The sequence below is a fragment of the Caballeronia eucalypticola genome (assembly GCF_047608185.1).
Classification (GTDB): Bacteria; Pseudomonadota; Gammaproteobacteria; order Burkholderiales; family Burkholderiaceae; genus Caballeronia.
Map to the genome: position 1 here is coordinate 1 of NZ_JBLKRU010000061.1, position 40,675 is coordinate 40,675.

Annotated in this window: 36 protein-coding genes and 1 pseudogene; 20 read left to right on the plus strand and 17 right to left on the minus strand. The window is 57.7% G+C overall.

Annotation, left to right across the window (positions count from 1 at the left end; translation table 11 throughout):
• Window positions 1–276: pseudogene (locus ACMX25_RS36575) on the minus strand (hypothetical protein); the annotation flags it as partial.
• 59 nt (window positions 277–335) lie between these two features.
• Here ACMX25_RS36575 and ACMX25_RS36580 point away from each other — a divergent pair.
• From ACMX25_RS36580 to ACMX25_RS36595, 4 genes are all read left to right on the plus strand, one after another.
• Complete coding sequence (locus ACMX25_RS36580) at window positions 336–476, plus strand: hypothetical protein (RefSeq protein ID WP_414954754.1); 141 nt, start codon at window positions 336–338, stop codon at window positions 474–476.
• Between the two features lie 219 nt (window positions 477–695).
• Window positions 696–911, plus strand: a complete 216-nt coding sequence (locus tag ACMX25_RS36585; protein ID WP_414954755.1) for a DUF3311 domain-containing protein — start codon at window positions 696–698, stop codon at window positions 909–911.
• Window positions 908–2,395, plus strand: coding sequence for a sodium:solute symporter family protein (locus ACMX25_RS36590; RefSeq protein WP_414954756.1), 1,488 nt, complete (start codon window positions 908–910; stop codon window positions 2,393–2,395). The genes ACMX25_RS36585 and ACMX25_RS36590 overlap by 4 nt, the downstream gene beginning before the upstream one ends.
• Before the next feature lie 90 nt (window positions 2,396–2,485).
• Window positions 2,486–3,175 carry a cytochrome b/b6 domain-containing protein gene (locus tag ACMX25_RS36595; protein ID WP_414954757.1) on the plus strand — a complete coding sequence of 230 codons (690 nt, stop codon included), beginning with the start codon at window positions 2,486–2,488 and terminating at the stop codon, window positions 3,173–3,175.
• Window positions 3,176–3,187: 12 nt separating this feature from the next.
• On the opposite strand, the gene ACMX25_RS36600 is transcribed toward ACMX25_RS36595, so the two are convergent.
• Complete coding sequence (locus ACMX25_RS36600; RefSeq protein ID WP_414954758.1) at window positions 3,188–3,640, minus strand: CHRD domain-containing protein; 453 nt, start codon at window positions 3,638–3,640, stop codon at window positions 3,188–3,190.
• Between the two features lie 586 nt (window positions 3,641–4,226).
• Here ACMX25_RS36600 and ACMX25_RS36605 point away from each other — a divergent pair.
• A complete protein-coding gene (locus tag ACMX25_RS36605; RefSeq protein WP_414954785.1) occupies window positions 4,227–5,552 on the plus strand; it encodes an MFS transporter in 1,326 nt (441 codons plus the stop codon).
• A 112-nt stretch (window positions 5,553–5,664) separates the two neighbouring features.
• On the opposite strand, the gene ACMX25_RS36610 is transcribed toward ACMX25_RS36605, so the two are convergent.
• The 3 genes from ACMX25_RS36610 to ACMX25_RS36620 all read right to left on the minus strand — a co-directional run bounded on the left by ACMX25_RS36610 (window position 5,665) and on the right by ACMX25_RS36620 (window position 9,723).
• Window positions 5,665–6,819 (minus strand): porin, encoded by a 1,155-nt coding sequence (locus tag ACMX25_RS36610; RefSeq protein WP_414954759.1) that lies wholly within the window; start codon window positions 6,817–6,819, stop codon window positions 5,665–5,667.
• Window positions 6,820–7,652: 833 nt separating this feature from the next.
• The gene (locus ACMX25_RS36615) at window positions 7,653–7,844 is read right to left on the minus strand and encodes a YqaE/Pmp3 family membrane protein (protein WP_031360535.1); all 192 of its coding nucleotides are present in this window, start codon (window positions 7,842–7,844) and stop codon (window positions 7,653–7,655) included.
• Between the two features lie 193 nt (window positions 7,845–8,037).
• Complete coding sequence (locus tag ACMX25_RS36620) at window positions 8,038–9,723, minus strand: SulP family inorganic anion transporter (protein ID WP_414954760.1); 1,686 nt, start codon at window positions 9,721–9,723, stop codon at window positions 8,038–8,040.
• 615 nt (window positions 9,724–10,338) lie between these two features.
• Between ACMX25_RS36620 and gcvA the strand changes: the two genes are divergently transcribed.
• A complete protein-coding gene (gene gcvA / locus ACMX25_RS36625; protein ID WP_414954761.1) occupies window positions 10,339–11,229 on the plus strand; it encodes a transcriptional regulator GcvA in 891 nt (296 codons plus the stop codon).
• A gap of 149 nt (window positions 11,230–11,378) precedes the next feature.
• Here gcvA and ACMX25_RS36630 read toward each other — a convergent pair whose 3' ends face one another.
• Entirely contained in the window at window positions 11,379–12,158 is a 780-nt protein-coding gene (locus ACMX25_RS36630; RefSeq protein ID WP_414954762.1) for an alpha/beta hydrolase, read from the minus strand.
• 234 nt (window positions 12,159–12,392) lie between these two features.
• On the opposite strand from ACMX25_RS36630, the gene ACMX25_RS36635 reads away from it, so the two are divergent.
• Window positions 12,393–13,628: a tetratricopeptide repeat protein gene (locus tag ACMX25_RS36635; protein ID WP_414954786.1), complete on the plus strand. Its 1,236-nt coding sequence runs from the start codon at window positions 12,393–12,395 to the stop codon at window positions 13,626–13,628.
• Between the two features lie 57 nt (window positions 13,629–13,685).
• Here ACMX25_RS36635 and ACMX25_RS36640 read toward each other — a convergent pair whose 3' ends face one another.
• The 4 genes from ACMX25_RS36640 to ACMX25_RS36655 all read right to left on the minus strand — a co-directional run bounded on the left by ACMX25_RS36640 (window position 13,686) and on the right by ACMX25_RS36655 (window position 18,108).
• Window positions 13,686–14,438, minus strand: a complete 753-nt coding sequence (locus ACMX25_RS36640; RefSeq protein WP_414954763.1) for a hypothetical protein — start codon at window positions 14,436–14,438, stop codon at window positions 13,686–13,688.
• Between the two features lie 60 nt (window positions 14,439–14,498).
• Entirely contained in the window at window positions 14,499–15,917 is a 1,419-nt protein-coding gene (locus tag ACMX25_RS36645; protein ID WP_414954764.1) for a sigma-54 dependent transcriptional regulator, read from the minus strand.
• Between the two features lie 263 nt (window positions 15,918–16,180).
• Window positions 16,181–17,110 (minus strand): alpha/beta hydrolase, encoded by a 930-nt coding sequence (locus ACMX25_RS36650; RefSeq protein ID WP_414954765.1) that lies wholly within the window; start codon window positions 17,108–17,110, stop codon window positions 16,181–16,183.
• Window positions 17,111–17,403: 293 nt separating this feature from the next.
• The gene (locus ACMX25_RS36655) at window positions 17,404–18,108 is read right to left on the minus strand and encodes a Rossmann-fold NAD(P)-binding domain-containing protein (protein WP_414954766.1); all 705 of its coding nucleotides are present in this window, start codon (window positions 18,106–18,108) and stop codon (window positions 17,404–17,406) included.
• 294 nt (window positions 18,109–18,402) lie between these two features.
• Between ACMX25_RS36655 and ACMX25_RS36660 the strand changes: the two genes are divergently transcribed.
• From ACMX25_RS36660 to ACMX25_RS36675, 4 genes are all read left to right on the plus strand, one after another.
• Entirely contained in the window at window positions 18,403–19,416 is a 1,014-nt protein-coding gene (locus ACMX25_RS36660; protein ID WP_414954767.1) for an AraC family transcriptional regulator, read from the plus strand.
• Between the two features lie 196 nt (window positions 19,417–19,612).
• Complete coding sequence (locus ACMX25_RS36665; protein WP_414954768.1) at window positions 19,613–20,038, plus strand: phasin family protein; 426 nt, start codon at window positions 19,613–19,615, stop codon at window positions 20,036–20,038.
• Between the two features lie 281 nt (window positions 20,039–20,319).
• Window positions 20,320–20,871 (plus strand): carboxymuconolactone decarboxylase family protein, encoded by a 552-nt coding sequence (locus ACMX25_RS36670; RefSeq protein ID WP_414954769.1) that lies wholly within the window; start codon window positions 20,320–20,322, stop codon window positions 20,869–20,871.
• Window positions 20,872–21,056: 185 nt separating this feature from the next.
• Window positions 21,057–21,908, plus strand: coding sequence for a helix-turn-helix domain-containing protein (locus ACMX25_RS36675; protein ID WP_414954787.1), 852 nt, complete (start codon window positions 21,057–21,059; stop codon window positions 21,906–21,908).
• A gap of 128 nt (window positions 21,909–22,036) precedes the next feature.
• Here the strand turns inward: ACMX25_RS36675 and ACMX25_RS36680 are convergent, their stop codons facing one another.
• Together ACMX25_RS36680 and ACMX25_RS36685 are read right to left on the minus strand one after the other, a co-directional pair.
• A complete protein-coding gene (locus ACMX25_RS36680) occupies window positions 22,037–22,681 on the minus strand; it encodes a hypothetical protein (RefSeq protein ID WP_414954770.1) in 645 nt (214 codons plus the stop codon).
• A gap of 131 nt (window positions 22,682–22,812) precedes the next feature.
• A complete protein-coding gene (locus ACMX25_RS36685; RefSeq protein ID WP_414954771.1) occupies window positions 22,813–23,133 on the minus strand; it encodes a hypothetical protein in 321 nt (106 codons plus the stop codon).
• 435 nt (window positions 23,134–23,568) lie between these two features.
• Between ACMX25_RS36685 and ACMX25_RS36690 the strand changes: the two genes are divergently transcribed.
• Entirely contained in the window at window positions 23,569–23,805 is a 237-nt protein-coding gene (locus tag ACMX25_RS36690) for a hypothetical protein (protein WP_414954772.1), read from the plus strand.
• Between the two features lie 151 nt (window positions 23,806–23,956).
• Window positions 23,957–24,865, plus strand: a complete 909-nt coding sequence (locus ACMX25_RS36695; RefSeq protein ID WP_414954773.1) for a cation diffusion facilitator family transporter — start codon at window positions 23,957–23,959, stop codon at window positions 24,863–24,865.
• Between the two features lie 107 nt (window positions 24,866–24,972).
• Here ACMX25_RS36695 and ACMX25_RS36700 read toward each other — a convergent pair whose 3' ends face one another.
• Both ACMX25_RS36700 and ACMX25_RS36705 read right to left on the minus strand, forming a co-directional pair.
• Window positions 24,973–25,470, minus strand: coding sequence for an Lrp/AsnC family transcriptional regulator (locus tag ACMX25_RS36700; protein ID WP_414954774.1), 498 nt, complete (start codon window positions 25,468–25,470; stop codon window positions 24,973–24,975).
• A 144-nt stretch (window positions 25,471–25,614) separates the two neighbouring features.
• A complete protein-coding gene (locus tag ACMX25_RS36705; RefSeq protein ID WP_414954775.1) occupies window positions 25,615–27,723 on the minus strand; it encodes an oxidoreductase in 2,109 nt (702 codons plus the stop codon).
• Between the two features lie 143 nt (window positions 27,724–27,866).
• Here ACMX25_RS36705 and ACMX25_RS36710 point away from each other — a divergent pair, with 143 nt between their 5' ends.
• On the plus strand, window positions 27,867–28,829 hold the full coding sequence (locus ACMX25_RS36710) for a LysR substrate-binding domain-containing protein (RefSeq protein WP_414954776.1): 963 nt from the start codon (window positions 27,867–27,869) through the stop codon (window positions 28,827–28,829).
• A gap of 87 nt (window positions 28,830–28,916) precedes the next feature.
• Here ACMX25_RS36710 and ACMX25_RS36715 read toward each other — a convergent pair whose 3' ends face one another.
• Window positions 28,917–30,464 (minus strand): methyl-accepting chemotaxis protein, encoded by a 1,548-nt coding sequence (locus ACMX25_RS36715; RefSeq protein ID WP_414954777.1) that lies wholly within the window; start codon window positions 30,462–30,464, stop codon window positions 28,917–28,919.
• Window positions 30,465–31,299: 835 nt separating this feature from the next.
• Here ACMX25_RS36715 and nadC point away from each other — a divergent pair.
• From nadC to ACMX25_RS36730, 3 genes are all read left to right on the plus strand, one after another.
• Complete coding sequence (gene nadC, locus ACMX25_RS36720) at window positions 31,300–32,136, plus strand: carboxylating nicotinate-nucleotide diphosphorylase (RefSeq protein WP_414954778.1); 837 nt, start codon at window positions 31,300–31,302, stop codon at window positions 32,134–32,136.
• Window positions 32,137–32,143: 7 nt separating this feature from the next.
• Window positions 32,144–33,943: a phosphonate metabolism protein/1,5-bisphosphokinase (PRPP-forming) PhnN gene (gene phnN, locus ACMX25_RS36725; protein ID WP_414954779.1), complete on the plus strand. Its 1,800-nt coding sequence runs from the start codon at window positions 32,144–32,146 to the stop codon at window positions 33,941–33,943.
• A 128-nt stretch (window positions 33,944–34,071) separates the two neighbouring features.
• Entirely contained in the window at window positions 34,072–35,433 is a 1,362-nt protein-coding gene (locus ACMX25_RS36730) for an MFS transporter (protein ID WP_414954780.1), read from the plus strand.
• Window positions 35,434–35,494: 61 nt separating this feature from the next.
• Here ACMX25_RS36730 and ACMX25_RS36735 read toward each other — a convergent pair whose 3' ends face one another.
• Window positions 35,495–36,973, minus strand: coding sequence for an HD domain-containing phosphohydrolase (locus tag ACMX25_RS36735; protein WP_414954781.1), 1,479 nt, complete (start codon window positions 36,971–36,973; stop codon window positions 35,495–35,497).
• 162 nt (window positions 36,974–37,135) lie between these two features.
• Here ACMX25_RS36735 and ACMX25_RS36740 point away from each other — a divergent pair, with 162 nt between their 5' ends.
• A complete protein-coding gene (locus ACMX25_RS36740; RefSeq protein ID WP_414954782.1) occupies window positions 37,136–37,927 on the plus strand; it encodes an alpha/beta fold hydrolase in 792 nt (263 codons plus the stop codon).
• An 80-nt stretch (window positions 37,928–38,007) separates the two neighbouring features.
• On the opposite strand, the gene ACMX25_RS36745 is transcribed toward ACMX25_RS36740, so the two are convergent.
• Window positions 38,008–38,916: a LysR family transcriptional regulator gene (locus ACMX25_RS36745; RefSeq protein WP_414954783.1), complete on the minus strand. Its 909-nt coding sequence runs from the start codon at window positions 38,914–38,916 to the stop codon at window positions 38,008–38,010.
• A 102-nt stretch (window positions 38,917–39,018) separates the two neighbouring features.
• Here ACMX25_RS36745 and ACMX25_RS36750 point away from each other — a divergent pair, with 102 nt between their 5' ends.
• Both ACMX25_RS36750 and ACMX25_RS36755 read left to right on the plus strand, forming a co-directional pair.
• Complete coding sequence (locus tag ACMX25_RS36750; protein WP_414954784.1) at window positions 39,019–40,086, plus strand: SDR family oxidoreductase; 1,068 nt, start codon at window positions 39,019–39,021, stop codon at window positions 40,084–40,086.
• Window positions 40,087–40,226: 140 nt separating this feature from the next.
• A partial coding sequence (locus ACMX25_RS36755) for a transposase (protein ID WP_462686304.1) occupies window positions 40,227–40,675 on the plus strand: 449 nt, incomplete at its 3' end.

The following is a 40,675-nucleotide window of genomic DNA, read 5'->3' on the forward strand; positions in this document are numbered from 1 at the left end:
TTCGTGCGCCGGAAGCGCGCCCAACAGATGATTGCCGTGCAGGTCTGATTTGAGGGTCAACATGATTTTTTTCTCTGATTCGTGCGCTGTGCGCCTATTTTTTATACTGGTCCGCCTCGTCTTCGTGATGCATCTGACGGCATTCATCGAAGACATGTTGCGACCAGCCCCGTAAGCAGACTCGCCGAAGTCGTGGGTTATTTTTAGACTCCGGCTGGTGCTGCACCACACATAAAGCGAGGACCGTGCCAGATCTCTGAAACCCAGTACCAGCATGGAGCCTCGTTGGATATGCAGCAGCACACAATGGGGACGAGAACGTTTTTGATTCACTCTTGAACAGTACAAACCCGAATGAACGCTATCTGTCCGATCAAACGCGCAAACGCTGTCGTCAGGTCAATGCCTTACTGGAAGGGCGTCCGAGTTTTGAAGCGATGTTTGAAAGCACCGGTTTGCTGGCGGCAAAACCCTAGTCGCATCAGCATTTCCCGGCCGTTTTAAAAGTGATACAGAAATGTCTGCTCAATCCGGCGTGGCCGGGAAAAGAGCGGCCGCCCTGCAGCCTCACAAGGTCCTTTCAAATCCCTGCGCTTTTTTGATCGGCTTTGCCGAATCAACGAATAAAGCATAGAGTCAGCGAAATAAATGAAGGTCCGGGATAAAAGCTACGCAGCTCAAGGGGGTTATTCGTCATGCTTTTTCGAATTATGGCGGCGCTACCGTTCATCGGCATTCTCATCGGTATTCCGTTCGTCAATCAGGTTGAACCGCTCGTCCTCGGCATGCCGTTCGTGCTTGCGTGGATCGTGATCTGGATCGTGCTGAGCGCGATCATCATGGGCATCATCTATCGGCTGGATCCGGTCAACCGGCAAGCCGTCAACGAAGCTGGCGAGGCCCGATCATGAGCAGCGCCCTCCTCATCATCATTGCAGTGACCCTGCTGGCGCTGTATCTGGGCGTACGTGCGCGGCGTGGTCACGACATGAATCTCGAGCAATGGACTGTCGGCGGCCGCAGCTTCGGCACGGCGTTCGTATTCCTCCTGATGGCCGGGGAAATCTATACGACGTTCACGTTCCTCGGCGGCAGCGGCTTCGCTTATGGCAAGGGTGCACCGGTCTACTACATCCTCGCCTACGGGACGCTTGCCTACATCCTCTCGTACTGGATGCTGCCGCCAATCTGGCGCTACGCAAAAAAGCACCGGCTCGTTTCCCAGCCCCATTACTTTGCTCGCAAATACGATAGCCCCGCGCTCGGCGTCCTGGTCGCGGTGGTCGGCGTGGTCGCGTTGATTCCCTATCTCGTCCTGCAGCTCAAGGGACTTGGCATCATCGTGGCGACCGCGTCGTATGGCGTGATATCGCCGACCATCGCCGTGTGGATTGGTGCGCTGGTCGTCACCGCGTACGTGATCCTGTCGGGCGTGCGAGGCTCGGCGTGGAATTCCGTGGTGAAAGACGTCCTGATCCTGAGCGTCGTGCTGGTGCTGGGCATCTACCTGCCCTATCACCTTTACGGCGGCATTGGCCCGATGTTCCATGCTATCGATGCCGCCAAGCCCGGCTTCCTCACCTTCCCCGCGAAGGGATCGAGCGTGTCGTGGTTCCAGTCAACGGTGCTGCTGACGGCGCTTGGTTTCTTCATGTGGCCGCATACGTTCGGTTCGGTGTACACGGCTCGCGATGAACGGATCTTCCGGCGCAACGCGATCATCCTGCCGGTGTATCAACTGATCCTGCTGTTCGTGTTCTTCGTCGGATTCGCTGCAACGCTCAAGGTGCCGGGCCTGAAAGGCGGCGACATCGACTTGTCGTTGTTCCGTCTGTCCATCCAAAGCTTCGATCCGTGGATTGTCGGTGTGATCGGCGCTGCCGGCGTGCTGACGGCGCTCGTCCCCGGCTCGATGATCCTTACCTCGGCGTCGACCCTTCTTGCAAACGATGTATATAGAGGAGCGATGAATCGTCAGGCCTCCGATGCATTTGTCGGCCGGCTTGCACGCTGGCTCGTGCCAGTCGTCGCGCTCGTTGCGATCTGGTTCACGCTGCAGGGCGGCAATACGATCGTCGCATTGCTGCTGATGGGCTATAGCTTCGTGACACAACTCTTCCCTGCATTGATAGCAAGCCTGATGCAACGAAGCCGCGCAACGAAACAGGGCGCCATGGGTGGCATCATCGCAGGCGTGGCCGTTGTGGTAGCGACCACGACAATGCACCTGAGCATCGGACAGATGTTTCCGTTCCTCCCCGATGCGGCAAAGGACATCAATATCGGCTTCCTCGCGCTGGCGTTGAATATCATCGTGTTTGTAGTCGTGAGTGCGGTCACGCAACCGCGTGTTGCAAGCGGTGCCGCGCGTGAAACCGATGGCGCATTACGTTGAGTCCGTCGAGTCGATCGAGCGGTGCGCGATTTGAAGTGCCGGCGCTTTCTTTTCTTAGTTCGCCGGCACAGCCAATATGAACGCCAACGAATGAACGCCAACGATCCCGCCACCCAGCAGGAGCCGCCTTCTCGTCCGGTGCTCGTCTGGGACATGCCAACGAGACTTTTTCACTGGCTGGTCGTCGTGCTGGTGGCGGCAGCCTACGTAACCTCGAAGCTGAACTGGATGGACTGGCACGTCCGCATTGGCGAGACGCTGCTGGCGCTGGTGGTGTTCCGTTTGCTGTGGGGGTTTTTCGGCAGTGAGACCGCGCGGTTTCACAATTTCCTGAGCGCGCCCGCCGCTGCATGGCGGTATCTGCGTCACGTGTTCCACCGCGAAGCCGACCTGCAGGTGGGGCACAATTCGGCGGGCGGTTGGATGGTCGTGCTTCTGCTAGCGTTGCTGCTGGGCGAGACGCTGACCGGGCTTTACGTCAATAACGACGTTGCGGACGACGGGCCGTTGACGCAATGGGTCCCCGCGGCAATCGCCAACGCAATCACGGCGTTGCACACGATCCTTTGGGATGTACTGCTTGCGGCGGTGGTGCTGCACGTGCTGGCTATCGCCGTCTATGCGATCGCCAAGGGTCACAACCTGCTGCGCCCCATGCTCACTGGACGCAAGCGCTTGCCGGAGCGCATCCGCGCGCCCCGGCAAGCGTCAGTCATATTGGCGCTGCTCTTGATGGTTGTCAGCGCCACCGCAGTAACGCTGCTCGCCACGTACCTCTGAGCGCGGCGTCCGTTACTTCGGCGGCACTACCTGACCGCGAATTTCCCCACCCGGATGATCCTTGGTGTGCACGTTGACGTACATCTGGCCCGCAACAAACTCTTGCGCGTCCGCCGGCGACAGCGTAGCGCTGCCTTTGAATGGACTCGTGACGGCTGCGCCTTTCTCTGACAACCAGACCTTCACAGGCGCATTCTTGCCGGACGCGGCGGGACCATGGAAGTGCGCCATGGTGGCGTCGCTCGACAAGCCGCTGAACGTGACTGTCCAGGTGACGACGCGGGTGTCGGGATCGTAGGAGATGTCGGCCGAGCCGTTACCCGAGGTTTGGACTGGGGGCACCTGCTGCGCGCCGGTGAGCGGCACGGTGAACGAGACGGGCGCCGCTTGCGCCAGGGTCATCGCCCCCGCACACGCGAGGCCGGCGAAAACCATGAGAGCACGTCGCGAGATGGAAACATCCATTTGATTATCTCCTGTCAATAGGTTTGAGGTTTGGCTGAGCCAAGACCACTTGAGCTTCACCTTAGGTTCATGTCAGGTTCACGTCCGGCTCAATTCACGAAAGCGAGAAAACTCAAATTTGCCCGTTCCTGCCAGCAGCCGGCATGACCACTTACGCTAGATCGCAAGGCCTGAGAACCCACTGAATTCACGAACAAATTCACGCTAGATCATGCTCGCCCGTGAATGATCTGACAAGCATGGAAGCGCCGAGGTTCACACGTGTTGTCGCGATAGTCGCGGAGTCCTGCCGTACTGCCGGACTAGACAGTGCTCGCAACGCAGAAGGACCGCTACCCTCGCGCATTCACCGCGCACGGTACGACTCCTGTATTAATGGTGCGAGATTCGTCGGTGTTCGCCCGCATTGCTGAACGTCGCGATGATGTGCGAGATTGAAGAAGCAAATGAAGAAGTAAAACTAACGGGACGTGGGGAATCGACTTTACAGTCCTTTCAAAAATAAGAGGCGTACATGTCCAGCGGGAAAGCAGTTGAAATCGCGGCACGGCTTGATCGGTTGCCACCTTCGCGTACGGTCTGGACGATGGTCATCCTGATCTCGCTTGGCGGTGTATTCGAATTCTACGACCTGTTCTTCACAGGTTACGTTGCGCCCGGGATGATCCAGTCCGGATTATTCAAACCGGAGTCGCTAGGCTTCTTTGCTGCTCTCCAGCCTCTTGCCGTTGCCGGCTTCGGCACCTTTGTGTTCGCCACATTTGCAGGACTATGGGTGGGCACCCTCGCGCTGGGTTATGTTGCGGACCGGTTCGGCCGGCGCCTGATCTTCACGTGGTCGCTGGTCTGGTACATGGTCTGCACGGTCATCATGGCGTTCCAGACTTCCGGGTTCGCGCTCGATATATGGCGCTTTATCGCGGGCATTGGCATTGGTGTCGAGCTGGTAACGATCGACACGTATATCTCCGAGCTGATCCCAAGCCAGGAGCGCGGCCGAGCTTACGCGATGAACCAGTTCATCACGTTTGCAGTCGTACCGGTCATCGCATTTCTCGCGTATGCATTGAACGGGACGCGGCCGCTCGGCCTCGACTATTGGCGAGTTGTAATCCTGATCGGGTCCGTGGGCGCCGTGGTTGTCTGGATCTTGCGTCGACATATTCCGGAGAGCCCGCGTTGGCTTGCGCGTCATGGCCGGACTGATGAAGCTGAGAAGATAGTCGCGGACATCGAACGCCGTGTTGTTGCGGAGAAGGGCATCATCCTGCCGCCGCCACAAGCGGTCTTGCCTGAAAGAGAAGGACGTGGCTCGCTCAAGGAAATCTTCGCGCCGGGTTATCGGCGCCGAACGATCATTCTCTCGATCTTCAACATGGCGCAAGTGATCGGTTTCTATGGCTTCGCCGCCTGGGTGCCGACGCTTCTGATCCATCGCGGCATTCATGTCACGGCAAGCCTCGGATATGCATTCGTCATTGCGATTGCAAACCCCTTTGGTCCGCTGCTGGGCATGTTGTTCGCCGACAAACTCGAAAGAAAAACGCAGATTTGCGGTGGGCTTCTCACGATGGCCATCGTGATCGCGATATTTTCCCAGGTCTCCACGCCATGGATCCTGATCGGGCTCGGCGTGTTGTTCACCTTGGCCGCGAACATCATGTCCTATGCTTACCACGGCTATCAAGCCGAGCTATATCCGACCCGCGTGCGGGCGCGCGCGATTGGTTTTGTGTATTCGTGGAGCCGGATTTCAGCGGCCTTCGCCGGGCTGGCGATCGGTATTCTGCTGCATGGATATGGCGTGACGGGCGTGGCTGTATTCGTCGGCATGTCGATGCTGGTGGCAATCTGCATGATCCTGCTTGGACCTTCCACCAAAGGGCTGGCGCTCGAGACCATCAACCATTGAATCGTTTGCGGTTGGTATTCATTCGCGGGCCTTCACCACGAGCGCGAGCACCAGCAGCGCCGCCAGGGACAATGCTACGTACTACTCGGTTTCATCTACCGCCGGATCACTCTCAGAACTTGTGGCGCATGCCAAGGATAAACATCTCCTGGCTGGCTGTGCCGTTAAAGCCATATGAGCCGATCGAAGCCTGTGCTGACGAAGTGGTGCCGTCCGGGTTGAGCTGGCTGCCGCTGGCATGCTGATAAGCGCCCACTGCATAAAGATCCGTGCGCTTGGACAGCGAGTAATCCGCGCCGATGCTAGCCTGATTATAAGTAGCCGACGTGTTGCCGCTCGCCTTCTCATACGAGTAGCCGACAGCAAACAACCAGGCTGGCGTGGCCTGGAAGTTAACGAACGCATTGCCAATGTTGTACTTCTCGGTGCTTGTGAAGGTCGAATCACCGTCGCTTTTGTATTGCGCGTTGCTATACGAACCGCCGACCGTGACAGGACCGATCGCGTACTGAATGGCCGCACGCGCTATACCCAGCGATTTAGCGGTCGTGTACCCGTTGTTGATCGCGCCGTCGAAGATTGCGTCTGACGATGAAGTCGGATCCCATCCGTCGCGAAACGCGCCTGCGGTCGGACTGGGGTTGGTGGCGAGGAAATAACCGGCGGCAATACCGAGCGGACCGTTGTTGTAGGTGACCGCCCCGCTGTAGGTATAGCCCTGGCCCGTGCGGCCGGCCAGACCGCTGAAGGCGTAGAGCCCCTCGAACTGCAAGCCGGAGTAATTAGGCGACACATACTTCACGGCGTTCGATACGCGCAGGCTGTTGTCGTAGTTGTCCACGTCGCCGGGGGTCGCAAAAATACTCCCGAAATAATTGTCCGCCGTGAGCGGTTGAACCATGTCTACAAGCGGATCATATTGTCGACCCAGCGTCAGGGTGCCCCAACTATCACCTGACAGGCCGACGAACGCCTGACGTCCAAATTCCCGGCCGCCCTGACCTAGCTGACCTGTGCCAATATCAAAACCATTTTCTAAATCGAAGATTGCCTTTATGCCGCCGCCAAGATCTTCCGAGCCCTTCAAGCCCCAGCGATCCCCTGACAACGTGCCATCGATAAATCCCCATCGCGCGCCTTGGCTGGTTTTTACATAACCCACGCCCGCGTCGATCGTTCCATACAACGTAACGCTGGACTGCGCCCGCGCTACCCCCGCCATACCAAGAAGCGCCAACGAGACCGCGCCAAGGGCTCTCTTCTTCATCTCTTTCTCCACGCTAAGACTCGGGAATAAGACACGGGAAAAAATTTTTCTTGCAACGTACTCAGACAATATCCAGCAGTTCGTCTATTACAATTCTTTTGATTGGTATACCTAAATAGATTTACAAATAAACGAAATGAAAAAAACCCGTCAAAACACTGTAATTGAGAGAGACCGCAAGCAGGCTCGCGGTCTCAAACTCGCACTGAAAATGTTTGGCAACAACTTTCGTGAAGAACGCGAGCCGAAGTTAATCTAGTCCAAAAAAACAACTTGTTCAATACCTCCTACATACGCAATTGTTGTTTTCTAGTGCCGAGTCGGTGCTAACTGTTCTGCAACGAACTCACGGAACATAAATTGCTTTTACAGGTGTTCTGAGTCATAGACCGCAACGGTTTCGACCGGCGAAAATTTGCACCATTCTGGCACTCAAAAAAGAAAATAAAACACGACAGTATTCGCGGATTCTTGCTAATACCGCTATTAATACGGCGAATATCCGCCGGTCGATTTTTTATTGTTCCGCCCCCTGTCGCGCGCGATCTGTCATGCGTATTTTTTACCTTTTAACAAATCCTCAATCATCACGGGCAGCGACCGGACTCGCACTCCAGTTGCGTGGAGGACCGCGCGGGTAATCGCCGCCGCATCGGTTTCCGCGAAACTCCCGCGCATGCCGCTCGTTGAGAATGGTATCCAGGAACCAGGAAGGTAACGGCAAGCGCCGGCGTGTCCGCAGCCATGATGTAGTCGGCGAGATTGCTGTTGATCGATGCACCCGTGCGTCGTCATAGGTCGTATGTTCAGCGCCCTGTCTGCCCAATCCCCGCCTACCGGCCGGCGACCGCCCGTGCGATTTTTCGGTCGGTTTTGTATTCGCTAAGCGCGTAGACCGACCAGATTGCAGCCGGGATCCAGCCAATAAGCGTAATCTGCAGCAGCAAGCAGATGATCCCGGCAAACGGCCGGCCGATCGTGAAGAACTGGAGCCAGGGCAAGAAAATGGCGAGCAGGAGGCGCATGAAGTTTTCCGTCGTGTTAGAAGAAGGCCGTCCAGAATCGGCGACCCCGTTTTTTCGTCGTGCAAGGACGTGATAACGGTCCGCTGGGCCAAAACTTTAGCCCTTTCTTTGTGGCAACGACAAGCGCTACGCTTGGAACATAGGGCGCATGCCAATTCGAACCATTGATTGGCTACATCTCCATGAGGCACAATCAATGCGTATTCGACACTGCAGATGGATCGAATCCAGCCGCTACCAGCGCCTGATGCAGCGTCTCGAAGATGTGCGATTCTCCCAGCACTGCGGTGATGCCGTGACGGTCCATATCGGCTCGCAGATACCGGTTGACGCGCGCAAACAGCACGTTGACATCGCGCTGCTTCAAACTCTCGCAGAATTCACCGAGAGTCCGGGCCGCCGAATAATCGAGGTCCGTAATCGCGCTGGCGTCCACGATCAACCAGTGCACAGTCGTGGGCGCGCGGTCGAGCATGCGGCGCACATCGTCGACGAAAAAATGATCGTTCGCGAAAAACAGGTCTGCGCCAAAGCGATACACAAGCAATCCCGGTGCGGTCTCGGTGCCGGGCGTGGCAGGCACTGGCGCCCAGCGTCCGTCAAGTGCCGGAGTGGGCGCAAGCATCATGGTGTGCGGATGATAACTATGGCGCACATGGCGCAGCAACGACAACGCAACCGCCAACAGTATGCCATCCTCAACACCGATCACCACCACCGCCAGGGCCGTGACAAGTGCCAGCGTAAGTTCACCCGGACTTTCGCGGCGGATGGCGTAGAGGCTCTTGACATCAACTAATCCGATCGCGATCGTGAACACAATGCCCGCGAGCACGCAGTGCGGCAGATACTGCAGCCACTTGCTGAAGAACATCAGCACCACACCGACCACGACCGCGAACACCACTTGCGCGAACTGGCTGCGTGCGCCGGCGCGATCCGCCATGGCGGTCTGGGTCGGACTGCCGTTGACCACGAACGCCCCGGTCACGGCCGCGACTGCGTTGGCTGCAGCAATACCCAGGATGTCCGCATCGGCGTCCACTGGTTCGCGATAGCGCTCTGCAAACACTCGTCCTGCCGCGACGCTTTGCGCAATGATCATCACGAAACAGGATGCGGCCACGGGCACGAGGTCCAGCGTCTGCTGCCAGGTTGCAAGCGGAAAACTCAGCGCTGGCAGACCGCCGGCAACCGGGCCTACGATCGAGATTCCGTGCCCGGCGAAGTCGTAGGCATAACTCGCCGCAATGCCGCCGATCACGGCGAACATGGCGACGGGAAGACGCGGCAGCAAACGCTTGAACACGAGAATACAGGTCACGACTGCAGCCGATATACCCAGCGTTGGCAGCGATATGTGAGCAAGATTCAGCGCTATTGATTCGATCTGAACCAGCGTGCGCGACGACCCTGTTGATATGCCAAGCATGTCGCCCAGCATCGCGACGCCGACCTGGACGCCGACCCCGGCCAGGAAACCGAGCAAGACCGTACGAGACAGGAAATCAGCCAGGAAGCCGAGCTTGAAGATCCGCGCGAGCAGCAACATTCCCGCAGTGAGCAGCGCAACGACCCCGGCTAGCGCCATGTATTGCGCGCTGCCGGCCGTGGCCATGGTCGAGAGATGGCTTGCGAAAATGGTAGCTGTCGCCGAGTCTGCTGCCACGACCAGATGACGGGATGCGCCGAAGAGTGCGAATGCGAGCAGCGGTAGAAATGCGGTGTAAAGGCCGGTCACGGCCGGCATTCCCGCGATGCGCGCATAGCCCAACACTTGCGGAATATCCATTGTCGCGAGTGTCACGCCGGCCAGGAGATCGCGGAGGGCGGCGCCGCGGCCAAGCGGCAATACGCCCGTTAGTAACTTAAAGCGCATTGCGCGTCCCCGAACGATGTTGGTTCCAATGGTCCAATAAAAATGAATTTTTCATTGACGCATCGTGCCGCAAGTTGCTTTGGTAGAGCAAGGGTTCTTCTTAGTTCGCGGTCATTGTGCATGCGCCGGGGTTGCCAGGTTCCCGCGTTGGCGGTCAGGGTCAATGCCGGGTTGATGCTTTCAGGGCTAGTGGCCTACTTAGGTTTGCTAATCTCTTTATCACTATTAGCCACTGCGCGTGGCGGCGCGTCATTTCCTGGTCCTTAGCGAAAGAAACGAAGCAAAGAAAACGCTTTCACCGCTCTACCCTAAGTGTCCACAGCGTGCAGTTTTGATTCATGGGTGCCCCAAAAGCACGGTGCTCGCCAGAGCTTAGGATGTGTGAACCCCTCTTTCTCCGAACACGGATACCCACACGCTTCGCCGCCAGTGATTGAACCTGCCCATGGGACACCCCGCGCTATCCGCGAACAACCTTCCTCCGAATTTGCACGGACGCGGGACCTCTTTAGCAAAGCCCATTGCTTAAGAATGCTTTTCGGGCGACTATATCTCTTGTGATTCTGGGCATTGGAACACTAAATCTTGTATTTTCCGCTAGCAAAACTGACCTGAATGCAGCATCTTCTACCCCCGCTTAACGCACTTCGCGCCTTCGAAGCCGCTGCCCGCTTAGGCAGCTTCAAGGCAGCCGCAGCCGAATTACACGTCACTCACGGCGCTGTGAGCCAACATATCCGTCTGCTAGAGGAATGGTTGGGCGCACCCTTGTTCGAGCGCCACAATCGGCGCGTCGTCCTCACACCAGCAGCCCGCGCGTATCTCGCTGAAATCGGACCGGCGTTCGAACAGGTCGCCTCCGCAACCTCCAGGTATGGTTATGTGGGCAGCGTATCGCCACGAGTCCTCCGGGTGAATGGACCCGCCACGTTCGCACTGCGCTGGCTCGTCCCAAGACTCGCAGGCTTTCAACGGCGGCATCCCGGCGTTGAGGTGAGTCTGGAGACGTCCAATGAGCCGGTAGAAGCACTGCAAGACACCTACGACATCATCATTCGTGGCGGCCCCGACTCGTTCTACGGCTATTCAATGCGCCCGTTCTTGTCAGAGGAACGCATACCGGTCTGCAGTCCCGCGCTGCTCAATCAACTGCCACTCAAGACAACGCGCGACCTGATCCATCACACGCTCCTGCATACATCAAGCCTCCCAAGGTTATGGAGCGACTGGCTCGCCAAAGCGAAGGTAGCCGATCTCAAGCCCGCCACCACGCTGACGCTCGATCATTTTTATCTCACGCTCCAAGCCGCGCTCGACGGCTTAGGGGTCGCGATGGGACCGACCGCCCTGATAGCGAATGACCTGGCATCCGGGCGGCTTGTCGCACCATTCGCCAGTCCACGTCTTCCTGCCCGCAGTTACTGTACTTATGTGCCGGAGGCCAAGGAAACGGACGAACTTGTTGTTGCCTTCCGCTCGTGGCTGGAACAAGAAGCCAATACATAGCACGGCGGGGCGTGGTGAAATAGCAAAGGCTTGCAGGGACTGGATCGTGGACGAATTCGACCTCATCACACTATCAGCATTCCTATGTATATGGAAATGAACAGTTCACCGATCCATGCCCCTGCACCACCCTTTATTTAAAATGCAGCTTAGTCCTGCGCATGCTCGGCTGCTTGTTCAATCAAAGCGGCCACTTCTTTCGGATGCGATTCATACACTGAGTGACTCGCGCCGGCTATCTCAACGGTATGGCTGTGCGCGCGGGCCGCGTACATCCGTTCCAGGTCAGGATTGATGATCTTGTCCGACTTCGCGACCATATACCAGCTAGGTTTGACCTTCCATGCGGGATCGGTCATAGGGGCCGAGAAAACCGCGGCCGATGTCGGCATCTGTGCGCGGGCTTCAAACTGAGCCTGCTTCAGCGGCAGGTCCGCAGCGAAATCGCCAGGGTAGTTGGCCGGATCGAGGAACAGGAAACCATCCGGTGTTTTCACAAGCGGGTGGGCCGAATTCGGAAACTTCTTGCCGTTGCCAACCTCGGTTTCATCCGTGTCCAACGCATGAGCAGCAATGTAGACCAGACCCGCTACATGGGAGTCATTTCCAGCCGATGTAATGATCGCGCCGCCATAGCTGTGGCCAACCAAAATAGCCGGGCCGTCCTGACGGTCAAGAATGCGTTTCGTGGCAGTCACGTCTTCCGCAAACGACGTCAACGGTTCCTGGACCAAGGTGACGTTATAACCGTCCTTGGTCAGGATATCGTAGACCGGTCTCCAACCCGAACCACCCACAAACGCACCGTGAACCAGCACGATGTTCTTGACAGGGCCTTTAGCAGGTTGAGTCTCTTGAGCCATGGCACCGGCTGAAATGAACGCGCTGGCAAGGATCGACAAAAGTAACGTAGCACGACGGGTCTTCATTTTTAATTCCTGGAAAGTGTGTGGTTTGCAATGGGACAAACACACGTATCCCTCCCGCTATTCCCATCGTGATCAAATATTTTTTGGATATTTTTAAATCCCCTTTGCACGGTCAGCGTTTTGTAAGGGACGCCTGATACAAGAGCAGTAACGCTTGCCAACGTCTGCCGCAAACAAGACCGCCTTATGAACCGGAAAACATTCTCCGACCGCGAACACACGGACCATCCGCTCATGGAATCAGCATGGCATGCTTGGCAACAGGGGGACATGACAGCAGCAGAACGCGCTTATCGTTGCGTGCTTGAACGGGATGATCGCAATGGTCTGGCGCACAACAACCTGGCGAATCTATTGCGGCAATGCGGGCAGTTCAATGAAGCCGAAACGCACTATTGCCGCGCGCTCGAACAGATGCCAGATTCTGCAGAAATCAGGAATAACCGCGCAGGGACGCTCGAAAAACTTCATCGGCATGAACAAGCGGAAACTGAATATCGTCGTGCGCTCGAACTGAAGCCGGACTTTGCCGAAGCCCGTTTCAACCTGGGGATGCTTCTTCTCTCCGCCGGCCAATATACGGAAGGCTGGCAATATTACGAAGCGCGATCGGAAGCGTTTGAAGAACACCGGCAGTTGCCCTTCCCTCAATGGAACGGTGAGGACCTGAGCGGCAAAACCCTGTTGCTCTTGCCGGAGCAAGGCTACGGCGACACCATACAGTTCGTCCGTTACGTGTCGCTGCTCAAGGCGCAAGGTGCGGCAAAGATATCGATGATCTGCCAACCCCTACTCGCGCCGCTTCTGCGTACGGTAGAAGGTATAGACGCGCTGATCACCGACCCGCAAGCGCTCCAAGGACACGATTACTGGGCTTCGTTAATGAGCCTGCCCTTACGCATGGGGACAACAGTCGCGTCGATTCCAGCAGGGATTCCCTATGTGGGCGTATTCACCAATCGTTTGGAGAAGTGGCAAGCACGCTTACCCGGCGACGACTTGCGGGTTGGGTTGGTTTGGAAAGGCAACGCCGAGCACGACAACGACGCGCAACGGTCGTTACGCCATTTTTCCGATCTGGCGCCGCTGTGGTCCGTGAGTGGAACTCGCTTCATCAGCCTGCAGGTAGGGGATGCTGAAATGCAGGCCGATGAATGCAAGGCGCTGCAACCCGCCCTTTGCCTGGGACGGGAGATTCGCGATTTTGGCGATACCGCGGCCATCGTTGCGCAACTGAATCTTGTCATCTGCGTCGATACAGCGATCGCTCACGTGGCCGGTGCGTTGGGCGTTGCATGCTGGTTGATGCTGCCGCAAACAGGAGTCGACTGGCGCTGGCATCGAACGGGAAACAACTCGCCGTGGTACCCCAAGGATATGTACCTGTTTCGCCAGGACCAGGGCGGCTGGCCCGCTTTGATCAACGAGGTCAAGGATGCGCTTGCCGACATCATGCGAAGCGCAAGTTAGCCGCACACGCGACGCATTGAGCGCTTGATCTGCCGCTTAAGCCTAAGCCGCCAAGTCCTATTCTTTATCAGCCTTGCTGGTTTCCTTCGCCGCCATGGCAACGAGATGTCTTGCTTCCCAGCTAGAGGCATCGATCGCGTACGCTTGCGTCGCATTGTCGGCAACACACTGCCAGTCACCCAGCGCACGGCAATGCCACGCGTGGTGCAGCAACGCATCGCGAGTATGTTCTCGGCTGGTGAGTTCCGTACGCATCTTTTCCAACTGACTGCTACCCTCGCTGCTCACCGATATCCTCGCAAGACCCCTGCGTGCCGCCGACAGATTCCCGGCCTGCAGCGCACTATAAAACGCATTGACATCCGGATGTTGTGCTCGCGTGGTTTCATCGCCGGCATTCTGTTGATCATTTAACGCGGATGGCTTAGCCGGCAAGACCGAGGCGCCTTGTGTCACCACCTGCCCGCTTTGGACCAGCGACCCCGTTGCGGGCGAGTGCATTTTTCCGATCTGCGGCGTGTGGCCAATGCCCGTAAGATAAGGTTTAGTCAACGTATAAGCGACCAGCGCACCCGCACAAAGCATGCACGCAAGCGCAATGCGTGCTGCGCGCCGTGACCGCGTGCGAGGCAATACGCCGCGCGCACTAACCTTCTCCGAATTCGGAGGGGAAAATAATTTCCCCAGACGCTGCATGATGGTCGGCGTATTACCGCATCGGCTGCATCCTTGGCCGCCACCGGAATAGGTGTTCCCGCATCGCTCGCAGGCGATCCATGCGGTGTGGTCGAATGAATCAAGCAGGCGCATATGATTCTCCATCAATTACATTGAGAGGGTCATCGGCTGCATCAGGACGCTGTGGTAGCTTTACTCATAGTCGCTGGGATCGCTCAACTCGTCCGCTTCATCAAGCGCCGCGCGCGTGGATATTCCCAGCTCCTGCATCAACCGGTGCAGATGCACGCGCGAAATGCCAAGGATGCGAGCGGCATCGACAACCCGGCCCTTATGCGCGAAGAGCGCCACCTCTATTGCCCGTCTGTCCGCCGAAGTCCTTGCTTCGCGAAGCAAGTCCGGCGCGAGTGAAACATGCTCCGCCAATTCAAGGTCGTCAGCGGTGATGAACTTGCCTTCAGACAAAACTATTGCGCGGCGGACACGATCGATCAGTTCTCGAACATTCCCGGGCCAGCCATAGTTATGCAACGCTGCAATCGCGTCCGGAGCAAACCCATGTATCCTGCGCGCGCGTTCATTTTTAAAGCGTTCAAGCGTGTGCGCGGCAAGATCCGTGATGTCTTTTCCTCTCACGCGAAGCGGCGGCTCCCCAATCTGAAGCACGCAAAGCCGGAAGAAAAGATCCGCCATAAACTTGCCTTCCGCGACGGCAGCTTGCATGTCCTTGTGCGTTGCCGTGATCAACCGTACATCTACATCAACGGACTCAAGACTGCCCAGGCGTTCGATCTTGCGTTCCTGGATAAAACGCAGCAACGCGGCCTGACTCTCACGCGGCAGGTTGCCAATTTCATCGATGAACAGCGTTCCGCCATACGCCTGCTCGACTCGCCCTATCTTGCGTTGCGTGGCACCTGGGAACGCTCCGCGTTCGTAGCCGAACAATTCCGAATGAAGGAGATCAGGCGCAACAGCGCCGCAGGTCACCGCCACGAAAGGCATGTCGCGGCGGACCGATCGCCCGTGAATCATCTGCGCGGTCAATTCCTTGCCGGTTCCCGACTCGCCCGAAATGAACACAGCGGCGTCACTGGCTGAGACCTTTCCAATGGTCCGATAAAGTTCCAGCATGGCCTCAGATGAACCTATCACGCCGTGGCCGAATGCATCCCCTAAAGCGTGCCCGAAAGGATCCTCTGACGCATCCTCAAGATCGGGTAGCACGACCTCTGAGCGAAGAACCTCCATATCGATGGCTTGCCCGATCACATCTACGATCCGCTCATGCGATGCCGGCAGCGTTACAAAAGCAAAGCAATGTGTAGCGATAAAGTCTCGAACAGCCGCCCGCCGTAGCGTCTCTTGCGATACAAGCGCGACCCATGCAACCAGCACTGAACGTGAGAGTTGCTGGACCCTGGCGAACCTCCCGTCGTGGATACCGTCTGTCAGATCGAGCAGCCCGGCCATAGGCTCACGCGCAAGCTTCGCCACTGCGTCGGCCCCCATCGCCGGCACGACAAACCAGGCAGGGTCACTGAGAAAACTTAGCAGCGATTCGTTCGGCTTACCTCCAATGTATAGAAGCGTGCGTTGTGCTCTGTCCATATTGTTATAAGTGGTTCTCTGGTAGGCCCGGCTTCACGACTGTAGTCACGACGGCTTTAAACAATTGCCCTAGGTGAGCAACCATTTCTTGTCTATCCGCCATCCTAGCGGGGCGATTTCATGACAGGTGAAACCAAACGTTAAGTTGAGTTTCTGTCGATGAAAAAACGTCGCGACATGTAACGAGAAAGCTTGGGTGGCCGTTCAGGAATCAACCAGGCAAGGTTCAGCACGGGGCTTGCCCGAGTTATTTTTACCGCTGCTTACCCCTGTGGACGCGTCAAAAATTCACAGACCTCGCGATACAGCAGCTTCACGCCCGGGCTCTTATCAAGTGCCCGCAGACATCCATGTACCAGTCCTTCCCCGAGCCAAAAATAGCCTTCCCCACCCGCCGCGCGAATGCGTTCGATATAGACGCGGGCATCGTCACGCAGAGGATCATGTTCAACGCCAACGGCTAATGTCGCCGGTAGTCCGCTGAAGTGAGGTGCGTCGAGTGGCGAAATCTGCGGATAAGGCACCCTGTCCTGCCAGTAAAGTTCGCGGTAAGCGTGGACGTCGGCAAGCGTGAGCATTGGGGCGTCAGCCTCGGTATCGCGCGCGGGCAATTCCGGTTCCCGTCCAAGCGCTGGATAGATCGCCACCACCCCCGTCACGCCGGCAACTCCCCGGTCACGAAGAATGGTTGCAACGCTAGCGGCAAGATTCCCTCCGGCACTATCGCCGGCGATTTGGAGCCTGGCGGGCAGTCCCGCAAAGGGCAACATGGCATTGATTGCTGCGAGTGTCACTTCGATGCAGTCTTCGTGCGCGGCGGGCGCGGGGTGCTCGGGTGCGAGCCGATAATCAACGGCGATCACGTGCATGCCGGTATCGGCCGCAAGGCGCGCGGTGATAGCTTCATGGCTATCAAGCGAGCCGAGCACAAAACCGCCGCCGTGGAAGTACAGCACGGTGCCGGCTTGAGCCGTGCCGTTCGTCGTTCGGTACAAGCGCAAGGGAATGCGATGTCCCGCGACAGAATCGAGCGCGCTCGTTTCAATGAGCAACCCATCGGGCAGCGCAGGCGTAAACGCCTTTGCGTAGTTGTCGTAGAGAACGCGTTGCTCGGCAATTGTCATGGTGGCCGTGTCCGGCGGATACATCTCGGAAGTCCGCCGGACAAACTCCATCATTTCTGTTTCGAGCATTGATTTTTTATCCGTTGTTAAACATGCCAAGGCAACGCTTAAACTCCAAATACTTAGTTATCCGACTTTAATCTCTCCCCTTAAGACCGTCGAATTTTCATTGAGACTCCTCGTTGTCATCAAAGGGGCCCGCACATGAGATCAAAGCGAAGGACGTACGGTACAAGCTCAAATTATCTTTGTATCGCCTGCTTACGACTGCGAGTTGACTCCTTGCGACGTCATGAAAATGTTTGAATCGCTCGCAAAAGCTTCGCCCGGATTGCCAAACGGGAGAGACTGAGAAGACTCAACTAAGCTTCTTCGCGGCTCCAGATCCCCGTTGCCGCCGTCTCCCGCACGTAGGCGCTGAAATCACGCGGAGGCCGCCCAAGTGCGCGAATGACACCGTCCTCCACGGAGGCATTTCGGCCGTCCAGTACATCCGTGAAGAGATAGTGGATAAGCTCGACTGTTTGTGCCGGAAGCCCGGCTTCCACAAGCGCTTCCGTGTACTCCGTCATGGACAGCCTCGTGAACCGGATCGATCGCCCGAATGTTCGGGCAATCTCCGCGACCGCTTCGGCGAAGGTCACCAGACGCGGGCCGGTTAGTTCGTAGAGCTGTCCGGCATGGCCGTTCTGCGTCAGCGCAGCTATCGCGACGTCGGCTATATCGTCAGCATCGACAAACGGCTCGCCAATGTTCCCAACGGGCAATGCAAGCTCGCCGTCGCGTATCGGCTCCAGGAAATGCGCCTCGCTAAAGTTCTGCGCGAACCAGCTCGCGCGCAGCAGCGTCCAGTCGACGCCGGCATTGCGCACAAGGTCTTCACAGCGCTGTGCTTCCGGCTCGCCGCGCCCGGACAGCAGCACGAGACGCCGGACGCCGCTCGACACAGCCAGATCGGTGAACGACTGGATTGCGCCGGTCGCCCCAGCGACGGACAAATCCGGGTAGAAGCAGATGTAGACGGCGCTGACGCCCTTGAGCGCGGGTGCCCACGTGGGAGTAATCATTCCAGTCGAACGGCGGCGTGGCGGCCCGCGAACCGTGCCGCACGGGGAGATTGCGGGCGGCAAGACGCGCCACTATCCGACGGCCTGTCTTGCCCGTGCTTCCGAGCACCAAAATGGGATTTGTAGCTGGTCAATTCCTCCAGATAAGCACCGCACCGTGCGGCGACCGTGAATCCAGCGTAATGTGAACTCTAAAGACGAACAATGACATTACGTCTTGATTTAATGCTCATTCGTCCAGTGAAATGGACGAACTGGCACGCAGCAGCAACCGGCTGAATTACACTATTTCCCATGACCGACCTGCCCGCACCCGACGATCCGCTCGGCGAAGCGCTCCACTTCCTGCGCATGAGCGGCACTTTTTATTGCCGGTCGGAATTCACCGCTCCATGGGCCCTCGAACTCCCGGCGTTCGATCAGTGCCTGATGTTCCACGTCGTCACGGCTGGCGAGTGTCTGCTCGAAGTGGACGGCGTCGAGCCTCGCTTGCTGCGCCCCGGCGATCTCGCCCTCGTTCCGCACGGTGCGGGACATCGGCTGATGAGCCACGCGGGCGTCCCGGCAGGAAAACTCTTCGATCTGCCGCGCGATGCAATCAGCAATCGCTATGAAGTTCTTCGCCACGGAGAAGGCGGCGCGGCCACGACCATGATCTGCGCCGTCGTGCGTTTCGACCACCCGGCAGCGCATCAACTGATTCGCCTGTTGCCCCGGCTGATTTGCGTCGATACATGGAAATCGCCGGAAACAGAGTGGATCCAGAGCACGCTGCGATTCATCGCGGCCGAGGCGCAGCATCTGAACCCGGGAGGGGAAACTGTCATCACACGGCTAGCCGATATTCTCGTCATCCAGGCTATCCGGTCCTGGATCGCCAATGCTCACCAAGCGCAGACGGGATGGCTCGGCGCAATACGCGACAAGCAGATCGGGCGAGCCATTACGATGATTCATCGCGATCCGGCAAGCAACTGGACGGTGGCATCGCTGGCAGACGAAGTCGGCATGTCACGCTCGGCGTTTTCCGCGCGCTTCACGCAACTCATCGGCGAACCGGCCATGCACTACGCCATGCGGTGGAAAATGCAGGCGGCGCTTACGCGGTTGCGAGAGACGGATTCATCGCTTGCGGAATTGGCAAGCTCCCTTGGATACGACTCCGAAGCCGCCTTTAGCCGCGCATTCAAGCGAATCACGGGGGTTGCGCCCGGGGCAGCGCGACGCAACGCTCGAAACGGCGGCGGCGCCGATTCAGGCGGATACCCGCTGGTGGTGCAGGACGCTACACACTCCGAGATTGGCTAAGGTCACGCGGATTAACGCCTGCCACATGATCTTTTCTGACAATCAGCTAAACGCAGATTGTCGACCTGTGCGCGTTTTCCCTTGGATTCAGCAAAGATCGTTAGCCTGTACTATCGAAAGAGCGTTGGGCGCCACCCTCTACGCCTGAGGAGCGTCGACGTTTCCGCGAACGTGAACATATCTTAGGGAGAGGCACATGACAAAGCCCGAGTACAGCGACCCGTTCAGTCAGTTTTCCGCGATGTTCCAGCAGTACAAACTTCCGGGATTCGACGTGCAGGCAATCCTGGATGCGCGCAGAAAGGACGTCGAAGCACTGGCGGCCGCGAACCGCGTCGCATTCGGCGGCATGGAAGCGCTTCGAGATAAACAGATCGAAATTCTGCGCCGGGCCCTCAACGACTTCCAGGGCATTGCGCAGCAGTACGCCACCACGCCGGCCAAAGCTTCATCCAATCCGACCGAAGTCGTTCAAAAGGCACTGCACCAGGCCCTCGCCGATATGCAGGAAATCGCTCAAAAAACACAGCAGGCCCAAACCGAAGCGTATGCCATTGTGACGAAGCGAATTGAAGAGGCGGCCAAGGAATTGAAGTCGTCGCTGGAGCAGCCTAAGGGGTAGCGTCCTGTCGGCACTCACCGGGAACGTCAGCGCCGCTCCCGGTTTTCTCCACTCTATCTGCTTGACTAACCCCCTCTCTTGAGCGAACTCTGCGCCGCTAAGCAGCTGCTAAACAGCCGCTAGCCGCGGGCGTGGATCGACCGTTATTACATCCGAGGTAATTGAACGTATTCGTGCGATCGCTAAGATTGCAGTCATCTGCTTGCGGTACCCGCGTTTAAAAAAAGCGTCGCATGGAGATACAGACACATTTCGTTCAATCAATGGTAAAGGAGTTAGGAATGCATAGTTTTACACTTCACACAATCGAATCGGCGCCGGAAAAATCCAAACCCACATTGCGTGCGTTGGAAGAGAAGTTTGGATTCTTACCAAACGTGATGGCGACCATGGCAGGCAACCCCGTGCTCCTCAACGGCTTTGCAGCCAGCTTCTCAAGCTTTCACGGCGGAAGCCTGGACGAGTGCGAAAAGCAGGTTCTGCTGCTCACCAACGCGGTCACGATCAAATGCCCGTGGACCGTTGCGGCTCACTCCACCTTTGCGCTTGAGGACGGCATGAAGGAGTCGGACGTCAAAGCGATCCGCGAAGGGAGATTGCCGGATGATCCGAAGTACGCGGCCCTGTCGGGCATGAGCCGGGCCTTGATCCAAAAACGAGGGAACGTATCCCAGGAAGACATCGAAAACTTTACTTCTGCGGGGTATTCAGCGCTTCAGGTTTTCGAAGTCATCACGAGCATTGGTGTGTCCACCATGGCCGCCACCACGACGAACATGGCTGGCACGCCTGTAGAAGAGCGCTTTAAGGCGCAGGCATGGACGGCTGCCTGACGAAAGGATCGCGCATGGATCGGTTCGCGCCGAACCCTGCGCGATTGCAGTCGTTGCTGCGACTTATCGAGTTAAGCGTATTCTTGTGCACTGAATTAAAAACCGCGAACGTAGGCGTTATTCTTATATGTCCCGCGCGGTGGCTCCTGAACAATGACCTGAATCCTGTTGCCAATGAGAGACCCATGAATTCCCCACGCCTCAACGCAAAGCCACCTGCCAGCGAGCTCGGCTTGCTGCTGCGCCAATGGCGCGACATGCGCGGCAGAAGCCAGTTTGAGTTATCACTTGATGCGGGCGTCTCGCAACGGCACATCAGTTTTATTGAAAGCGGGCGCAGCGTTCCGAGCCGTCAAATGTTGCTGGATATAGCCCAGGCGCTGGACATTCCTCTTCGTGAACGCAATCCATTATTGCTAGCGGCCGGCTACGCTCCCATCTATCAGGAAACCGCGTGGGGCGCACTCGAAATGCAGAGTGTGACCAACGCGCTAGGGCGCATCTTGCGTCAGCACGAACCTTTTCCTGCGATGGTAATGGACCGTTATTGGAACGTGCTCATGACCAATGAATCCTCGCCACGGTTCTTCAATTGCTTTATCGACCTGTCTGCGCGCAAGAGCCCTCGCAACATGCTGCATCTCATGTTCGACCCGGAAGGCATGCGCCCGTTTGTTGCCAACTGGGAGGATGTGGCAAAAAGCCTGATCCAGCGGGTTTATCGTGAATCCGTGGGGCGCGTCATTGATGACAAAACCCAAGGATTACTCGCGGATCTCCTCGCCTACCCCGATGTCCAGACAGCGTGGAAATCGCCTCATGCGATGAACGCCACGCCCGCTACACGCACCATGCCAGTCATCCCCATCAGCTTCGTCAAAGACGATGAAGTGCTGAGTTATTTTTCCATGGTCACGACTGTAGGAACTCCGCAGACGATCGCCGCGCAGGAGCTGCGTATTGAATGTTTGTTTCCGGCGGACGATGTCACGGAAGCACGCCACGTTGTAATGCTTGACGAGGTTTCGGCTAAGTGAAGGAATTGTGCTTGCCATGCAAGCCTGACCGTTCACCGGGAAATCACCGTGAATACCCACCAGTGAATTGACGGTCGAACAAGCGAGACGCTAGAGAGCGCCCCGCACTACCGCGACTTGCGGAAAAATTATTGCGGATAAACGCTCACGAGAAATTCACCGAATGTATCGAATACGGGCCTGTTTTCGAGCACCACATCAACGGTGGGCAATTCCGGATTTTCTTCTTCAACAACCATAAAACAGAACTCGGGCGCCGCCGACGAAAGTGCTGCCCGGGCTTCAGCCAGGTTCCGCTCTGCATCGAGAAGCAAGTTTGTCTCTTCCGCAGCCAAGGGCCGTCCAGACGATGGCGGACCTTTACGAATCATGTGCACGGTCAGCTTTGCTTCGTTGATCGATGCGGGGGGCACCAGGTGAAACTCGCAAAGCGAGAGCGTTCCTCGCGTCTCTGCAATCTCCAGCGAAAATTGCATGCCCTCATAGGCCGCGGTGTATCGCTTCGCCTCGCCAGCTGCCGTGAACCCGCCTTTGATAAAGTGGTTCTTGAATTCGGCGACCGCCGTGCTCTTGGCCTGCACCACGGCGGCATTCAACCGCTCGGCGAACTGCCTTTGCAACGGCCCGACCTGAGCCTTCAATTTTGCAATTTCTTTAACGGTTCGAAGATCCATCATTTTTCTCTGTGGGTTGCCAGGCGGCTGTGCCGCTCTGGCGAAAAACCATTTGCACCGCCAGCAGGCGACGCATCCACTGGACGACACAGTGCTCAAACGAGGCCATTGCGTGCATGGCGCGGCCTGCAACGGCCTCAACGGTTTGATCGTGACCGAACCTGCCGCTCAAGGCGCGATGCCCAGCGCGGGCCTTGCATGAACGGCAAGCCCGATAACGTGGCGACGCTTTAGTCGAATGGACGGACGAACACATCGCGCCGGGTCGGATCCGAAACAAACTTGAACAAGGACATGCCTGCAGGTTTGGCTTTCAGGTCGCCATTAATGGCGGTATGCACGGCCGTAAAGGTCTTCGCGACAGCATCGCTTAGTCCGCTTGTGCCAGCAAGAATGGGCGCCCGCGCACAATAATCCCGGACAAACGTGTTTCCCGATGCTTGCAACAGCGAAACCATGACTTCGAAGTCAGTGCCATGTATGCGATGGCTTACAACCAACTTCCCTTCTCCGTGCCCGGCTAGCAACTCTTCTACGATCTGGCGATTCATTTGTACTGACTTCTCCTTTGGCCGTCGTGCAGCAGCGCTGCACGACCGGCACCCGCGACTGATATCGACGCAATGGGTGCCCCCTTCAGGGGAACACAAATCGGGCGAACAAAGGCAATTCTTTTTAAGCACCTTTTTCGCGCCTTAGTCATGAAGTGCGAAATACGCCCTGTTTCGTCTCTTTCGGAGCCATTTTAAGTACGGAAACACCGAAACAACGGGAACGAATCAATCAGATGCTTAACAAGTCCCTGCAGACTCATTCCCCGCGGGTGCGCCCAAAAACCTGATCAACCTTGCCCGACACCGCCAGTTCTCCCCACCCGATTAAAACATTTCGCTTGGCGCACCGTCGCGCTCGCTCATTGCCACCTCTTGATAGAATCGATGAAATCAATGGTTGTCTAACGATTGATCACACCATTGGAGTTCAATTTGGCAACTTACGAAGTCGATTTTTTCTACAGCTCGGCCGAAGCACCTGAATCTTACAATCAGCACATGACTCACCATACGGTCTCCGGCGTGCCTGATTATCTTCTCGGTGAAGCCGCCGTGGCGCATATCACCGCCCGCTTGCTGCATGACAATCCTACTTTCAGGCGGATTCGTAATCTAAAGATCCTGAGCACGGGGGCTCCGACGAATTCAAGCAAGCCGACCGGTGAGTAAAGCGGCGTTGCGCCAGCTTCTCGCACGCGCGCCTCATGCAAGTGCTCGTTCATCCAATGCCAAGCCGTGCATTTCCAGCGTTTGCATGCGAGTGTCGTAGCATGACGGCTTACTAAGCGAGAAGCCTGAACGAGAAGCGAGACGCGCGCCCATGTCCGATTACCTGTCGAATCAAAAGCTGCGCCGGTTCGCCTCGATCATGGCGCTCGCTGTCGCGCTCACCCTGGTCGGCGTCAAGGCCTGGGCATGGCTTGCGACGGGCTCGATCGCGCTGCTCACCTCTGCGGCCGACGGCCTGGTCGATGTCGTCGCGTCCTTCGTCACCTTCGCAGGCGTCCGGTATGCAGGGCGTCCTGTCGACCGGGGTCATCGTTATGGACATGGCAAAGCGGAAGCCGTAGCCGCGCTGGTGCAAGCCTTGTTGCTCACGGGCGCGGCCGTGGGACTGGGAATTGAATCGATCCAGCGCCTGTTCGTCCCGCAACCGCTCACCGACATGGGCTTCGGTTTATGGGTAATCATCGCCAGCCTGATCGCTGCAGGCGGACTCGTTTCGTTGCAAACCTATGTCGTCAAACGAACCGGGTCGACAGCCATTGCCGCGGACCGGGCGCACTATGTCACCGACGTTGCGGTGAACATTGCCGTGCTGGTCGCGCTCGCGCTTGAACGCTTTTTTGCGTGGACCCGGTCGGACGCAATAGGTGCGTTGGCCATTTCCTGCTACATGCTATGGAATGCGCGGGACATGGCACAGCAAGCGTTGATTCAGCTGCTCGACCGGGAACTCGACACCTCGGACCGCGAGCGGATCCGGGCCACCGTGCTGGGTTGCGAAGGCGTTCAGGGCGTGCATGACATCCGCACTCGACATGGCGGCGACCGGGTGTTCGTGGAATTCCACGTCGAGGTGGACGGAGCCATGTCGGTTGAACAAGGCCACAGCATTGGAGACCATGCAGAAGACGCGGTGCGATCGATATTCCAGGCAGCCGATGTGGTCGCTCATCTGGAACCTGCCGGCATTGATGACCGGCGCCTGGACGATCTGGTCAAGTGATTGAGCAAGCGCACGACGCAAGCGCCAAGCGAGCGGGAATTAACGAATACGCCTTTCGCGGCACAACGCGACCAGAGCACTCAACTGGCTGAGGTCGGCCGGCTTGATCAGAAATAGTTGTGTGAAAACAAGGTCTCCAGCGGATAAGCATTCTTCATGATCGGCGACTTGATCATGACGTAACTAGAGTACTTTTCAATACCGATGTTCCGCGCCAGCAAGTCCTCAATCAGGCTCTGATAGTGCCCGACGCTGCGGGTGACAAACTTGAGCAAGTAGTCATAGCCGCCACTCGCCAGATGGCATTCAACAATTTCGTCCACCTCGCGAATGGCCGCGACGAAGCGCGTAGAATCCTCACGCCGGTGGTCCGCGAGCGTGACCTGTGTGAACACACTCTGGACGTCGCCCATTTTCTCCAGCAGGATCTGCGCGGCATAACCCGCGATATAGCCCGCGCTCTCAAGGCGCTTCACGCGAATCAGGCAAGGACTGGGGGATAGGCCGACAGCATCGGCAAGCTCAACGTTAGTAATACGACCATGCGTCTGTAGGCGAGAAAGAATTCTCAGGTCGATCCGGTCCAACTTGCAGTGTGTGCTCATCAAAACGTCTCCCAAATCAATTGCTCAAGCGAAGCACAATAGCTTTCGCAAATAAACGATCAATTTTTAAAAATCGACTGGTTCATAATAGTTCGACATCCGAATCATATTCATTGCGTTAAACCGGTTGATCCTCGCGGGACACTACATGGTTCGCACGAGGCGGAAAGCATCGAAGATTGCCGCATGAATGTTCCGCGACGATTCCGCATCACCAATCCGATACAGTTCGTAACCAGCAGGCTCCTCAGTCATCCACGGTTGAGCCTTGCCGAGCAAGAGGCAATCAAGGTCGGCTTTCCCTTCGTTCACTGACTCGCTGCGCAGCTCATGAAACAGATCGTCGACGGGCATCATGCCGCGCTCGACCACAACATGATCCGCATCCATGCAAACCGGCTCCGAAGTCAGTTCATGCGTGAACCAGGCGCGGCATTTGTTGCCAGGCAGACGCTCTACCCGCTGGAGCCGCAAATTGTGTCGCAGGGCAACCTTCAATTCGTTGAAACGACGCAGCCAGCCAATATGATCTCCCCGTCCCGCCAGTTCCTCGCCAAAACATCCGTCCAGCGTGACCAGCTCTACTTCGATGCCAGCTTGCGCGTAACGCTCGGCACATGTTGCCGCCACATGCCGGCCGGTACCGTCGTACACGATCGCGCTTCCTGATGCAGGGACGTGCACGGTCAGCGCATCGAAGGCCGAGGTACAGTGTTCGTTCCCCGGCAAATCATCGAGATCGGGCATCCCGCCAGTCGCAACAATCACAACGTCGGGATGCTCAGCCAGCACTACGGAAGCGTCGGCATAGGCGCCGGTCCTGACATCCACGCCCAGACGATCCAGCTCGTTCGCCCGCCAGTCCACGATCCCGATCAGGTCCTTACGCCAGCTCCCCGTGTGCGCAAGCAAGACCTGACCGCCAAGCTTGGGAGCCGCTTCGAATAACACCACTTGATGCCCGCGCCGCGCAGCAACGCGCGCGGCTTCGAGACCGCCCACGCCTCCGCCGATCACCACCACTTTGCGGCCGGAGCGTTGGGCTCGATCAACCTCGTGTGCGATCCAGGTCTCGCGTCCCGTTGACGGATTGTGAATGCACGCAGATTGATGAGCACGGCAAAATGATGCGCCCACGCAGGGTCGGATGCGATCCTCTTCGCCGTCGATCAGCTTCTTAACAATATGCGGATCGGCGATATGTGCACGCGTCATGCCAACCAGGTCGAGCATGTTTTCCGACACTGCATAACGCGCGCTGGCAAGGTCGGCGATCTTCGCTGCATGGAACACCGGCAACGACACTTCGCGTTTGAACGCGGCGACTGCCGGCAACCACGGCGCTGACTTGGCGTACATGGTCGGCATGTTGTCATCGGCAAGCGCGGCCGCCGTGTCCATGCGCCCGTAGACCACGTTGAAGAAGTCGATCAAGCCCGACGCTTCGAGTATTTTGGCCGCCGTCAGCGCGTCGGCGGAAGTCAGGCCGCCTTCCAGCGCCTCGTTGATGACATAGCGAATACCGACGATAAAGTCAGTGCCCACCTGCCGGCGGATCTCTTCATGAACCTCAAGCACAAAGCGGCATCGATTTTCAATGGAACCGCCATATTCGTCGGTCCGCCGGTTAGTCATGGGGCTGAGAAACTGCCCGATCAAGTGCCCGCCAGCCAGGGTTTCAACACCGTCGAGCCCCCCGTCCTTGCAACGCCGGGCCGCATGACCGAAGTCGCGGATGGTGCGTGCAATGTCGCTGTGGTCCATCTCGCGTGGAATGCTTCGATGCAGCGTCTCGCGCACTCGCGACGGCGCAATAGTCGACAACCAGTCCGATGCGTACGGACTTCCCCGCCGCCCCATGTGGGTAAGCTGGCACATCAGCGCAGCGCCATGTTTATGCATTCGCTCGGAAAACGCCTGAAAACACGGGATGATCCGATCATCGGTGAGATCGATCTGCGCGAACACGTTGGAACTGTCGCGGCTCACAACCGACGAGCCGCCGAACATGCTCAGCCCAATCCCCCCAATGGCCTTTTCTTCGTGATAACGCTGGTAGCGTTCGAGCGGCAAACCGTTTTCCGTCAAACCACTCGCGTGGCTCGTACTCATAATCCGGTTTTTCAACACCAGGTGTCGGATCCGCAGCGGCTGCAGCAACGGGTCGTGGCTCCGTGGAGGACGGGTCATTGAACTCACTTTGGCTTGGGGAATGGATGGAATGGATGGGTTGGCGGGCACGCACGCTGTCATTTTTCAAACATCCAATGCACGGACCCAGACAGAATGTTATGGTTATCGACGCCTGCTTTGACCCGTGTTTGAATAGCTAGAACATAGGCAGCGCATTAAATTCCGTCAAATGACATTTGCTCTTTCGATCCCAACATAATGTTATGGATACGCTACGCAACTTCGGCTCGTCAATGAATTCGCTGGTGGTGTTCGAGGTCGTCGCCCGGGAGAAAAGCATTACCCGCGCGGCAAATGAACTGAACGTGACGCAGGTCGCCGTCAGTCGAATGATCGTGAGACTGGAGAAAGCGCTAGGCACTCAGTTGTTCGTTCGCTCGCGCGCCGGGCTCGTGCTGACGGACGACGGGCTGTTGCTCGAACGCGGTGTGAATGAGGGCTTCGGGCATATCAAGCGTTCTGTAACCGATATCAAGCAGCGGCAGCAGCGCACGCAGACAGTCACCCTGTCGCTCTCCAGCGCTTTCATTGCGTACTGGCTAATGCCGAGATACCAACGCTTTCAAAGCGCGTTTCCTGAAATCAGCTTGCGTTTCGATGTAATCAGCGGTGTCCTTCAGGGCACCACCGATGAAGCCGATCTCGCGTTACGCCCAGCGGACCAGCGACGTAAATCCCAGCAAGGATGGAACTTCACGCCGGAAGTCATCGTGCCGGTTTGCAGTCCGTCCTATCTTGAGAATCATGGGCCGCTTGATCACGCGCGTGATTTGCCCAAGCACACGCTGATCGAGTTAGTGCCGACAACAATCAATTGGGAAAATTTCCACGAACGCGTCGGCATGGCCGGGACAGTGCCGGATGACCCGCTGATCTTCTCCGACTATGCGCTGGTGCTCCAGACCGCCATGATCGGCCGTGGCATAGCGCTAGGCTGGGTGTCCGGCGTGTCTCATGCATTGCGAACCGGACAGTTGGTTCCGGCTTCCCGGCACGTTGTCATAACGGGCCGTCACTACGAACTGATCAGTGGCCAACGTCCCGCACGACCGCATGTGGAGCGGGTGAAGGAGTGGCTGGTGGCCGAAATGGAAGCGGACCTTCAGGAGGTCGCACGCATGTATCCGGTCTTGGGGAAGGTCGCGCCGCCAGAAGGGATTTCTTAAAGCGGGTCGAGGTTTGGACTGAACTATCGCTAAGCGAGTTTCGCCGCAACGCTGGTTGCAGCGAAACTCAAGGCACCAAATCCGAGCTTAGTTAACCCGAAACGCAGCAACACTTTCTACCAGCCCATGAGCCTGCTCGCGCATTGACACGGCAGCCGCTGCCGCCTCTTCAACCAGCGCCGCGTTTCGTTGCGTGACTTCATCCATTTGGGTGACGGCCTTGTTGACTTGTTCAATGCCGTCGCTTTGCTCCTCGGAAGCCGACGCAATCTCCTTCATGATCGCAGTGACGCGTTGAACTGAAACCAGGATCTCCTTCATGCACTGGCCGGCATTATCGACGAGTGTGGCGCCGCTCTGAACGCGGCCATTCGAATGATCGATCAGTCGCTTGATGTCTTTGGAAGCGATCGAGGAGCGCTGCGCCAGATTGCGAACTTCGGATGCAACAACAGCAAAACCCCTGCCGTGTTCGCCCGCTCGCGCGGCCTCGACCGCCGCATTGAGTGCAAGGATATTGGTCTGGAAAGCGATCCCTTCAATCATGCCGAGGATCTCTCCAATCTGTTTCGTACTATCGGTGATCTCGTCCATGGTCGCGACGACTTCCGAGACGACTTCGTTGCCGCGATTGGCAATGGAGAATGCATCGCCGGCCAGTACTGAAGCTTGCCGTGCGTTGTCGGCATTCTGTCTCACCGCAGACGTGAGCTGCTCCATGCTCGCAGCAGTTTCTTCCAGCGACGCAGCCTGTTCTTCGGTTCTTCGTGACAGGTCCGAATTGCCTGACGATATCTCGTCCGTGGACGTTCCAATGGACTGCGCCGCGCCGATGATTGCAACCACGGCCTGACGCAGTTGCGCCTGCATCTCCTGCAGCCTGAACAGAAGGCTGCCTCGATCGCCGGCTTGCAGGTCTATGTGTTGCGCCAGATTACCACCCGCAGTCGCGCTCACGACCAGGGCCGCATATTCAGGCGAGCCGCCCAGCGACCGATTCAACCTGCGGTTCACGAAGTACACAACCCCAGACAGCACGGCAGCAATAAGCGCAACGAGCACCACCAACTGGCGCAGCGATGCATTGAATGCCTCGTCGATATCGTCCAGATAGGCGCCCGTCACGAACGACCAGTCCCAAGGTTTAAAGGTTGCAATGTGGCTGCGCTTGCGTACGGGTTCCTTCGAACCAAGCCGGGGAGTGGCGTAGTCGACGAACCCATCGCCAGAACCCTTCGCGATTTCGGCCATCGCACGGTACACATACTTCCCGTTGGAGTCCTGATAGTCGCCAAAGTATTTACCCTCCGTCTCCGGCTTCGAAGGGTTCATGACCGCGTGGCAATCTGAATCGACGATAGATACGTATCCGTCAGTGCCGTAACGGATTGCCCGCAATTGCGCGAGTGCCTGCTTCTTCGCCTCAGGCGTCGATAACGTTCCGTCAGCGGCCAGCGCCGCGTAGCGTCGCGTGATGCTCATCGCGATATCTCCCGCATCCTTCAACGAATGCTGCCTTTCTTGCAGGCGGACCTCGCGAGTCTGGTATGCCCCAAAGCCCGCCACAGAGATCAGGCAAATCAGGGAAAGCGCTAAAGGAATCCACAACTGTTGCTGAAATGTAAGCCGTTTCATGAGGTCTTTATATAGAAGTGTACTTAGCGGTGTACGGCACGAAGCTCAGATACTTGATAGTTCTCTTCGCGTTCTTTGGTGTTTTTTCAGATTGGTGCCCTGCTGCCGAGCGTGCTTCACGCTCTCGCTTCCTGCTGCTCTCAAGCGGGTCGTTGCCGACCTTGGTCAAACAAGATCATATCGAGTGTACACATTGCATTTTCCTTGGAAAAAGTTATCTCTCGGCAAGTCCGTTTAGATGGGGTATTCCCTTAAATGACGCATTTAATTAGGGTTTTCACCAAACTAAAGCACACGTGCACCAACAAAAATATACTTAGATATCTTGCCAAATTATAATGTGAACACTAGACTTTTAGATATCGAACGCCACCAGACGCCGCGCTTAGAAGGAGTCGACCAGATGACCGGGACTTTGGGTATCGGGCAGATTCCTTCGCCGGCGCTCCGGCCGGCCTGTGCTGCAGGAATGGAGTCAAGAAGAGTTGGCTTAGGGCACGTCGCTCGCGAGTACTTGCCATTAGTTGTCGACGCAAACGCGATACCGGCTCAGGCGAGCGGCGGGATCGTCACCGCCGCCAATATGTTTTTGACGCGCTCAACGTCATGGCTCGGAGCAGTCTTTGAGCGTAGACGTTGTAATTGCAGGCTGAAGCAACCAGTGCATCAATTCCACTAAGACGCCTTAGCGGGCTTTTCACTATTACGCATTAAATCTTATCTATTTCGTAGTCCGACATTTTGTAATGTTCGACGTCAGGGCAAAGAACACCTCTGCCGATGCCCCTGTCGAGCAAGAAACACGCTTTTTTATTTATACACTCGGAGACTGACAATGTACGACGTATTTCAAACGGATCGCCTGATCGACATGTGGCTGACCGAAGACATTGGGTACTGTGACCTCACCGCACAGGTCATGATCGAAGCGGACGAAACGGGTGCATTCTTCATGAATGCTCGCGAAGACCTGATCGTGGCGGGTATCGACGTCGCAGCCCGTGTATTCAAGCGCTACGATTCAACGCTCGACGTCGTCGTACGCGTCAAGGACGGTGACCATGTAAAGAAGGGGGCGGTGCTTCTTGACGTAAAGGGCAATGCACGAAGCGTGCTGACCGCCGAGCGCACGGCACTTAACATCGTGCAACGCATGTCCGGCATTGCCAATCTCACGGCCGAGTACGTCAAGGCGGTCGCAGGAACGCGTGCACGGCTGATCGACACACGCAAGACCACACCCGGTTTGCGCATGCTGGAGAAACACGCGGTGACTTGTGGCGGGGGCTTGAACCATCGCCTCGGGCTTGATAACGGCGTGATGATTAAAGACAATCACATTGCGGTTTGCGGCGGGATCAAGAAGGCTGTGCAGCGTGCGCGCCGGCATCTGCCGGTATTGACGAAGCTCGAGGTGGAATGCGATCGCATCGAGCAGGTCGAGGAAGCGCTGGAAGCCGGCGTTGACGTCATCATGCTCGACAACATGTCGGTAGCGGAAATGACGAAGGCCGTGGAGTTGGTCAATGGCCGTACGAAGCTTGAAGCGTCTGGCGGTATTAATCTCGCGACGATCGGGGAAATATCCAGGACGGGCGTCGACTATATCTCCACAAGCAAGATCAACCAGGCCTCCGTGTGCGTTGATATCGGTCTGGACGAGGCGGAGTAACCCCCTTATGTCCGATGGAATTTTCTTCTTTGTGGTCGGCCCGAGCGGCGCCGGTAAAGACTCTCTGATTGACGGAGCGCGTGAAGTCCTAAGCGATTTCGTCTTTGCGCGTCGGGTCGTCACCCGCCCTCACGGCTCCCCGGGTGAAGATCACGAAGCGCTTAATGAAACTGAGTTCGCGCGTCTCGACGGCCAAGGGGAATTCCTGATTACCTGGTCGGCACACGGACTGAGATACGGTTTGCGCCGTGAACTCCTCCATCCGATTTCGCGGGGGCAACACGTCATCGCGAACGGATCGCGGGCAATGATCGACGAGCTTTCACGCCGCGTGCCGCGACTGGTGATTGTCGAAGTGAGCGCGCCAGCTTCCGTGCTGGCCGCGCGAATTCTCGGACGAGGCAGGGAAACGCCGGACGAGGTTTTAAAACGCGTAACGCGTCAGGTCGAACCGACCTCCGCGGATGTCGAGGTCCTGAAGGTGCTCAATGACGGCACGCTTGAGCAAGGGATAGAACGTTTCGTCGCGGCGCTCGGCCGCGCCACACAGCCCGCTGCGCCCAGCATGCGCGCGTTGAAGGCAAAGATTGCAGGCGATGAACTGAACGAAGCTCAATATGGTGCAGTGCTCGACGACATCCTTGCACTGCGTTACTCGGACCGGAATATCAACGCGTTCCTCTTGCACGCGTCGCAAAACCTGTCCGACGCCGAAGTGCTTGCGCTAGCAAGGGTCAGGTGCAAGCTGTCGCCCCGGATCGAATGGGACGAGCCAATCCTCGTTGACAAGCATTCAATGGGTGGCGTTCCGGGTAGCCGGATTACGTTGATCGTCGTACCCATTGTGGCGGCGTTCGGGCTTGCAATGCCGAAGACGTCATCGAGAGCGATCACCTCTGCCGCAGGCACTGCCGACGCGATGGAAACGGTTGCACGTGTCGATCTCACGAGCGAAGAGGTACGTCGTTGCGTCAGTGAAGCGCGCGCCTGTATTGCGTGGAACGGACGGCTGAATCACTCGTTGATTGACGACCGGATCAATGCATTTACCAGACCGCTGGGCCTCGACTCGAACCGCTGGTCCGTGGCGTCGATTCTGTCCAAGAAGTGGTCGGCCGGATCCACTCACGTCATCATCGATCTTCCTTACGGCCCGAACGCAAAACTCAAGGACGAACACGAAGCGCGCACTTTAGGTAACCTTTTCGAATATGTGGCAGCGGGCTTGGGGCTGCACGTAAAGGCGATGGTCACCGATGGCAGCGGCCCGATCGGGCGGGGCATCGGACCTGCACTGGAGGTGCGTGACGTGAAGCAGGTCCTGGACAACGATCCGGACGCACCCGCCGACCTGCGGGAAAAAGCACTCCGTTTCGCGGCGGAGATACTTGCGTGGGCGCCGTCCATTGGCACTGTTTCCAAGGGGCGGCAGTTTGCAGAGTCGCTGCTTTACTCCGGCCGGGCGCGTAGTGCATTCGAAAGGATTATCGATAGCCAAGGCCGGCGAGTACCACCAGCTTCGCCGGCTGGGTATCGTCAGACGGTCGTGGCGCAGCAAAGGGGAATCGTATCCGGCATCGACGGCTGGGCCATCGGCGGAATCGCTCGAAAAGCCGGCGCTCCAGCGGACCTCGGCGCGGGCGTGGATCTTCTCGCCACAGTGGGTCAGCAGGTCGAGCCCGGGGATGGACTATTTCATATCTACGGCGCTGACGAAGAGCTTGTCTCGGCCGCGGTTCTGTTGGCGCAAACAACGCGCACGCATGACATCTGCATGGAAAGGTTGAATAGCCTCCCCTCCGCCTGAAGCGTGACGATGACGATGACGATGACGTAGCGATAAAGCGATAACGACGAGACAGTGATCAGCAGGACCGCAGCGGTAGCAGTGATTCCATATAAAGCGCGTGGTTAATTATCCTTGGAGTAGTGAGAATGCCCAAAAGAGTCGGCAATTTACGGTGGGGGATTGTTTCGTTGCTGATCGCTCCCATTACGTTCGTCATGACGCTGGACCGCGCTGCAATGACGATCGCTGCACCTACGATCCAGAAGGAACTGGGTCTGTCGCTTGTCGAGATGTCAGTGATCCTGACTATTTATTTCTGGACATACGCATTGGGGCAGGTCCCCGCCGGCAGACTGGCCGAGCGTCATGGCTCGAGAAAGGTCCTGTTTGGAACGAGCGCGCTGTGGTCCCTGATGATGATCGTGACGCCGTTAGGCGTGGGCTTTAGCTGGCTCGTGGGCTGCCGCGCGCTGCTCGGAGGTGCACAATCCGCCGACTGGTCTAGCGGCATACTCGCGGTGAAACGCTGGTTTCCCAGGAATGAACGCGCAAAGGGAAACTCCTTTCTCCTGGGCGGCCTTTATCTCGGACCCATCATTTCAGCACCGCTTACCGCCTGGATGATCTTGCAGTTCGGCTGGCACTCGGTCTTCTACGTGTTCGGCGCAATCGGCCTCATATTGGGGATCGCGTGGTGGTTCGGTTATCGCGATGTTCCCGCGCAGCATCCGTTAGTCACCGCTGAGGAAGCGACGTATATTGCAGCGGGACAGTCGGAACCGGAGGCGGTTGCCAAAGGGGTATTTCTGAAGTGCCTCCGGCACCCGCGCTTCTGGCTTTTCGGTATCCAGTACTTCCTGCTGGTCCTGATCCAGAGTTTCTATACGACATGGCTCCCGACCTATCTCATGCGCGCACGCGGACTTTCGCTTAAGTCGATGGGGTTCGCGGCATCGCTTCCCTGGATCGCCGTGTTCGTAGCAGTATTTGTGGCGGGGATCGTGTGCGACAAGATATTGAAGCGCACTCAATCGGTCTGGGCCGCTCGCGCTCCGGTTGCCATGGTGGGATTTCTTGTTAGCGCCATCGCCCTCTGCCTGGCTTCCTATGCCGTCAATATTGCGGCCGTCGTTGGTTTCCTGTGCTTGTCTTTCGCTGCGGTCGGGTTCGTGCAAGTGGTTGTCTGGTCGGCAGCTCAGGACCTGGCGCGGGATTTCACCGGCGTGATGTCTGGTTGGACCAACCTGTGGGGAGCGGCATCGAATGTCGCAGGACCCGTTAGCGTCGCTTTCATGGTGCGGCTTACCGGTAACTGGGGGAGCGCGTTGGTCGTCATCGCACTGGCGGCTGGAGTGGGCACGGTGCTCTGGTTGTTCGTGCATCCTGAGAGGCCGCTGTTTGACACGCCGAAAGCCCCCGTCGCGGTTCCGCTTGAAGAGCACGTCCAGCCGATGACAAGCAACACCGGCCTGACCAGCGATCTGACTTCGGAGGAAGTGCGCCCTTGATTCTGGTTGCCTCCGGGTTGCAGACCTGCCGCTTCCCGGGGCATTTGACTTGAAATTGATATCAAATCAATTTAAGTGTCGACGCCTTTAAGGTGGCCGCAGCGCGCGTCGAGCATTCAAGCTTGCGGAACACGCTTTCCACATGCGTGCGCACCGTGCTGGGACTCAACTCCAGCACCTTCGCAACCTCCTTGTTACTCGCGCCCAGGCTAATGTGACGGAGCACCTCCGATTCCCGTGGCGACAACAGCGTTGCCTGGGCCGGGCGGGGTTTAATACCCCCTCCGCCCCCGTCATACTCGTCACGCGCATTTGCGATCAGCGCGTTGACAGCATCGGCATTGAAGCGCCCTGCCGATGCCTGCTCACGAAGCGATGTTGCAGCCTCTTCGGAAGATAGCGCCGCACGCCAGGGACGCTTGGCGCGCATCGCGACCCACGCGGCGGCCGCAGCGAGCACCTGGCCTTCGCGCGCTATGCCACCGCCTTCTGCACCCCGGAAATAGCCCGATCCATCGAGCCGCTCATACGCAAGCGATGCAATCTCCGACTCGCGAGCGAGCGCGCCGATCTGCTTGCCTGCCCGTGCGGTCCAATACGGCACCAGCCGCACTTTCTCCCACGCAGCCGCAGGCAAACGACCCGGCGTATTCCATACCGAATTGGGCACAGCCGCGCGTCCCATGCCGTGGATCAAACCAGCGAGATACACGCTGCGCTGGGTTTCCTCATCGAAACCCAAACGCGCGCCGCACGCCGCCGCTGCTTTCGCCACGCGCCGTGAATAGCCTGCCATCCAGGGCAGCTTCAAGTCGATCACATCGGCGATGATTTCCGGCGCGCTCGTTTGTTGCATCGGCTGCGTATTCAAGGGTTCATCGCGTGCCGATGCACTCCACTGCTCAAGCTCGTCCAGCCAGTTTGCCGCGCGCGACAAGGCCAGTTGCGCGAGCGCTTGAGGATACTGACGGCCCGCCTTCTGCGCGATCAGCGCCTTCGCCTGCTCGACTCCGTAGATGCGGCTAAAAATTTCGATATCGCCGGCCAACGCAACGAGAAACACGGCATCGGGCACCTTGCCGCCCTGCATTTGTTGCGGGAAACCGCCGCCGTCCCAGCTTTCGAAAATGTGCCGCAACGCCACCTGGGTTGCGCCGGCCAGGCCGAGCATGCGCGCGACCTCGCCCGATACTTCGCAGTGAATCTGCGCCAGCGGCGTGATGGTCGCGCCGAAGTTTCCCGGCGCTTCGTCGCCGGCCCAACCGGGCCGCATCGCAAGCATGTTCGCCCTGCTGCCGACATCGTCTCCCAGCCACTCCGAAAAACCCGCTGCATTTGCCGTGCAGCCCGACCAGCGCAGCAGCGACACCTCCTTGACGACGCAGCACTGCGCGGCGTCGTGGCCGGCGTCGGCGGCGAGCCGGCCGGCAAGCCAGCCGGTACGCATCGAATGATCGGTGGGCTGCCCCATGCTGAGGTCGCCGACAAACGCAAGCGCCTTGACAGCGTCCAGCACCCGGATTGCAGAGTCGTCTTGCATCAATTTCGCCTCAGTTTTCGCTGCTCATGTAAGCGTCCGACAGATGCGTCCTCGGATCAGGCTCGGTCATTTGACCGATACAAGACATTGCCCGATCAGCGCATTCTCCATTTCGCACACTAATTTCCGTCCAAACCCTATTTCCCCTGGAGGATTCACATTATGAACACCCTGCTCAAAAAATGCCTTGCCGCTACGCTGCTGCTCGGCGGCCTGCTGTCGCTCTCCGCATTCACCCCGGCAAGCGCCGCCTCTGCCCCGGATGACCTGAAGGGAAAGAATGTGGTGCTGGTGCATGGCGCGTTCGCCGACGGATCGAGTTGGGACAAGGTCATCCCGATTCTGGAGGCAAAAGGCTTGCACGTAGTGGCGGTACAAAATTCTCTCAAGTCGCTCGACGATGATGCCGCTGCTACCAAGCGCGTGATCGAGCAGCAAAACGGTCCGGTCATCCTGGTGGGTCATTCCTGGGCTGGTGCAGTGATCACGCAAGCCGGTAATGACGACAAGGTGAAAGCGCTGGTGTATGTCGCCGCTTTTGCGCCCGACAAGGACCAGTCGATCAATGACATTTTGAAAGGAAAGCCGGCGCCATCGTGGGCGTCCTCGCTGCAGAAAGATTCCGCTGGATACCTGACGCTGTCCACCGATGCGATCATCCACGACTTCGCGCAGGACTTGCCGGTTGCACAAGCCCGCATCGTGGCAGCGACTCAAGGTCCTTGGTTCGCCGGTTGTAGCGACGACAAGGTGACCGAAGCCGCGTGGCATAACAAGCCGTCGTGGTGGGTATTGACGGAAAAGGACCGCATGATTCCCGCTCCTTTGCAGGCCGCCATGGCGCAACAGATTGGCGCGACTGTAGTGAAGGTTGATGCAAGTCATGTGGCGATGCTGTCGAAGCCGGCGGACGTCGCGGCTGCAATCATCACCGCGGCACGCAGCGTGCAGTAAGTTACTTCGATGTTCGCGGCGAGGCCCCCGGACGGGGGCCTTCGCATTGAATCATTGCATTGAATCATGACGGCGTTCCATCATCGCACCGCGAGCGATGCCCTTAGCATGTCCAGCACCGCCGCCACTTTCGGCGTGAGTTGGCGTGCTCTCTGCCAGATCAGGAATAGCGGCAGGCCATCGGTTGCGAAGCCGCTCAAGACTTCGACAAGCCGGCCGGAACGCAGCTTGCCATCTGCCAGCCACGTCGCCAGTTGTGCGATCCCCAATCCCGCCTCCACGGCTGCGAGCTGCGCCTCTGCATCACCGAACACAAGGCGATAAGGCAGCGCCCGCTTCACGACCGCCCCCCCTTCGGCAGCAAAGGTCCATGAACTCACGGTTCCATCGGGCCGTCCGTAACAGATGCAGTCGTGCTCGATCAGCGAGTCGGTATTCATCGGCTCACCGCGTCGCTCAAGATAGCCCGGCGAAGCGCAAAAGATCAGACGCTCATTGCCGACATAGTGGTGCGCGATCGATGCGGGCCACTCACTCATTGCGCCAATGCGCACGGCTACGTCGACCCCTTCTTCGACGATATCGACAAACCGGTCCGTGAACGTGACATGCGGCAGCAGATTAGGATATTGCTCGCAGAGTTTCGTCACGATGGGCAGCACCGCAAGGCGGCCAAATGTTGCCGGCAAGTCGATGCGAATGCGCCCCATCGGTTCGATCTTTTGAGCAGCCAAAATTGCTTCGGCTTCAGCGAGCTCGCGCAGTATGCGCACGCACGTTTCATAGAACGCCGAGCCTGCATCGGTGAGCGCGAGAGAGCGCGTCGTTCGCTCGAACAAGCGCACGCCAAGCCGCTCCTCCAGCCGCGCGACGCTTTTGCTCACTGCCGAGCTTGTCAGGTTAAGACGCTCGGCGGCCGACGCAAAACTGCCGGAATCAGCCGCATAGACAAAGGGAGCGATACCTTTCAGACCTTCAGAAGATGCCATGTCATTAGCGAAAATATTTCATGAATTAGATGAAATACTATCGCGAAAGGCGGCTTCACTATCGAATAAGCTCTTTTCTTTGACTTCCAATGATGGATCGCCATGCAAAAACGAGCCTTGATCGTCGGTTCCAGCGGTGTGATCGGGACGGCGCTTTCCGAGCATCTCCTGGCCGCTGACTGGAACGTCACCGGCCTGTCGCGCGGACGCGGTACGCCGACTGCCGGCGTGCACGCGCTGACCGCCGATCTCACCGCGCCCGACGAAGTCGCGGCTGCCCTGAAATATCTGAACGTGGACGCCGTGTTCTTCACGGCTTGGGCGCGCCAGGCGACCGAGAAGGAAAATATTCGCGTCAACGGCGCAATGGTGAGCAACGTGCTGAACGTCGTGGGCCCATCGCTTCAAGGCGGTCATGCGGCGCTGGTCACGGGGCTGAAGCACTACCTTGGCCCGTTCGAGGCATACGGGACCGGTGCCGTGCCCTTGACGCCCTTTCGCGAAGAGCAAGGCCGTCAGCCGGTCGACAACTTCTATTACGAACAAGAGGACAGGCTGTTTGATGCCGCCTCTCGCTTCGGCTTTACATGGAGCGTGCATCGCCCGCATACCATCATTGGTTATGCGCTCGGCAATGCAATGAACATGGGCGTGACGCTCGCCGTGTATGCCACGCTGTGCAAGGAAAGCGGCCGGCCGTTTGTATTCCCCGGCTCTGCCACGCAATGGAACGGGTTGACCGATATGACCGATGCCCGCCTATTAGCACGGCATCTGGAGTGGGCGGCGACTAGCGAGCAAGCAGCGGATGAAGATTTCAACGTCGCTAACGGCGATGTATTCCGATGGCAGTGGATGTGGTCGCAGATCGCGAACTACTTCGAGATCGAGGCCGCTCCATTCGATGGCGTGACGCGTCCGTTAGAAAGCCGGATGCATGACAGCGCCCCGGATTGGCTGGCCATCGCTGCGCGTCATGAACTCAAGGAGCCGGCGATTGAAAAGCTCGTATCGTGGTGGCATACGGACGCCGATCTTGGCCGGCCCATGGAGGTGGTGACCGATATGTCGAAGAGCAGGAAGGCAGGCTTTTTAGCGTATCAAAGCACGCTTGACTCGTTTGTCGATCTTTTCGAACGATTGAAGCGCGAGCGGGTTATACCTGGCTAGAGGGAATGGCACTTACTTAAGCCAGCATGGAGGAGAAGACGCGGGTAATTACTTGAAGAGAAACGGAGGAGTCTGATCCAGGGATTGATAGGATGGTTGTTACCAGGCAAACACCCGTCTCATTCCAAGGACCAGCCCTCATGGATCGTAATGCACGAAGTCATCACAGGCAAACACTAGGCGGCGTTCAAAGCCGGGCACGCAGGGCCCAGGCGGTTGACTACTTCAACATACTGACGAGCCCGGAGCTGTTGGACATAACGGAAGCGCATTTGCCAGAACATCGGGAACGGCTGTATCCGCCGACGGTGACACTGTCGATGTTCATGCGCCAGGCGCTGGAAGAGGACGCCTCCTGTCAGAAGGCGGTCAACGGGTGGGCTGCGCAGCGAGCTGCCGACGGGCTGCGACCCATGAGTGTGCGTACGGGAGGCTACTGCCGCGCTCGCCAGAGACTGCCTCTGACGATGGTGCGGGAGTTGACGCGCGAGACAGGACGTCAACTGCACGAGCAGGCCAGAGCGGCCTGGACGTGGCGCGGGCGCCCGGTCAAGCTGGTTGACGGGACAGGGATCTCGATGCCCGATAC

Coding starts and splice junctions, on each gene's coding strand:
- ACMX25_RS36585 (WP_414954755.1), top strand. CDS start 696: ATGCTTTTTCGAATTATGGCGGCGCTACCGTTCATCGGCATTCTCATC.
- ACMX25_RS36590 (WP_414954756.1), top strand. CDS start 908: ATGAGCAGCGCCCTCCTCATCATCATTGCAGTGACCCTGCTGGCGCTG.
- ACMX25_RS36595 (WP_414954757.1), top strand. CDS start 2,486: ATGAACGCCAACGATCCCGCCACCCAGCAGGAGCCGCCTTCTCGTCCG.
- ACMX25_RS36600 (WP_414954758.1), bottom strand. CDS start 3,640: ATGGATGTTTCCATCTCGCGACGTGCTCTCATGGTTTTCGCCGGCCTC.
- ACMX25_RS36605 (WP_414954785.1), top strand. CDS start 4,227: ATGGTCATCCTGATCTCGCTTGGCGGTGTATTCGAATTCTACGACCTG.
- ACMX25_RS36610 (WP_414954759.1), bottom strand. CDS start 6,819: ATGAAGAAGAGAGCCCTTGGCGCGGTCTCGTTGGCGCTTCTTGGTATG.
- ACMX25_RS36615 (WP_031360535.1), bottom strand. CDS start 7,844: ATGCGCCTCCTGCTCGCCATTTTCTTGCCCTGGCTCCAGTTCTTCACG.
- ACMX25_RS36620 (WP_414954760.1), bottom strand. CDS start 9,723: ATGCGCTTTAAGTTACTAACGGGCGTATTGCCGCTTGGCCGCGGCGCC.
- gcvA (WP_414954761.1), top strand. CDS start 10,339: ATGCAGCATCTTCTACCCCCGCTTAACGCACTTCGCGCCTTCGAAGCC.
- ACMX25_RS36630 (WP_414954762.1), bottom strand. CDS start 12,158: ATGAAGACCCGTCGTGCTACGTTACTTTTGTCGATCCTTGCCAGCGCG.
- ACMX25_RS36635 (WP_414954786.1), top strand. CDS start 12,393: ATGGAATCAGCATGGCATGCTTGGCAACAGGGGGACATGACAGCAGCA.
- ACMX25_RS36640 (WP_414954763.1), bottom strand. CDS start 14,438: ATGCGCCTGCTTGATTCATTCGACCACACCGCATGGATCGCCTGCGAG.
- ACMX25_RS36645 (WP_414954764.1), bottom strand. CDS start 15,917: ATGGACAGAGCACAACGCACGCTTCTATACATTGGAGGTAAGCCGAAC.
- ACMX25_RS36650 (WP_414954765.1), bottom strand. CDS start 17,110: ATGCTCGAAACAGAAATGATGGAGTTTGTCCGGCGGACTTCCGAGATG.
- ACMX25_RS36655 (WP_414954766.1), bottom strand. CDS start 18,108: ATGATTACTCCCACGTGGGCACCCGCGCTCAAGGGCGTCAGCGCCGTC.
- ACMX25_RS36660 (WP_414954767.1), top strand. CDS start 18,403: ATGACCGACCTGCCCGCACCCGACGATCCGCTCGGCGAAGCGCTCCAC.
- ACMX25_RS36665 (WP_414954768.1), top strand. CDS start 19,613: ATGACAAAGCCCGAGTACAGCGACCCGTTCAGTCAGTTTTCCGCGATG.
- ACMX25_RS36670 (WP_414954769.1), top strand. CDS start 20,320: ATGCATAGTTTTACACTTCACACAATCGAATCGGCGCCGGAAAAATCC.
- ACMX25_RS36675 (WP_414954787.1), top strand. CDS start 21,057: ATGAATTCCCCACGCCTCAACGCAAAGCCACCTGCCAGCGAGCTCGGC.
- ACMX25_RS36685 (WP_414954771.1), bottom strand. CDS start 23,133: ATGAATCGCCAGATCGTAGAAGAGTTGCTAGCCGGGCACGGAGAAGGG.
- ACMX25_RS36695 (WP_414954773.1), top strand. CDS start 23,957: ATGTCCGATTACCTGTCGAATCAAAAGCTGCGCCGGTTCGCCTCGATC.
- ACMX25_RS36700 (WP_414954774.1), bottom strand. CDS start 25,470: ATGAGCACACACTGCAAGTTGGACCGGATCGACCTGAGAATTCTTTCT.
- ACMX25_RS36705 (WP_414954775.1), bottom strand. CDS start 27,723: ATGACAGCGTGCGTGCCCGCCAACCCATCCATTCCATCCATTCCCCAA.
- ACMX25_RS36710 (WP_414954776.1), top strand. CDS start 27,867: ATGGATACGCTACGCAACTTCGGCTCGTCAATGAATTCGCTGGTGGTG.
- ACMX25_RS36715 (WP_414954777.1), bottom strand. CDS start 30,464: ATGAAACGGCTTACATTTCAGCAACAGTTGTGGATTCCTTTAGCGCTT.
- nadC (WP_414954778.1), top strand. CDS start 31,300: ATGTACGACGTATTTCAAACGGATCGCCTGATCGACATGTGGCTGACC.
- phnN (WP_414954779.1), top strand. CDS start 32,144: ATGTCCGATGGAATTTTCTTCTTTGTGGTCGGCCCGAGCGGCGCCGGT.
- ACMX25_RS36730 (WP_414954780.1), top strand. CDS start 34,072: ATGCCCAAAAGAGTCGGCAATTTACGGTGGGGGATTGTTTCGTTGCTG.
- ACMX25_RS36735 (WP_414954781.1), bottom strand. CDS start 36,973: ATGCAAGACGACTCTGCAATCCGGGTGCTGGACGCTGTCAAGGCGCTT.
- ACMX25_RS36740 (WP_414954782.1), top strand. CDS start 37,136: ATGAACACCCTGCTCAAAAAATGCCTTGCCGCTACGCTGCTGCTCGGC.
- ACMX25_RS36745 (WP_414954783.1), bottom strand. CDS start 38,916: ATGGCATCTTCTGAAGGTCTGAAAGGTATCGCTCCCTTTGTCTATGCG.
- ACMX25_RS36750 (WP_414954784.1), top strand. CDS start 39,019: ATGCAAAAACGAGCCTTGATCGTCGGTTCCAGCGGTGTGATCGGGACG.